This window comes from Rhodococcus sp. ACS1 (assembly GCF_002300155.1).
Taxonomy (GTDB): Bacteria; Actinomycetota; Actinomycetes; order Mycobacteriales; family Mycobacteriaceae; genus Rhodococcus_F; species Rhodococcus_F koreensis.
This window is the reverse complement of sequence record NZ_NSDZ01000011.1, coordinates 170,765-228,435: the sequence shown is the minus strand read 5'-3', so window position 1 is coordinate 228,435 and position 57,671 is coordinate 170,765. Positions and strand designations below refer to the sequence as shown.

The 57,671-nt window shown below is 65.5% G+C and carries 49 protein-coding genes and 1 pseudogene (2 of these 50 running past the window's edge); 25 read left to right on the top strand and 25 right to left on the bottom strand.

Annotation, left to right across the window (positions count from 1 at the left end):
- A protein-coding gene (locus CJ179_RS42470) for a DUF1648 domain-containing protein (protein ID WP_095865446.1) crosses the window boundary here: on the bottom strand, window positions 1–291 show its beginning. It extends 681 nt beyond the left edge of the window; only the first 291 of its 972 coding nucleotides appear in the window; it begins with the start codon at window positions 289–291; the stop codon falls past the left edge of the window.
- A 22-nt stretch (window positions 292–313) separates the two neighbouring features.
- Window positions 314–715, bottom strand: a complete 402-nt coding sequence (locus CJ179_RS42465; protein ID WP_072942681.1) for an SdpI family protein — start codon at window positions 713–715, stop codon at window positions 314–316.
- 115 nt (window positions 716–830) lie between these two features.
- Here CJ179_RS42465 and leuS point away from each other — a divergent pair, with 115 nt between their 5' ends.
- Entirely contained in the window at window positions 831–3,695 is a 2,865-nt protein-coding gene (leuS, locus tag CJ179_RS42460; protein ID WP_095865445.1) for a leucine--tRNA ligase, read from the top strand.
- Between the two features lie 114 nt (window positions 3,696–3,809).
- On the opposite strand, the gene CJ179_RS42455 is transcribed toward leuS, so the two are convergent.
- Window positions 3,810–4,544 (bottom strand): haloacid dehalogenase type II, encoded by a 735-nt coding sequence (locus CJ179_RS42455; RefSeq protein ID WP_095865444.1) that lies wholly within the window; start codon window positions 4,542–4,544, stop codon window positions 3,810–3,812.
- Between the two features lie 132 nt (window positions 4,545–4,676).
- Here CJ179_RS42455 and CJ179_RS42450 point away from each other — a divergent pair, with 132 nt between their 5' ends.
- Entirely contained in the window at window positions 4,677–5,315 is a 639-nt protein-coding gene (locus tag CJ179_RS42450; protein WP_095865443.1) for a GntR family transcriptional regulator, read from the top strand.
- Window positions 5,316–5,558: 243 nt separating this feature from the next.
- Here the strand turns inward: CJ179_RS42450 and CJ179_RS42445 are convergent, their stop codons facing one another.
- A complete protein-coding gene (locus CJ179_RS42445) occupies window positions 5,559–5,987 on the bottom strand; it encodes a hypothetical protein (protein WP_095865442.1) in 429 nt (142 codons plus the stop codon).
- A gap of 256 nt (window positions 5,988–6,243) precedes the next feature.
- On the opposite strand from CJ179_RS42445, the pseudogene CJ179_RS42440 reads away from it, so the two are divergent.
- Window positions 6,244–6,471: pseudogene (locus CJ179_RS42440) on the top strand (type II toxin-antitoxin system RelE/ParE family toxin); the annotation flags it as partial.
- A 5-nt stretch (window positions 6,472–6,476) separates the two neighbouring features.
- A complete protein-coding gene (locus tag CJ179_RS42435; RefSeq protein WP_095865681.1) occupies window positions 6,477–6,782 on the top strand; it encodes a helix-turn-helix transcriptional regulator in 306 nt (101 codons plus the stop codon).
- Between the two features lie 206 nt (window positions 6,783–6,988).
- Here the strand turns inward: CJ179_RS42435 and CJ179_RS42430 are convergent, their stop codons facing one another.
- The 3 genes from CJ179_RS42430 to CJ179_RS42420 all read right to left on the bottom strand — a co-directional run bounded on the left by CJ179_RS42430 (window position 6,989) and on the right by CJ179_RS42420 (window position 10,304).
- A complete protein-coding gene (locus CJ179_RS42430; protein ID WP_095865441.1) occupies window positions 6,989–8,221 on the bottom strand; it encodes an MFS transporter in 1,233 nt (410 codons plus the stop codon).
- Window positions 8,222–8,292: 71 nt separating this feature from the next.
- Complete coding sequence (locus tag CJ179_RS42425) at window positions 8,293–8,715, bottom strand: cupin domain-containing protein (protein ID WP_095865680.1); 423 nt, start codon at window positions 8,713–8,715, stop codon at window positions 8,293–8,295.
- 104 nt (window positions 8,716–8,819) lie between these two features.
- Window positions 8,820–10,304 (bottom strand): APC family permease, encoded by a 1,485-nt coding sequence (locus tag CJ179_RS42420; protein WP_095865440.1) that lies wholly within the window; start codon window positions 10,302–10,304, stop codon window positions 8,820–8,822.
- Window positions 10,305–10,867: 563 nt separating this feature from the next.
- Between CJ179_RS42420 and CJ179_RS42415 the strand changes: the two genes are divergently transcribed.
- From CJ179_RS42415 to CJ179_RS42390, 7 genes are all read left to right on the top strand, one after another.
- Complete coding sequence (locus CJ179_RS42415; RefSeq protein WP_095865439.1) at window positions 10,868–11,431, top strand: TetR/AcrR family transcriptional regulator; 564 nt, start codon at window positions 10,868–10,870, stop codon at window positions 11,429–11,431.
- A gap of 223 nt (window positions 11,432–11,654) precedes the next feature.
- A complete protein-coding gene (locus CJ179_RS42410; protein ID WP_179377876.1) occupies window positions 11,655–12,893 on the top strand; it encodes an aromatic ring-hydroxylating dioxygenase subunit alpha in 1,239 nt (412 codons plus the stop codon).
- 197 nt (window positions 12,894–13,090) lie between these two features.
- Window positions 13,091–14,038: a PDR/VanB family oxidoreductase gene (locus tag CJ179_RS42405; RefSeq protein WP_257016068.1), complete on the top strand. Its 948-nt coding sequence runs from the start codon at window positions 13,091–13,093 to the stop codon at window positions 14,036–14,038.
- 259 nt (window positions 14,039–14,297) lie between these two features.
- A complete protein-coding gene (locus CJ179_RS42400) occupies window positions 14,298–17,561 on the top strand; it encodes a protein kinase (protein WP_095865436.1) in 3,264 nt (1,087 codons plus the stop codon).
- A 441-nt stretch (window positions 17,562–18,002) separates the two neighbouring features.
- Window positions 18,003–18,164, top strand: coding sequence for a hypothetical protein (locus CJ179_RS52365; protein WP_218834913.1), 162 nt, complete (start codon window positions 18,003–18,005; stop codon window positions 18,162–18,164).
- A complete protein-coding gene (locus tag CJ179_RS42395) occupies window positions 18,157–19,944 on the top strand; it encodes a thiamine pyrophosphate-binding protein (RefSeq protein WP_072942672.1) in 1,788 nt (595 codons plus the stop codon). The genes CJ179_RS52365 and CJ179_RS42395 overlap by 8 nt, the downstream gene beginning before the upstream one ends.
- Before the next feature lie 85 nt (window positions 19,945–20,029).
- Window positions 20,030–21,082 carry an aldo/keto reductase gene (locus tag CJ179_RS42390; RefSeq protein ID WP_095865435.1) on the top strand — a complete coding sequence of 351 codons (1,053 nt, stop codon included), beginning with the start codon at window positions 20,030–20,032 and terminating at the stop codon, window positions 21,080–21,082.
- Between the two features lie 99 nt (window positions 21,083–21,181).
- On the opposite strand, the gene CJ179_RS42385 is transcribed toward CJ179_RS42390, so the two are convergent.
- The 3 genes from CJ179_RS42385 to CJ179_RS42375 all read right to left on the bottom strand — a co-directional run bounded on the left by CJ179_RS42385 (window position 21,182) and on the right by CJ179_RS42375 (window position 24,208).
- Window positions 21,182–22,417 carry an NAD(P)/FAD-dependent oxidoreductase gene (locus tag CJ179_RS42385; RefSeq protein ID WP_072942670.1) on the bottom strand — a complete coding sequence of 412 codons (1,236 nt, stop codon included), beginning with the start codon at window positions 22,415–22,417 and terminating at the stop codon, window positions 21,182–21,184.
- Entirely contained in the window at window positions 22,414–22,737 is a 324-nt protein-coding gene (locus tag CJ179_RS42380) for a 2Fe-2S iron-sulfur cluster-binding protein (protein WP_095865434.1), read from the bottom strand. Before CJ179_RS42380 ends, CJ179_RS42385 begins: the two co-directional genes overlap by 4 nt.
- An 88-nt stretch (window positions 22,738–22,825) precedes the next feature.
- Window positions 22,826–24,208 (bottom strand): NAD(P)/FAD-dependent oxidoreductase, encoded by a 1,383-nt coding sequence (locus CJ179_RS42375; protein WP_072942666.1) that lies wholly within the window; start codon window positions 24,206–24,208, stop codon window positions 22,826–22,828.
- Between the two features lie 242 nt (window positions 24,209–24,450).
- On the opposite strand from CJ179_RS42375, the gene CJ179_RS42370 reads away from it, so the two are divergent.
- Window positions 24,451–25,104, top strand: coding sequence for a TetR/AcrR family transcriptional regulator (locus CJ179_RS42370; RefSeq protein ID WP_206014128.1), 654 nt, complete (start codon window positions 24,451–24,453; stop codon window positions 25,102–25,104).
- Here CJ179_RS42370 and CJ179_RS53445 read toward each other — a convergent pair.
- Entirely contained in the window at window positions 25,101–25,340 is a 240-nt protein-coding gene (locus CJ179_RS53445; RefSeq protein WP_244163884.1) for a hypothetical protein, read from the bottom strand. The genes CJ179_RS42370 and CJ179_RS53445 overlap by 4 nt on opposite strands.
- On the opposite strand from CJ179_RS53445, the gene CJ179_RS42365 reads away from it, so the two are divergent.
- Together CJ179_RS42365 and CJ179_RS42360 are read left to right on the top strand one after the other, a co-directional pair.
- On the top strand, window positions 25,231–26,742 hold the full coding sequence (locus CJ179_RS42365; protein ID WP_244163857.1) for a PucR family transcriptional regulator ligand-binding domain-containing protein: 1,512 nt from the start codon (window positions 25,231–25,233) through the stop codon (window positions 26,740–26,742). The genes CJ179_RS53445 and CJ179_RS42365 overlap by 110 nt on opposite strands.
- 237 nt (window positions 26,743–26,979) lie before the next feature.
- Window positions 26,980–27,495 (top strand): VOC family protein, encoded by a 516-nt coding sequence (locus CJ179_RS42360; protein ID WP_218834912.1) that lies wholly within the window; start codon window positions 26,980–26,982, stop codon window positions 27,493–27,495.
- 158 nt (window positions 27,496–27,653) lie between these two features.
- Here the strand turns inward: CJ179_RS42360 and CJ179_RS42355 are convergent, their stop codons facing one another.
- The 9 genes from CJ179_RS42355 to CJ179_RS42315 form a co-directional block, all read right to left on the bottom strand.
- Window positions 27,654–29,213 (bottom strand): GMC oxidoreductase, encoded by a 1,560-nt coding sequence (locus CJ179_RS42355; RefSeq protein WP_095865431.1) that lies wholly within the window; start codon window positions 29,211–29,213, stop codon window positions 27,654–27,656.
- A 151-nt stretch (window positions 29,214–29,364) separates the two neighbouring features.
- Window positions 29,365–30,822, bottom strand: coding sequence for an aspartate ammonia-lyase (aspA, locus tag CJ179_RS42350; RefSeq protein ID WP_095865430.1), 1,458 nt, complete (start codon window positions 30,820–30,822; stop codon window positions 29,365–29,367).
- Complete coding sequence (gene hisD / locus CJ179_RS42345) at window positions 30,819–32,144, bottom strand: histidinol dehydrogenase (RefSeq protein WP_072942659.1); 1,326 nt, start codon at window positions 32,142–32,144, stop codon at window positions 30,819–30,821. Before hisD ends, aspA begins: the two co-directional genes overlap by 4 nt.
- A gap of 415 nt (window positions 32,145–32,559) precedes the next feature.
- On the bottom strand, window positions 32,560–32,865 hold the full coding sequence (locus CJ179_RS42340) for a Dabb family protein (RefSeq protein ID WP_095865429.1): 306 nt from the start codon (window positions 32,863–32,865) through the stop codon (window positions 32,560–32,562).
- Window positions 32,805–33,173 carry a WhiB family transcriptional regulator gene (locus tag CJ179_RS42335; protein ID WP_095865428.1) on the bottom strand — a complete coding sequence of 123 codons (369 nt, stop codon included), beginning with the start codon at window positions 33,171–33,173 and terminating at the stop codon, window positions 32,805–32,807. The genes CJ179_RS42340 and CJ179_RS42335 overlap by 61 nt, the downstream gene beginning before the upstream one ends.
- 179 nt (window positions 33,174–33,352) lie before the next feature.
- Complete coding sequence (locus CJ179_RS42330; protein ID WP_095865427.1) at window positions 33,353–34,279, bottom strand: VOC family protein; 927 nt, start codon at window positions 34,277–34,279, stop codon at window positions 33,353–33,355.
- Between the two features lie 12 nt (window positions 34,280–34,291).
- A complete protein-coding gene (locus tag CJ179_RS42325; RefSeq protein ID WP_095865426.1) occupies window positions 34,292–35,173 on the bottom strand; it encodes a fumarylacetoacetate hydrolase family protein in 882 nt (293 codons plus the stop codon).
- Between the two features lie 91 nt (window positions 35,174–35,264).
- Complete coding sequence (locus CJ179_RS42320) at window positions 35,265–36,476, bottom strand: acyl-CoA dehydrogenase family protein (protein WP_095865425.1); 1,212 nt, start codon at window positions 36,474–36,476, stop codon at window positions 35,265–35,267.
- A 47-nt stretch (window positions 36,477–36,523) separates the two neighbouring features.
- Window positions 36,524–37,096 (bottom strand): flavin reductase family protein, encoded by a 573-nt coding sequence (locus CJ179_RS42315; protein ID WP_218834911.1) that lies wholly within the window; start codon window positions 37,094–37,096, stop codon window positions 36,524–36,526.
- A 224-nt stretch (window positions 37,097–37,320) separates the two neighbouring features.
- On the opposite strand from CJ179_RS42315, the gene CJ179_RS42310 reads away from it, so the two are divergent.
- The gene (locus tag CJ179_RS42310) at window positions 37,321–38,340 is read left to right on the top strand and encodes an AraC family transcriptional regulator (protein WP_257016065.1); all 1,020 of its coding nucleotides are present in this window, start codon (window positions 37,321–37,323) and stop codon (window positions 38,338–38,340) included.
- A 184-nt stretch (window positions 38,341–38,524) separates the two neighbouring features.
- Here the strand turns inward: CJ179_RS42310 and CJ179_RS42305 are convergent, their stop codons facing one another.
- The 5 genes from CJ179_RS42305 to CJ179_RS42285 all read right to left on the bottom strand — a co-directional run bounded on the left by CJ179_RS42305 (window position 38,525) and on the right by CJ179_RS42285 (window position 42,806).
- On the bottom strand, window positions 38,525–39,838 hold the full coding sequence (locus tag CJ179_RS42305) for an MFS transporter (RefSeq protein WP_095865423.1): 1,314 nt from the start codon (window positions 39,836–39,838) through the stop codon (window positions 38,525–38,527).
- 67 nt (window positions 39,839–39,905) lie between these two features.
- Window positions 39,906–41,141, bottom strand: coding sequence for an alpha/beta hydrolase (locus CJ179_RS42300; RefSeq protein WP_095865422.1), 1,236 nt, complete (start codon window positions 41,139–41,141; stop codon window positions 39,906–39,908).
- A complete protein-coding gene (locus CJ179_RS42295) occupies window positions 41,138–41,383 on the bottom strand; it encodes a hypothetical protein (RefSeq protein WP_072942636.1) in 246 nt (81 codons plus the stop codon). The genes CJ179_RS42300 and CJ179_RS42295 overlap by 4 nt, the downstream gene beginning before the upstream one ends.
- Window positions 41,380–42,024 carry a VOC family protein gene (locus tag CJ179_RS42290; RefSeq protein WP_095865678.1) on the bottom strand — a complete coding sequence of 215 codons (645 nt, stop codon included), beginning with the start codon at window positions 42,022–42,024 and terminating at the stop codon, window positions 41,380–41,382. The genes CJ179_RS42295 and CJ179_RS42290 overlap by 4 nt, the downstream gene beginning before the upstream one ends.
- 23 nt (window positions 42,025–42,047) lie before the next feature.
- Window positions 42,048–42,806, bottom strand: coding sequence for a maleate cis-trans isomerase (locus CJ179_RS42285; RefSeq protein WP_072942635.1), 759 nt, complete (start codon window positions 42,804–42,806; stop codon window positions 42,048–42,050).
- A 277-nt stretch (window positions 42,807–43,083) separates the two neighbouring features.
- On the opposite strand from CJ179_RS42285, the gene CJ179_RS42280 reads away from it, so the two are divergent.
- From CJ179_RS42280 to CJ179_RS42235, 10 genes are all read left to right on the top strand, one after another.
- Window positions 43,084–45,186 (top strand): hydantoinase/oxoprolinase family protein, encoded by a 2,103-nt coding sequence (locus CJ179_RS42280; protein WP_072942633.1) that lies wholly within the window; start codon window positions 43,084–43,086, stop codon window positions 45,184–45,186.
- A 12-nt stretch (window positions 45,187–45,198) separates the two neighbouring features.
- Window positions 45,199–47,523 (top strand): hydantoinase B/oxoprolinase family protein, encoded by a 2,325-nt coding sequence (locus CJ179_RS42275; RefSeq protein WP_072942631.1) that lies wholly within the window; start codon window positions 45,199–45,201, stop codon window positions 47,521–47,523.
- A 40-nt stretch (window positions 47,524–47,563) separates the two neighbouring features.
- Window positions 47,564–49,261 (top strand): (2,3-dihydroxybenzoyl)adenylate synthase, encoded by a 1,698-nt coding sequence (locus CJ179_RS42270; protein WP_072942630.1) that lies wholly within the window; start codon window positions 47,564–47,566, stop codon window positions 49,259–49,261.
- 158 nt (window positions 49,262–49,419) lie between these two features.
- Window positions 49,420–51,003, top strand: a complete 1,584-nt coding sequence (locus CJ179_RS42265) for an FAD-dependent monooxygenase (protein WP_095865421.1) — start codon at window positions 49,420–49,422, stop codon at window positions 51,001–51,003.
- Window positions 51,004–51,041: 38 nt separating this feature from the next.
- Window positions 51,042–51,842: a TetR/AcrR family transcriptional regulator gene (locus tag CJ179_RS42260; protein ID WP_179377890.1), complete on the top strand. Its 801-nt coding sequence runs from the start codon at window positions 51,042–51,044 to the stop codon at window positions 51,840–51,842.
- A gap of 401 nt (window positions 51,843–52,243) precedes the next feature.
- Complete coding sequence (locus tag CJ179_RS42255) at window positions 52,244–53,290, top strand: LacI family DNA-binding transcriptional regulator (protein WP_072942625.1); 1,047 nt, start codon at window positions 52,244–52,246, stop codon at window positions 53,288–53,290.
- An 84-nt stretch (window positions 53,291–53,374) separates the two neighbouring features.
- Window positions 53,375–54,994, top strand: a complete 1,620-nt coding sequence (locus CJ179_RS42250) for an acyl CoA:acetate/3-ketoacid CoA transferase (RefSeq protein ID WP_072942623.1) — start codon at window positions 53,375–53,377, stop codon at window positions 54,992–54,994.
- Window positions 54,991–55,827, top strand: a complete 837-nt coding sequence (locus CJ179_RS42245) for an enoyl-CoA hydratase/isomerase family protein (RefSeq protein ID WP_257016062.1) — start codon at window positions 54,991–54,993, stop codon at window positions 55,825–55,827. Before CJ179_RS42250 ends, CJ179_RS42245 begins: the two co-directional genes overlap by 4 nt.
- 46 nt (window positions 55,828–55,873) lie before the next feature.
- On the top strand, window positions 55,874–57,307 hold the full coding sequence (locus CJ179_RS42240) for an MFS transporter (RefSeq protein ID WP_095865419.1): 1,434 nt from the start codon (window positions 55,874–55,876) through the stop codon (window positions 57,305–57,307).
- 37 nt (window positions 57,308–57,344) lie between these two features.
- Window positions 57,345–57,671, top strand: partial view of a LacI family DNA-binding transcriptional regulator gene (locus CJ179_RS42235; RefSeq protein WP_095865418.1) — the 5' end (the start) only. The gene runs 684 nt beyond the window's last position; the window shows 327 of its 1,011 coding nt (coding positions 1–327); it begins with the start codon at window positions 57,345–57,347; the stop codon falls past the right edge of the window.

Below are 57,671 nucleotides of genomic sequence, written 5' to 3'. Positions count from 1 at the left end.
GGACAGCCCGACGACGAGCATCGTGCGGCGCATCATCAGCATTGCCTGGGCGAGGGCGGCGATCGCGGCGCATCCGCCGCCGAACAAGACCGTCACCAGGGCGAACGTCCAGGCGCTGGACATCGGGGTGGAGAAGCCGTCCGGCGAGGTGGTGGTCCAGTGCGTCGCGATCTGCGGCGGGAGCCGCGGTTCCCAGACCTTCGTGAGGATCACCCCGGACAGCGCGGCGATCACCGGGAGCAGTAGACCGAAGACTGCGCCTGCGGGGTCGACGACGCGCGAGGAGTTCACCGGACGGGCCGTCGCCTGCCGGTCAGGACGGCTGGCAGGCGCCCTTCAGGGAGCACGCGCCGCAGGAACTGCCGCATCCGCCGGTGTCGGCGGCGGGCACCGACGCGGCGGCACGGGCACCGAGCGATCCGCCCGTCGCCGCGGTGAGCGCGGCGGCCACGACGCTGACGAGGACGGCGCCGATTCCGAAGACTCCGCCGATCAGGATTCCGGCGATTCCGCCGATGACGAGGAGCCCGGCCGCGGCGAGCAGAGTGGGCCCCGCGACCTTGTTGGCCAGCGCAAACGTCTGATCGTCCCGCATCGTCTCGGGGGTGCGGACACCCGCCCACCGGTTGCGCGGGAGGCGCTCGGCGAGGCCTGCAACGGCGACACCGGAGACGGCGACGGCGAGCACGAACAGCACGACGGAGGCAATCAACACGTGACCAGGATACGGCGGACCCGGATGCGCAGGTGAGCCCGGGTGGGGTGAGGCTCTACCCTGGTTGTCGGTATCCCCCTGATCCAGAATGTCAGCCAAGTAGATAGCGACCACAGTGACCGAGCACGTGCAGCCCGCCAACCCGTCCGACGCGACCCCGCAGCACCGCTACACCGCGGAGCTCGCCGGCCAGATCGAGCAGCGCTGGCAGGACCGGTGGAGCGAGGAGGGCACGTTCGACGCGCCCAACCCGGTCGGCCCCCTCGCCGGCGACGTGCCCGCGGACAAGTTGTTCGTGCAGGACATGTTCCCGTACCCGTCGGGGACGGGTCTGCACGTGGGCCACCCGCTCGGCTACATCGCCACCGACGTGTTCGCCCGCTATCACCGCATGCAGGGCCACAACGTGCTGCACACCCTCGGCTACGACGCGTTCGGTCTGCCTGCCGAGCAGTACGCGGTGCAGACGGGCACGCACCCGCGGACCACCACCGAGGCCAACATCGGCAACATGAAGCGCCAGCTGCGCCGCCTCGGGCTCGGCCACGACGAGCGCCGCACATTCGCGACCACCGACGTCGACTTCTACCACTGGACGCAGTGGATCTTCCTGCAGATCCACGACGCGTGGTTCGACAAGGAGGCCGGCAAGGCCCGCCGCATCTCCGAGCTCGGGGCCGAGTTCGTGTCGGGGGCGCGCGCCCTGGAAGACGGACGGGACTGGGCGTCGCTGTCCGTGACCGAGAAGGAAGCGGTCCTCGACTCCTACCGCCTCGTGTACCACTCCGATTCGATGGTCAACTGGTGCCCGGGGCTGGGCACGGTGCTGGCCAACGAGGAGGTCACCGCCGACGGTCGCAGCGACCGCGGCAACTTCCCCGTGTTCCGTAAGCACCTGCAGCAGTGGATGATGCGCATCACCGCGTACTCCGACCGTCTGGTGGACGACCTGGACTACCTGGACTGGCCGGAGAAGGTCAAGACCATGCAGCGCAACTGGATCGGGCGCTCGCACGGTGCGCAGGTGCGGTTCCAGGCAGTGGTCGAGCGAAGCGAGGGTGAATCCTCTGCTCACGACATCGAGGTGTTTACGACACGGCCGGACACGCTGTTCGGTGCGACGTACGTGACGCTGGCGCCGGAGCACGAACTGGTCGACGAGATCGTCGCGGCCGCGTGGCCCGAGGGTGTGGATTCGCGGTGGACCGGCGGTGCCGCAACGCCCGCTGAAGCGGTTGCGGCGTACCGGAAGTCGATTGCGGCCAAGTCGGACCTGGAGCGGCAGGAATACAAGGAGAAGACGGGCGTCTTCCTCGGCACGTACGCGCTGAACCCCGTCAACGGGCACAAGTTGCCGGTGTTCATCGCCGACTACGTCCTCACCGGGTACGGCACGGGCGCCATCATGGCCGTGCCGGGCCACGACCACCGCGACTACGAGTTCGCCACCGAGTTCGGTCTCGACATCGTCGAGGTGATCTCCGGCGGCGACCTCTCCAAGGACGCGTACACCGGCGACGGCACGATCGTGAACTCCGACTTCCTGAACGGCATGTCCGTCGCCGACGCGAAGAAGGCCATCACCGAGCGGCTCGAGGCGGACGGCACCGGCAAGGGCACCATCCAGTACAAGTTGCGCGACTGGCTGTTCGCGCGGCAGCGGTACTGGGGCGAGCCGTTCCCGATCGTGTACGACGCCGAAGGCAACGCCCACGCCCTTCCGGAATCGGCTCTGCCCGTGGAGCTCCCGGAGGTCGAGGACTACGCACCCGTGTCGTTCGATCCCGACGACGCGTCCTCGGAGCCCTCTCCCCCGCTGGCGAAGGCCGTCGACTGGGTCAACGTCGAACTCGACCTCGGCGACGGACTGCAGACGTACCGCCGCGACACCAACGTGATGCCGCAGTGGGCGGGCAGCTCGTGGTACCAGCTGCGCTACATCGATCCCACCAACCCGGACGTGTTCTGCGACAAGGAGAACGAGCGGTACTGGACGGGTCCGCGTCCGGAGATCCACGGGCCGAACGACCCCGGCGGCGTCGACCTGTACGTCGGTGGTGTCGAGCACGCGGTGCTGCACCTGCTGTACTCGCGGTTCTGGCACAAGGTGCTGTTCGACCTCGGGTACGTCAGCTCGAGCGAGCCGTACCGCCGCCTGTACAACCAGGGCTACATCCAGGCCTACGCGTACACCGATGCGCGCGGCGTGTACGTGCCCGCCGACGAGGTGGAGGAGAAGGACGGCAAGTTCTTCCACCAGGGCGCCGAGGTCAACCGCGAGTACGGAAAGATGGGCAAGAGCCTCAAGAACTCCGTGTCGCCGGACGACATCTGCGAGGAGTACGGCGCCGACACGCTCCGCGTGTACGAGATGTCGATGGGTCCGCTGGACACGTCCCGTCCGTGGGCGACCAAGGACGTCGTCGGTGCGCAGCGCTTCCTGCAGCGCGCCTGGCGTGTGGTGGTCGACGAGGAGTCCGGCGCCGTGCGCGTCACCGACGACGCCCCGACCGAGGACACGCTGCGCGCGCTGAACAAGGCGATCGCCGGGGTCAGCGAGGACTACACCGCACTGCGCGACAACACGGCCGCGGCCAAGCTGATCGAGTACACCAACCACCTCACCAAGGCGTACCCGACCGGTGCCCCCCGCTCGGCGGTGGAACCGCTGGTGCTCATGCTCGCACCGCTGGCCCCGCACCTCGCGGAGGAGCTGTGGTCGCGGCTCGGCCACGAGAAGTCGCTGGCGCACGGACCCTTCCCGGTCGCCGAGGAGAAGTGGCTCGTCGAAGACACCGTCGAGTACCCGATCCAGGTCAACGGCAAGGTCCGCAGCCGCGTGACCGTCGCCGCCGACGCGCCGCGTGGGGAGATCGAGAAGATCGCGCTCGCCGACGACAAGATCGTCGCACTGCTCGACGGTAAGGATCCGCGCAAGGTCATCGTCGTGCCCGGGAAGATGGTCAACATCGTCCTCTGACGCGTACCGCGGTCCCGCGTACCGCACAGCCGGAAGCCCATCGCCGTCACGGAAGGTCGTGACGGCGATGGGCTTCGGTCGCTGACGGTTGGCCGCGTGGGGCCCCGCGGTGAGTCATTCGTTCCGCCCGGCCTCCTTCGCGGCGCGTGCGGCGGCAGCGAATTCCGCCATGGTGGGGAATTCGAGGGCGTAGGTGTACTCGTCGGCGGGTTCGGGGGTGGCGCCCCAGCCGGGGCGGTCGTGGCGGCGGTTGATCCACACCGAGGGCAGACCGTGGCGCTTGGCGGGCACGTGATCGTGAAAGAGGCTCTGCGCCACATGCAGAAGACGCTCGCGGCGAACTCCGAGTTCTTCGAGCGCGCCGTCGAGAGCCTCGAAGTGGTTCGGCGCAGGCTTGTAGGCCTTGACGTCCTCGGCGGTGATGATCTTGTCGAACTCGACTCCCAGGCGTGCGTTGCTGCCGGTGAAGCCCGCACGGTGGACGTTGGACAGGATGATCAGTTTGTAGTCCTTCGCCAGGGAGGCAAGCGCTTCGGCGGAGTCGGGAAACGCCGGCCAGTCGGGGACCGATGCGCCGAGCCTGGCTGCCCATTCGTCGCCGACGTCCTTGCCGAGCGTCTCCCCCGTGCGGCGGAAGGCGTCGGCGAGGATCGCCGAGTACAGCGCGTCGGGGGTGTCGCGTTCGGCCCGGGCCTCGTTGTCCGCGTACGCGAGGAGCAGTTCCTCGTCGGTCAACGCAAGTCCGACTTCCTTCGCCCAGGGCGCGAGAACCGCGGCGATGCCGGCTTCCCAGTCGATCAGGGTGCCGTAGCAGTCGAAGCTCAAGGCGTCGTAGTCGGCCAGATTCATGGTGGTTCTCCTTGCGGTGTCGTCGCAGTGTCCTGATCAGGCGGTAACTCGGTATTACTGTTATACAGTACAACAGGGAGGGCGGGAGTGGTAGGCGGTATAGCAGATATACTGCGCCCGGAGGAGGACGGTATGAGTCCAGTGCTGCAAACCCAGACCACCCGCGACGCGCTGGTGGCGGAGATCCGTGCCCAGATCCTCGGGGGTGCCCTCGCGCCCGGTACTCCGTTGACCGAGACAGGTCTGGCGGCCATGTTCGACGTCGCTCGCCCCACGGTGCGGTCGGCGCTGCAGGTGCTGACGAGCCGTCACCTCGCCCAGCAGTCCCAGGGTCGGTCGCTGATCGTTCCGGTTCTCGATCACGAGGACGTCCGCGATCTGTACTTCGTGCGGATTCCACTCGAACTCGAAGGCGTCCGGGTCATCGTCGAGAACGGCATCCCGCTCGGTGAGGCCGAGCGGTATCTCGAGGAGATGGAGCAGATGCCGGCCGACGCCAGTTGGGCGGACCGAGTCGAAGTCCACTCGGCGTTCCACATCGCCATCATCGACGCGGTCGGCAGCAATCGACTGAGCCGAATCTATTCGACACTGCAAGACGAAATGCAGTTGTGCCTGGCGCAGATCCAGAAGTCGTACCCGAATCCCCGAGATCTCGCGACGGAGCACCGAAAACTCCTGGGCGAGTTACGATCCGCCGACCTCGATCGTGCGCAGGGTGAGATGCGCAGACACCTCGAGCGGGCGGTGGAGAACTACGAGAGCACCTGATCGCGTCCCGTTGGCGTGACGGCGATTCCGTAGGTCCGGATGGCGCGGTAGAGAGTGGTGCGGATGATCTCAGCTGCTTCGCGGCGGCCTTCTTGCTTCCGCCGGCGTCCTCGAGCGCCTTGACGATGGTGTCGCGCAAACGGTGGGACACCACCCCAGCGCCATCGCGCCGGCATGAAACCGATCAGCTCGCCATCTGGTGACCCCTGAGCACCATGCAGTCTGGTCTATGTAGCCGCTATCTCACGGGGCATTCCATGTGCCCGCGCCGGGCAGTGCCGTGACGGCAACGCCGGAACGGCCGTCGACCGTCATGGCGGCTACCAGGGTTCCCGAGCCGGTTACGACGGGTGTCGGCTTGACCGCCGGGACCATGGTTCCTCCCACTCCGGTCGACATGTTGCGCCAGTGCACGGTGCAGGAGCAGTAGCCGACGAACTCGGTGATACCCCGCCGCTCCGGGTCGGTGCGCACCGTCACCTGCGTGTAAACGAGGCTGGGGAATCCCGTGGGCAGCGTGGTGATCCCGACGACCGGCACCGGAAGGGCGGCGTCGGCGGGCGCTGCGGTCGCGACCGGTGCGGCCCCGAGGATGAGAGCACCCAGTCCGACCAGGACAGTGGTGATCGACGTCCGGCGTCCGGGTCGGGCGTTCGAGGTACGGCGTCGCATCGGATCTTTTCCTCCCGTGAGGACTCTCATTCGGTTCGCTCGCGGCCACGATCGGCGGTGCGGTCGTTGGGGTCACCGATGCCGTCGTCACGCTCTCGTCATTCGTTACCTTCGACCTGGCCGGACCCCGGGGCTCCGCGCACCGCTGCCGGGAACCCGCACTCCGCCGGCCGTCGATCCCCAGTTATCACTCTAAAGTGATATCATCTAGGTGTGATATTCTCGCGCGGTGGGGAAGTGGACCGCAGAGGTGGGGCTGGTCGACACGGTGAAGGCGTCCCGTCACAAGAACATGAAGGAACTGCGGCCGGGGTCGAGTGGTCGCTCGGAGCTGCGGGTGCTCTTCGCGTTCGATCCCGAACGAAAGGCGATCCTGCTGGTTGCCGGCAACAAGGCCGGACAATGGAAGTCCTGGTACAAGGTCAACATCCCGATCGCCGATGACCGCTTCACAGCCCATCTAGACGAGTTGGAAGGTAGGTGAACACGATGGCAAAGAGTCTCGAGCAGATGCTCGCCGAGCGTCCTGTCGATCGCGGCGCAGTCGAGGCACACAAGTCCCGCATGATCGAGCAGGTGCGCGCACACCGACTTCAGGAGTTGCGCGAATCGGTGGCGATGACGCAGAAGCAGCTGGCCGAGCGGCTCGGAGTCGGGCAGAACCGCGTGTCCAACATCGAGCATGGCGACCTCGAGCGGGTGCAGATCGACACGTTGCGCCGGTATGTCGAGGCCGTCGGCGGAGCCCTACGCGTCGAAGTCGAACTCGGCGACGAGCGCTTCCAGATCGCGTAAGACCGACACTCCACGGGGCAGCCGGTGGGGTGGGCCCGGTCCGGAAAGCTCAATCGCCCGTTACGGGCATCGGCGCGCCCGGTAACAATCCCGACGTGGTGCCTGAGGGTGGCGTCCGGCGCGAAGAGCCGACCTCGGTGCTGGATTCGTCAACCCATTCATTGGTGCGTTGGTATCGGCACGAGCGCTGGCCTTGCCGCTGCAGTTCACACCTTGCGTCCGACGTGCGCGACCGTGTGTGCCAGGTCTTCCCGGCGCGTGCGCTCCTGTGATGGTCGCACCGCTGGCGAGAGAAACGCTGCGATGGTCAACAAAGCCAGGACGACGATCATGGCGGAGCGCAACCCGTTGTGCTCACCCAGGAACCCGAGAAGCGGCGGGCCGACCAGGAACGCGAAGTACCCAACAGTCGATACAGCGCTGACCCGGGCCGCGGAGGCATGGGCAGAGTCGCCGGCGGACGAGATGGCAACGGGAAACCCCAGCGAAGCACCCAGACCCCACAACATCGCGAAAGAACCTGCGAGAATAGCGTTATCGGAGAAGATCACGACTGAGAGCCCCACAGCTCCGAGGGCGGCACTCGCACAGATCACCACTACACGCCCGAAACGGTCCACGAAGTACCCACCGCCGAGCCGGCCGATCGTCATCGCCGCCGCGAACCCTGCGTAGATGAGAGAACCTGCTGTGGCGCCGAATCCATGACCGTCGACCATGAGAAGCGGGAGCCAGTCGTTGGCTGCACCTTCGGCCAGCGCCATCGCAAGCGTGATCACCCCGATCAGGATCAGACGTGAGTCCTTCCAGGCCACCCAAGGTGAGGGGCGTCGGCTATTGACGGTGGAGGTACCCCGCTCGCAAAGCTGTCCGGTTCCCACCGGGACGTGTCGCATTCCCCACCATGCGATCGGAATCGACACAGCGCCGACGATCAACAGGTGAGAATCCACGGGAAATGACGTTGCTGTCAAGGCAATGCCGACGAGGGACCCAACAAGGGACCCAAGACTGAAACACCCATGCACGGTCGGCAATACCGACCTTCCGATGCTTCGCTCGACCTCTGCACCCTCGACGTTCACCGCAACGTCTGCCGACCCCATCCCCAGCCCGAACAGGAACAACCCGCCGGAGACGACGGAAGGGGCGGACCACTCCGTGCCGATGGCCATCGTGAGGAGACCGGATATGACGATTGCTGTGCCCGCGCCGATGACCGGCCTCGTCCCGAATCTCCGAACCAACGCACCCGATGACAGGATCCCGGCCATCGAACCGATCGACAGTCCCGACAGAACGAGACCCATTTGCCCAGTGGATAATCCGAGTTGGTCGCGGATGGTAGGTGTTCGAACCACCCACGATGCCAGTCCCAGTCCGGGGACGAAATAGACAACGAACAATGCTAGGCGGCGCAACCGTAGTTCGGCGTTCATGGATGGCCTCTCGGCAGCGTGAACTGCAGTACGCAGTTTCTCGTGGAGCGTTGAAGGTCTTTCGTCGGCGTTCAGCTGCCGTCGGTTTCGATATCCCAGTGTGTTCCGGGTGGCGCTTCGATTCCCGTGGGATTGGGGCCTTGGACGGTGAGCATCCTCGCGTACCGAGGAGCCCAATACCTGCCGATCTGCCCGGCGACGACCTGTACGGAATCACCCTTCCGGGCGATCACGGTGCTGCCCCCGGTCTCCACGTGGAGCTCTCCGTCGAGGACATAGTTGGTTTCATCTTGTGGATGAACGTCCTCCCAGCCCGCTTTCGTGAGCTCCCACTCCGCGAGCAAGATGCCCGACCAACCTCTCGGATCCGGCGGTATGATCCACCGGCCGCGCTGGCCCGGGTACTCCTGCGCGAGATCCTCGTGCCGCCACAGCCGAGGGGGCTGTGCATCGGCTCGGACGTAGTCCACGTGCTCGCTGGACTCGGCAACCATGCTGATCTCCTTTTTCACAATAGGAATGTGGATCGAACGGCCGTGGTCGTGGAGCCGACACCGTGTCCGGCTCCACGACCGCTCGATCTCGTGCTGCGGTTCGACTACCTGGGATCGTCTTCGAGGTCGAGGTCCTGGCGTCCGATCCGGCGATAAACCTCGGGGTGACGGATCTTGTATCGCAGCGCCACGACCACGCCGACCACGATGATGAGCACCAGCAGGGCGTCAGCAACGTAGCCGCCGGTCTTACTGCCGACCATCGTGTCCATGTGCTTCACGGCTAGTGCCATCGTGGCTGCGATGCCGATGAAGGCCAGTACCGGGGAAATCCAGGACTTCCAGATTCCGACGTGACCGGGGTTGCGTCGGAAGAAGATGATCACCGACAGGCTCGTCCCCAGGAGGAGGGGAAGTACGCAAATGGTTCCGAATCCGGCCAGCGCCCCGTATGCGGCAACCACGTCGCTGCTCAAGGTCACTACGAGAAGGTAGATGACGAGGCAGATGGCCGCGGTCGTGAGAACTGCAATGTACGGGGAACCCAGTCGCGGATGGACCCGTGCCAACCGCGGAGACAGCACGCGATCGCGCCCGAGGGTGTAGAAGTAACGTGCTGCGGCGCTCTGGGTGGAGTTGATCGCCGCAACGATGCTGGTCACCAGCAACACGGAGACCATGGTGGAGAAGAAGCCGCCCATGTAGTTCTGGACACTGTCGAAGAATGATCCGACGGGGTTGTTTCTCGCGTCGTCGTGAGCGTTCGAAGGTCCCACCGCGATGATGTAGGCCCAGATTCCGGTGCCGTAGAAGACGGACATGAAGGTGATGGCCGCGTACGTTGCCCTCGGTACAGTCTTCTCCGGATTCCGGGTCTCCTCACGGAACACCGCGGTGGATTCGAGTCCGATCAGCGACGCCAAGGAGAACAAGATCGCAAGACCGACGCTGCCGGACGTGAAGGTGTTCCAGGTGAACGATGAGGCCGAATAGCCTTCGGAGCCTCCTTTGACGAACACCACCGCCTGCCAGATGGCCACGACCGTGGTTTCGATGACAACGATCGTTCCGAGCACTCTCATCGAGAGGTCGATGCGGAGAATATTCAGCACGGTCACGATTCCGAGAACGATCAAGCCCCAGTACTGCCACGGAATCGGCGAACTTCCGAACAATTGATCCATCAGGTTGACCGTGATCAGACCCATGTAGGGATAGCCACCGACAGTGATGGTGATGTAGGCAATCAGTGCGAGAAAGGCGCCGGCCAAGCCGGCAGGCTTGCCCATTCCTTCGGCGATGTAGCAGTAGAAGGCGCCGGGACTCTTCATATGCTTGCTCATGGCGATACAGCCGACTTCGAACAGAAGCAACAAGACTCCGGCCACGATGGAGGCGAGTGGTGCACCGATACCGTTGCCGAAGGCGATTACCAGCTGTTGATAGCCCGCCATGATCCCGAGTGGCGCGCTGAATGCGACGAAGATGAGTGTCAGAGCCGGGGCGCCTAGCCTACGCGGCAACCGATCGGGCCTCGATTGGGTCACATGGGATACTTCGTCAGTGTTGACTGGTGGGGACGTTGTCATCTGAGGATACCCTCCATAGTGACCGGAACATCTGATGGTTCGTACATTCGCTGAGCCTCACTTTGTGCGTGTCGAGTCGATGGTCTTCATGAAGTCCGGGTGCCGTCACCGTCGGGATGGCATCCGATCCACGATGCGACTCGTCTGTTTCAGCTTGTGGTCACAAGCGAGAACGTGAAGATTGCGGTACACCGCGTCGAACGGGCCGAGCAAGGCAAGGTCATCATCGGACGTAGGACTTGATCGCAACATCCGCAGACGTATCGCGGGTCGGCTCATGGCGATCGAGCAGGCTCACTGCGCAGCGCATCGGTAGGCGTGGGGAGCGTCCGCCGGAAGTGCCTGGTCGGATTCTCGATGACATTGCAATCCTCCGCGGATTGAAGTGGGGCCGGACCGATGCATCCTGGCTTTGTTCGGTGCGTCACAGTTCAGTCTGCTGCGTTCACCGAACCCCCGATAGGGGCAATCTGCGAAACGTGACCCCGCTTGGTTTCACGAACCGTGCAGACACGGCGGCCATCGCCGGCACCGAGCTGTTTGTGCGTTGCTAGACTCGCGCAATGGCGAGCACCACCCGCAGCCCCCGCGGGCCGACAGATCGCGAACGGGCGTCGCGGATCGCGCGAGCGACAATCGACGTACTCAGGCAGGGCGGCCTCGCCGGGCTGACGCACCGTGCAGTTGCTCGACAGGCCGACGTGCCCCTGGGCTCGACGACATATCACTATGCGAATCGCCAGGAGCTGCTCGAGGCTGCTATTCGTGTGGGAATCGCGGAGTTCGAGGAGCTGATCGCGCAGTGGGCGGTTGGACTTGACGCGAACAATGTGGCCTCACGGCTTGCGACGCTGATTGCGACACAGTCCTTTCCAGGCGAAGCTCGCGACGGAATCCTGGTCGAGTACGAGCTCTACCTGGCGTCTGCGCGCACCGTGGACCTGAGGCCGCTGAGCCATCAGTGGGACGCGGTGTTGCGCACCGTGCTGGAGGATCGAGTCGGCAAGAGCGCGGGACGCGTCTACTTCGCCGCGTACGTCGGCTTGATGTTCGAGTCGCTGATCAGTGACGAACCGCTCGATCAGGCCGAGGTCGAACGTATCCTCGGCGCCATCGTGCCCGACTGACGAATCTGTTTCGACAGTTCCCGATTTACTTTCTCTTGCAACACATTACGCCTTTAGAGCAGGTAACCCCACCAGCATAAGGGCCAGTTCCGGCCGCACGAACAGCCCGGCGGCCGAGGCCCGTTCGTCGAGTGACTGTTGACACACCACTGCCCTCGTTCTACATTTGCCTCACTCGATGTGTACACGAGTACACATATGGAGGGATCCAGGAGGACGAAACATGTCAATCACCCACCCTGAACGTGTTGACCAGGGAACTCGTGGGAGCCTCGACCCGGACGGGGCGGTCGGGCAGGCGATCGAGAACGGCCAGACACTCCCCTCGAGCTGGTACACCGACGACTCCATCTTCGAACAGGAGAAGCATGCGATCTTCCGGCGCTCGTGGGAGTACGTCGGGCATCGCGGTCAGGTGGCCAAGCCCGGAGACTTCTTCACCTGCGAGGTCGGTGGCCTCCCGATCGTCGTGGTCTGCGGGAAAGACATGGTTGTGCGCGCGTTCCACAACATCTGCCGGCACCGTCACCACTCGGTGGCCATCGGAGCCGGCAACCGAAAACTGCTCCAGTGCAACTACCACGCATGGACGTACAAACTCGACGGATCGTTCAACGCGGCGCCGCGCTCGAAGGAGGACCCGAATTTCGACGGCACGCCCCTCTGCTTGAAGACCGCAAAGGTCGATTTTCTCGGCAACATGGTATTCGTCAACCCGTCCGGGGACGCTCCCTCGCTGACCGAAGCGCTCGGGCCGATCCCGATACTCGCCCGGGATCGAGCCCTCCCACTGGACGAAGCCACCTTCCAGGGACGCAAGTCTGTCGACTTCGACTCCAACTGGAAGATAGTGTGGGACAACAATTGCGAGTGCTACCACTGCCCCACTGTGCATCCGTCCTGGTACAAGACGGCCCGGTTGGACGGCGAGCACCTGTACAGCTACCCCATCGGACCGCTCCAGTTCGAGGTCGTCATGGAGCAGTACGAGGGCCTGCGTGACGACAACTCGTACTACTGCTGGCCGGCCATCTTCTTCATGAGTTCGGGTGGTGCCGGGAAGCTACCCGACAGCGTCGCCGACGGTATCGAGGAGCAAGCCAAGCAGCCTGGATTCATTGCCTTCCGCTTCGTTCCGATCAGCACCCGTGAGACACGCATCGACGTCGATGTGTTCAGCATCGACCCCCTCACCGAGCAGCAGGTCGATGACTGGCTCGAACTCATCCTCACCGTCGTTCGGGAGGACCGCGACGTCTGCTCCCGGGTGCAGAAGGCGCACGACGCAGGTGGAAGCGAACTCGGGACGCTGATCCCCGGGATCGACAGCGAGTACATGACCCAAACGTGGGAGAAACTCGTTCACCGGGCACTGGTTCACCCCGAGGTTCCGATGTACGCACCCATCTTGGAACGCACGGACACGTGGCCTCCGGCCTCTGTACCTGCCGGCCAATCCTGACATCCCCTCCCACCGCACCGCGGTCGAGCAACGGTAATCATTGTGCAGCACAACGTAGACCGGCGCTCGACCGCGGGCGCGACCGCCGCCGACGAAGCGCTGCGCAGTCCTCGCTCCGGATCCGCACCCAGTGGCATCCGACAAAGCCTTGACAAGATGAAAGAAGCGATCGGATGATCGATACAGAATCGGACCGCGTGAAGGTCAACGTGCTCTCGACCGAAGGTGTCACCGCCCACGTCGTGGCCCTCACGCTCGAGCCGACCGCAAATACGCCCCTGCCCGCTTGGCAACCCGGAGCTCACATTGATCTGGAGCTGCCATCCGGCCTCGTCCGCCAGTATTCGCTGTGTGGTTCGCCGCACGACGAGAAGACCTACACCGTGGCGGTCTTGCGGGAGCCGAACGGCAGGGGTGGTTCCGCCGAAGTCCACGACACACTGACACCGGGTACTCAGTTGACCATCAGGGGACCGCGGAACCACTTTCCGTTGGTGGAGTCGAACCGCTATCTCTTCATCGCCGGCGGCATCGGGGTCACTCCGATGCTCCCGATGATCGAAACCGCGGAACGTAACCGCGCCGACTGGACGCTGATCTACGGCGGACGGACGCTGACAAGCATGGCCTACCTTGACCGGCTACTCGAATTCGGACCGGACCGAGTGACGCCCGTTGCCGAAGACGTGAGCGGCCGGCCGGATCTCGGGGCCCTCCTCTCCCAGATCGGAACCGACACTCAAATCTACTGCTGCGGTCCGTCGGGATTATTGGATGCCGTCGAGGCAGAGTGCTCGAGTCGTGGTCTGGCCGGGCAGCTGCATATCGAACGTTTTGCCGCACCGGCGAATACTGTGACAGGACCCGTCGACGGCGACCTCCCGTTCGAAGTGCATCTGCAGCAATCGGGAGTGACCGTCCAGGTCGGGGCGGACCAGACAATTCTTGATGCCTTGGAAGACACCGACGTCGAGGCACCCTTCTCGTGCGAGGAAGGGTTCTGCGGAGCATGCGAAGTAAGGGTTCTCGGCGGAGTCCCCGACCACCGCGACAGCGTATCGCCGGCCGCCGACCACGACGCCGCCAAAACGATGATCATTTGCGTCGGGCGCTCGAAAAGCCCGCGCCTGGTCCTCGATCTGTGAACCCTCTGCCTCAGAATCTTCGATCCTTTCGCACCACGCGTTCCAGTCAGTTCACGACCAGACTGGTTGGTTGGTTTCGCAATTGGCGCCCGCCGCAGCGTCTGCTGTGTGAACCGGCGTCGGGACGGTGGCAAGATAGGAGATCTCCGGTCACGGACAGCCTTCGCCGTGGTCGGAGGTAGCGCCGGATACATTTTCTGCGAGGTGCAAGATGTCATATCGTCAACGCTGTCGCGGACTGGACGAATCGGCGTAAGCGATGTCCGGGATCGATCCGTTCGAAACCCAGCGGGATGTGGTTCTGCCGATCACGACGGAGCTGGAGGCGTGCGGATTCGACGACGCCCAGGAGATCGGTCGTGGCGGCTTCGGGGTGGTCTACCGCTGCCGGCAGTCCGTCCTGGACAGAACGGTGGCCGTCAAAGTGCTGACCACCGACCTGGACGAGGAGAACCACGAACGCTTCTTGCGTGAACAACGGGCGATGGGGCGCCTGACCGGTCACCCTAACGTCGTCAACATTCTGCAGGTCGGTGCGACAGAAAGCGGGCGCCCCTACCTCGTGATGCCCTACCACCCGCACGATTCACTCGACGGCGAAATTCGACGTCACGGACCTCTTGCAGTGGAGGAAGTGCTGAAACTCGGCGTGAAGACGGCGGGAGCACTGGAGACTGCGCACCGGCTCGGAATTCTCCACCGCGACGTCAAACCCGCCAACATACTCCTCACCGAATACGGTGAACCGGCCCTGACCGACTTCGGTATCGCACACTTCGCCGGAGGATTCGAGACAGCGACCGGCGTCGTCACCGGGTCCCCCGCATTCACTGCGCCCGAAGTACTCGCGGGACAAACCCCGAGTCCCGCAGCGGACGTATACGGTCTCGCCGCTACCCTCTTCTGCGCCTTGACCGGGCATGCCGCGTTCGAACGCCGTAGCGGCGAGCAACTAATGGCCCAGTTCGTCAGGATCACCAGCCATCCTCCCCCCGATCCACGCGAGCACGGGGTCCCTGACGACCTCAGTGCGGTCGTCGAACGAGCGATGTCACAGGATCCAGAGATCCGACCTACAGCGATGGAACTCGGCGACGAACTCCAAGAGGTGGAACTCCGCCACGGGCTTCCGCTTGACGAGATGCCCGTGCGCCCGGTTGCGGACCGACGTCCCAGCCTGACACCGAACTCCCGCGCCAAGGCACCGTCGGGGGCAGATCCGGGGAGACCACTCGCGGGAAATCTCCCCGTCGCGTTGACCAGCTTCGTCGGTCGCCGAAGCGACCTCGCGGAAGCGAAGAACCAGCTGAAGGTGTCTCGCCTCGTCACGCTGACCGGGATCGGCGGTGTCGGGAAAACTCGGCTCGCATTGAAGGCAGCAGCACAATCAGACCGTGCGTTTCCCGATGGTGTGTGGCTGGCCGAACTCGGCGAACTGCGCGACGAATCCCTGCTGGTCGACGTCGTGACCGGCGCACTGGGAGTGCGGGAACAGTCGGCACGGCCGGTTCAGGACCTGCTCGTGGAATTCCTCGGCTCGAAGCGGATGCTGCTCGTTCTCGACAACTGCGAACAGCTGGTGGACGCCGTCGCGAAACTGGTCGAGATCCTCCTGCGCAGCTGCCCGGAACTCCGCATACTCGCCACCAGTCGAGAGGCCCTCGCCATCGGCGGCGAAGCAGTCCTTCGTGTTCCCCCGCTCACCGTCCCCGAGTCCGACCGTCCTTCCTCATCCAGGAGCATGCCCCGATCCGACGCAGTCCGGTTGTTCGTCGAGCGTGCCGCGGCCGCTGTCCCGGGCTTCGAACTCAACGACAGCAATCGAGCGGCCGTCGCCGGAATCTGTCGAAAGCTCGACGGGTTGCCCTTGCCGATCGAACTGGCTGCCGCCCGCCTGCGCGCCATGTCGCCGGAGCAGATTCTTCGACGGCTCACCGATCGCTACGAATTGCTGACCGGGGGCACCCGAAGCGCGCCGACCCGACAGCAGACGCTTCGCTTGTGCATCGACTGGAGTTACGAGCTGTGCACCACGCCCGAGCAGTTGGCTTGGGAAAGGCTAGCGATCTTCGCAGGAAGTTTCGAACTCGATGCGGCAGAGGAAATCTGCGGCTTCGACCTCTCACCATCGGGGGTGGTCGACGTTGTGACCTCTCTGCTCGACAAATCGATCCTCATTCGCGAGGAATCCGGCCCCGTGGTTCGATTTCGGATGCTCGAGACACTTCGAGGCTTTGGCGCGGAGAAAGCACAGGAAAGCGGCCGATACCGCGACCTGCGAGTGCGACACAGAGATTGGTACCGCCGGTTGGCTGAGGATGCCAATACACAGTGGATTGGTGACAGACAGCTGGAATGGTTCCAGCGAATCGAACGTGAGCAACCCAATCTCCGGGAGGCGATGGAATTCTGCGCCTCCGAAGATCCCGTCATCGGCTTGACGATCGCGAGCGCTCTCTTCCAATTCTGGAACTCGAGGTCGCTGTTCAGTGAGGGACGGTATTGGCTCGACCGGATTCTGGATCGCCACAGCGGGCAGCCGACAATCGAACGGGTCGAGGCGCTGTATGCCGATAGCGTGTTGGCGGAAATGCAGGGGGACCTCTCGGTCGCAGCCCGGTTGGTGGCGCAGGCACTCCAGCTCGCCGAGCAGACGCAGGACTCGACGATCGATTCCCTCGCCGCCCATGCGGAGGGGCTTTGCGCACTGTTCAGTGGTGACCTGCCCAAGGCGTGCTCTCGGCTAGAGGCTTCGGTGTCGGCTTTCGTCGATCCGCGCGATCTCTCCCTCCGGCTCGAGGCGTTGATGTCGCTCGGTATCGCTTACGAATGGCGGGGCGATACCGACCTTGCGATTTCCCGCTTCGAAGAGGTCCACGAGATCACCCGATCGCGAGGGGAATCGGTGTTGCAGGCCTATTCGCTGTGGGCTCTGGGCGTTGCCTGGTGGCGGCGGGGCGAACCGCGTCGCGCAACGGAGCAGCTCGAGCGGGGGCTCCGATTGGCACAGGTCGCGAACGACCAGGTCGGGGCTACGACCTGTTTGGAGACACTCGCATGGATTGCGGCGAGCGACGAGGAGCCTCGCCGCGCCGCGGTGTTGATGGGGGCTGCCGAAGTACTCAGCCGTGCGGTAGGCAGTTCCTCCGCATATCTTCCGAACCTCCTCGACTACCACAACGACTGCGAGCGGAGGGCGCGGCAAGCTCTGGGCACAAAAACTTTCGAGGCCGCACGCCATGAGGGGAATGCTCTCGACCTCGATGCCTCGGTTACCTTTGCGCTCAACAGGCAATCCTCCGACCAAGCGGGCAAGATTCCCAAGCCATCTCTTCTCACCAAGCGCGAGCACGAGGTCGCCGAACTCGTGGCGCGGGGGCTGACCAACAAGGCGATCGCTGCCGAGCTCGGCATCTCCCCGCGGACGGTCCAGGGGCACGTCGAGCACATCCTCACCAAACTCGGATTCACGTCGCGGGTCCAGATCGCGGCGTGGATGGTCGAACAGATCAATGAGATATGAAGGCCTCTCCCCAAATGCCGGAATGGCAACCAGTCTGTGACGTGCCCCAGGCGTCGGCGCCATCAGGTACCGGCACAGTGGTTGGCCGTTTGAGGCTCTGAATTCGGTTCAGACCCAAGCTGAGGCGCACTCGTAACGGCATCGGCCGGGTGGTTCCCATATTCCCAGTGGATCGGAGACCTCTCACTCGCGAATGCAGCGTTGCTGCACAAAAGGCGAAGCAGTGGAGCCGTCATATGCACACTATGGGTCTAACTATCTCAGTTGTCTCGCTGCAGACTGAACATGAACAACGTCACGCGAGGAAGTTCTGAGATTCATGTTCTCTACCAGAAGCAATATTCGTCGCATGAGCGGGCGTCGATCCCGCGGCGTGTGCGTTGCCAGGCCTCGCGGCTGGAGCCCCGCGGGACGGTGGAGCCTCGGCAGAGCAGGCTGCCGGTGTCGATCGCAGAGCTGAGCGACGGGATCATCGCGAAACCTCACGAAGCCTCGAACGCCCCCGAAGGCGACGCCATCGAGATCGCCGAACTCCTCCGGGCGCACCACAACCACACCGATTCCCTTGATTCTGCAGAGCAGGAAAGGACCACCCATGCCTAAGCTGACAGGCGGCCAGGTCGTCGCACAGGTCTTGAAACAGTACGGAGTTCCATACGTCGCCGGCATCCCCGGCCACGGGATCTGGTCATTGACCGATGCGTTTCTGGAGAAGGGATCCGAGATCCCCTTCATCCAGGTGTTCCACGAGCAGAGCGCCGTGCACCTTGCGGACGGCTTTTATCGGGCGTCCGGCAAGCCGATGGCAGCGGTGACCTCCATTGGTGCGGGCGCCGCGAACACCGTTCTCGGCCTCGCCACCGCGTACAGTGACTCGACGAGCCTGCTCTGTATCACCGGCGGCCCGCCGACCCACATGCGGGGACACGGCTTGCTGCAGGAACTCGACCGCCACACCGACAACGGTTTCCCGCAGGTCACCGACGCGGTATCGAAGCGGAGCTGGGTCGCGACCCGCGTCGAGGAACTGCCGTTCATCATGCACCGGGCGTTCAACACGATGCTGACCGGCCGTCCGGGCCCCGCCCACATCGAGGTTCCGATGGATGTGCAGGCAGAGGCAGCCGAGGTATCCCTGCATGACCTCGCGCGGCGGCTGCCGGTCGGGCTGCAGCAGCCCGACCCCTTGGCGGTCGATCGAGCCGCCCGCGTCCTCGTGGACTCGGCGCGTCCGGTGATCGTTGTCGGCGGCGGCGCGATCACTGCCGATGCCGCTCAGGAAGTCCTGCGGCTCGCTGAAACATGGCAGATCCCCGTGGTGACCACATGGAACGGCAAGGGCGCCTTCCCCGAAGACCACGACCTGTTCGCGGGCAGCGTCGGACAGACCGGCACCATCGTCGGCAACGCCATTGCATCCAAAGCGGATGTGGTGATCTCCGTCGGGTGCCGGTTCACCGACTGGTCGGCATCGAGTTACGCCCAGGGGGTGACCTTCTCCATTCCGCCGGCCAAGCTCATCCACATCGACATCGACCCGCACGAAATCGGTAAGAACTACCCGGCCGAGGTCGGCATCGTCGCCGACGCCAAGCCGACAGTCGATGCCATTACCGCGGCACTGCCTTCCGCCTCGCCGCAGCGTGGCGAGTACCTCGCCGAACTGGGGCGTCTGAAGGAGGAATGGGAGGAACAACTCGCCTCTCGCCGCGACTCGGATCGGTACCCATTCACGTCACAGCGTCCCCTCGGCGGATTACGCAATGTAATGGAGCGAGACGGAATCATCGTCGCCGGCTCCGGCAACACCCAGGGCGCGGTCAAGCAGACCTTCCCGGTCTACCAGCCACGCACGCACCTGACCTCCGGTGGGTTCTCCTCGATGGGTTGGGCGATTCCCGCCGCCATGGGAGCCAAGCTCGCCGCCCCCGACCGTCAGGTCGCGTGTGTCGTCGGTGACGGGGACTTCCTGATGACTGCGCAGGAGATCGGGATCTGCGTCACCCATGACATTCCGGTTGTCTTCGTCGTCCAGGACAACTCCGGGTTCATGTCGATCCGCGGCGGCCAGCGTAAGCAGACCAGTCGGCACATCGGTACCGAATTCAACCGACCGGACGGCACGCCGTACAGCCCCGATTTCAAGGCCCTCGGAACGGCATTCGGGCTCGAGTCGTTCCGCGTCGAGGATCCTTCAGATCTCGAGGCGACCTATCGCAAGGCCTTCGAATCGAAGGCTCCGGCCCTGATCGAGGTGCCCACCGACCGCGACGCGGCCGGACCGTGGGTTCCGGGTTGGTGGGACTTCCCGGTTCCCGCGTATATCGACGACGAACGCCAGGGCGAATACTCGTCCATGCGCGCGAAGGAACAGCACCTGTAGGAGCGTCCACCGCGCGGAGCCGCCGGCGGGGGGCGGCTCCGCGCGACCGGAAGGCGAACAATCCCAGAACTCCGGAAAGCGAACGATGAAGATCACCGATACCAGGCAGCTGGACAGGTCCGGGCTGTCGCTCGGTGTGATGAGTTTCGACGGCGCGCCCATAGGCAATGTTCTCGGGCGCGTCACCGACGACGAGGCACACGAATTGATCTCCTCGGCATGGGATCTGGGGGCGAGATACTTTGACAGCGCTCCGTTGTACGGCAACGGGCTGGGTGAATACAGGCTGGGCCATGGTCTGCGTGAGCGTGATCGCGACTCGTATGTGTTGTCCACCAAGGTCGGCAGGGTCATCTCCCCGTCATCCTTGTCCTCGCGACGCGCATCATGCATGGACACCGCGCCGCTCGAGCCGAGCTTCGACTACAGCTACGACGGCGTGATGCGCAGTGTCGAACAGAGCTTGCACCGGATGCTGACGGATAGATTCGACATCCTGTTCATCCACGACTGCGACCGCCACACTCATGGTCACGATCAGCCTGAGATATTCCGTCAAGCTCTCTCCTCGGCGTACCCGGCGTTGGAGTCTCTGCGAAGCCAGGGTGTCGTCAAGGCGCTCGGGTTCGCGACCAACGAGGTGGACGTCTGCCACAGCGCGCTCAAGAACACCGACGCGGATTGTTTCTTGCTCTCCGGTCGCTACACCCTCCTCGAGCAGGAGTCGCTCGACGATCTTTTGCCCGCGTGCCAGGAGGCCTGCATCGGGCTGATTCTCGGAGGGGTCTACAACAGCGGAATCCTCGCAACAGGACCGGTCAAGGGCGCGACATTCAACGATGCACCCGTACCACCAGCGGTGCGGAAGAAGACCGCACGGATTCAAAAGATCTGCTCGGATCACAACGTGCCGCTTCGTGCAGTGGCGCTTCAGTTCGCGATCGCGCACCCTGCAGTGGCGAGTGTGTGTGTCCGCGCGGGAAATCAGCAGGAACAACAGTTCGATGCCGAGTTGTTCGAATACGACATCCCTACCGAGTTGTGGGCAGACTTGCGTGCCGCCGAATTGATTCGTGCGGATGCGCCCACTCCGGGTGACGTTCCTCGAACGACTGGGCACGCCTACTCTCCCACCTGAACGCTGATGGCTGCAGCGGATCAAGCCTGCCGTGAGGATTCTGCGAGACATTGGGGCCGACCGCAGCGGTCGGCCCCTGTTCGCGGATGCACCCCGATGTCAGGGAACAGCCACGAGGGCTGCCGCGCCGTCCGCGACTCTGTCCGGTGGGATGGTCATGCGCTGTGACAGAGCCTTCCTCGCGAGCATGTAGTCCTGCGGCCTGTTGACGGCGTGGACGGCCAGGAGCCGTCCGTCTCGGTAGTAGAACGCCGAAAACTTCTCGGCCGCAGGTTCACCACGGAGCTCGACGTGGTCGTAGCCCTCCGTGAGACCTGCCATCTGGAGCTTGAGATCGCCTTGGTTCGACCAGAACCAGGGCAGCGCCGAGTGCGTGAACGGCTGCCCTGCAATAGATGCAGCGGCAACCTTGGCCTGGTCGACTGCGTTCTGTACCGATTCGAGCCGGACGAAGCCGGAACCTGTCATCGGATTCGGCCCGACGGTGCAATCTCCTGCGGCGACGACCCGGGAATCGCTCGTCCGGGCGAAGGAGTCGACGACGATGCCGCCGGCGGTCTCCAGTCCGAGGCGTTCGGCCAGCTCGAGGCGGGGTGTCATGCCGACCCCGACGATAACGACGTCCGCCGGCAGCAGACTTCCGTCGGACAAGCGGACACCGGTGGCCTGTCCGTCGTTGCCTTCGATCGCGGTGACGCCGTCCCCCAGCCGGATGTGCGTTCCGCGACGCTGGTGGGCTTCGGTGAGGAAGGCGGACATCTCGGGAGCTACGGTGCGCGAGAGCAGTCGTTCTGCGAGTTCGACCACTGTCACGGTTTTGCCTCGCCCGCGTGCCATGGCCGCGGCCTCGAGTCCCACGAACCCGCCGCCGATGACGACGACGGATGCCCCGTGCTCGAGGTGGCTGATGAGTTGTACCGCGTCGGCGATGGTCCGTAGGTAGCACACGCCTGTGAGGTCGGAGCCCGGGACCGTCAAGCGGCGGGGTCGGCCTCCCACCGCCAACATCAGGTGGTGGAACGACTTCTCCGTACCGTCATGGAGTTGCGCGGTGCCTGCGGCATCGGCAGTCCCGCCATCGAATTCGATGTCGGTGACCCGCTGATTGCACAGGACTTCGACACGTATCTTGTCGTAGTACGCAGGTTTGCGGAACTGAAGGGTTTCGTGATCGGCGGTTCCCGCGAGGAACGCCTTCGACAGCGGTGGCCTCTGGTACGGGAGGTGCGGCTCCGAGCCCACGATGGTGATGTCCGCCGTGTAACCCATCTCCCGCAATGAGAACGCCGCCTGCGCTCCGGCCTGGCCGCCGCCGACGATGAGTGTGCCGGTCATGACTGCTCCGGTGCGATCTCGATGCGGAGGCCGTCGAGGCCGTGGTGGAATTCGATCTGGCAGGCCAGCCGGCTGGTGTTTCTCCGTTCGGCCATCGTGCCGTCGAGCATGTCGTCTTCGAGATCACCGGGCGGACCGACGCGGTCGGCATACTCCGGGTCGATGTAGATGTGGCAGGTTGCGCACGCTCCTGCGCCGCCGCACTCGGCGACGATCCCCGGCACACCGTCCTGAACGGCGATTTCCATCACCGACGTTCCGGGCTCGGCCTCGAGCGTGTGGGCTTCGCCCTGTGGAGTGACGAATTGAATAGTGGACATCTGAATCCTCCTTGCGCGCACTGGCCCGGCACGAGAACGAACAGTGTTGGTACAGAATCGTTCCGGTTCTGCCGAGTTCAGTTGGAAACTAGAAAGTGGCGGCCGCCGCGGTGGAATCGGTGGACCGGACCTCGGTGGGGTAACGGCCTGGATCCGCGCCACCTGTGGTGCGTTCGCTGTCGATCCAGTCTTCGACCCTGAGCTGGATTGCTTCGGTCCGCAGAACCTCCGGGTCGATGTAGAACGCTGCCATTCCGGCGGCGAGGGCCACTTCAGGGTCGACGGTCGCCAATTCCTCCACTGCGGCGGCGTAGGCGCACTCCTCGGGTGAGGGCGGGGTGAAGTTTGTGCATTCGGAGCCTTCGAACATCGAGTCGACTGCCGCGGACATCGAGAACGCGGCGTCGATTACTCTCGCCAGATCGCCTTGTACGTCGTGTGCCAGAGCGTCGAGCGACGATCTCGTGTCGAGCGCGGCTTTGAGGAGACGTCCCCCGGATGCCGCCAGGGTCATGCCCTGACCGTAGATGGGATTGAACGATGCGGACGCGTCACCGACGACGAGCAGCCTGTCCGGAAGGGACTCGTCCTCCCAGCGCCGCCGCAGGTTGCCATCCTGGTGGTAGGTATTGATATCACTTACGGGAACAGATCGACGCGCGATCTCGCCGAGCAACGGCGAGCGGGCATCGTCGAGGAAATCGAGGAAGCCTTCTCTTTCTCGCGGCGGGTAGTCCCGCATCATCCCGATCGCGCTCAGGGAATGAACCCCGTTGTCGGCCGGCAAAAGCACACCGCCCCGGTGGTGCCCGGGCGCGGGATGCACTACGAGACCGAGAGCGCCGTCGAGAACTCCTTCCGGGATGCGAACGAACTGCGTCGCGTAACCCATGTAGGCGTTCGCGCGGACTTCGGTGGGTGCGCCGAAGCCGAGGTCTTGCAACCATGCCGGGGACTTGGTGCGTCTGCCCGAGGCGTCGACGACGAAGTCTGCTTCGATCTCGGATCCATCCCGGAGGCGAGTGCCGAGGACGCGCGAACGATCATCCGACAACAGGAATCCGCGCGCAGACCCGTGCCGAATGCTGACGTTGCCGAGTGCCAGGACACGCTCTCGAATGACCAGCTCGAAAAGTGGGCGGCGGAATGCGACGGCATTCGCGCTGTCTACCCGCACCTTCCAACCGGATTCGGACATCATCGGCACTGTGGCGAGTTGATCGAACTCGAGGCACCCGCGTTCGACGAAGTTTTGTCGAATGCCGGGAAGCACTTCTTCCATGCGTTCGAGGCCGAGCGGGAGGATCACGTGAACTTGATTTCCTTGGGGAACACCTGCTCGGGGCTCGGGGCTGCCCGAAAGTTGATCGCGCTCGACCACGGTGACGCGCTCGAAACGGTCGCTTGCGGCGGCGGCGGCCATCAGGCCTGCGACGCTTCCGCCGATCACGACGAGGTGACCATGTGTCATGTCAGTACTCCAATGGTGAGAAGGAATCCGGTGCGATGACGGCGCTGAGCGAGTGGGCGGCTCCGACTGCGGGAGCCGTCTGCACTTCACATCCGTGTACATATGTACATGTACATTCGTACATTATGGGTGTACGTTTGTACACGTGTCAATCGTGTGGATCCAGGGCGAGCCTGGTGGACCTGGAACCGAGCGACGTCCCCAGGCATCGAGGAGTGGTGACGATGAGGAAGGAACCGCGTGTGACGACGCGCCCAGCAGTGAGCAAGCAAGGACAACGCGACCCGGGTCGGCGCGATCGACTGGTTGATGTTGCCGTCGAGGTGATCGCCGAGCGCGGAGTCGCAGGTGCCACGCACCGTGCAGTTGCCGAAGCTGCGGGCGTGCCCCTCGGATCGACAACCTACTACTTCAAATCTCTGGAAGATCTTCACGCCGAAGCGATCACGCGACATGCCGCGAACATTTTCGGCGTCTTCCAGGCTCGGCTCGAGGGCGTCAGAAGTCGCGAACAGTTGCTCGACTCTCTCGTCGATCTCGTCATCGAGGATCTGACCGGAGACAAGCGAGGGCTCGTCGTGACGATCGAGCTGTACGCCCTCGCAACCCGCAAGGCAGCGTTCTTCGACATCGCGGACGACTGGGTCCGAGTCACGCAAGCGCTCTTCGAGCTCCATATGGACGAGGAAGCCGCGCAGGCGGTGAATGCGCTGATCGAGGGCATCGTGATACACAGCGCTCTCTCATCCACACACATCACGAGCCAGCACCTTCGCCGGCAACTGGAGCAACTGGTCCCGAATGCCTCATTTTCACCCAGTCGCGCAACGGTTCCAAGCACGCCCGTGTCAGAACAGCTGGTGGCCGCACGCGCCGCGGCACAAGACCAAGGCTAGAAAATGACGTCATCCACGATCGCACACCATGCATTTGCTGATTCATCCGCGCGCCGGTCCAGAATGAGCGAGAAGCCGCTGACAATCGAATCGGCGCTGAAACTCGAGGTCTTCAGGCGGATACCGTTGACGATATTCGCCGGCGAAACCAACCTGTCGCGATCGATACGATGGGTGCACCCAGTCGAGGTACCTGATATCGCGCGCTTCCTTACCGGTGGAGAAATGTTGCTCACCGCCGGCCTCGGCATCGCCCGAGACCCGGAGCAGCAACGGCGTTTCATCCGCGAGATCTCCGACGCAGGCGCCTCCGTTCTCATTCTCGAACTGAGCGGCCGCGCATACAGTGACATGCCCGACGCTCTCGTCGACGAGGCTGTATCGAGGAACTTCCCCTTGGTGGGTCTGCGAGGCGAGCTTCCATTCGTGGAGGTGTCGGCGCAGGTTCACGAATCGCTGGTCGATGAACGCGTGCTAGAACTCACCACATATGAACGACTGAACGATGTGTTCATGCAGTCGCTGCTCGAAGGTCGCGACCACGTCTCGTTTGCCGAGAAGCTAGCCGCCGAGGTAGATCATCCTGTGGTCCTGGAAGACACCCTTCACCAGGTCGTCGCATACTCCGGCGCCACCGCGAAAGCCGATGTCACACTGACTGATTGGGAACGACACTCGCGAGTCCTCCACGATACTGCGACGAACGCACACGGTGCCGCGCACGCGGCGGGGGAGCCATCCGAATGCACGCGACGGGCGGTCATCCTGCGTGGCGAACGGTGGGGATGGTTGCACATACTCCACGGCACCGAACCGCTCGACCGGGCTGACCTCTACGCTCTCGATCGTGCGGCGGATGCGGTCGCCATCACTCTCCTGGGTGCCCGCGAGAGCGGCGCGAAGGCGGCTCAGCGACAGAATGCCCTGGTCAATCGGCTGCTCCTGGGCGACATCTCGGGCGAAGCTTTCGTCACCCGTGCCCTCCGAATCGGCCGCGATCTGCGAGAACGATCACTGGTCGTGGTCTTCGTCAGCAAACGGTCGTCGATCGCCTCGCCGCTCGACGAGGCATTGGAGGAGTTGTGCCGCACACTGCACGTCCCCTCCGTGGTCGCCGACATCGGCGATCACACACTGGCAATCATCGGCCTGTCGCGTCAGTGCCCCGAAGAAACCTTGGTGGAGAAGCTGTCCACGCTCCGGGTGCGAGCGGGCGTCAGTAGGCAGGTGGCGGCAAGTCAGGTCCCGCAAGCGGTGGAACAGGCGCGCAGCGCAGCCTCCGTCGCGGCTGCGCGAAACGACGAACGAGTGCTGCGGTTCGACGAACTCGGCGTGCTTCGGCTCCTGGTTTCCCTGGCCCAGGGCCCAGAACTGGCCCGCTACGTTGAGGACGAACTCGGTCCCGTCCTCAAGCACGACGCGAATTCCGCCAGTCCGTTGCTCCCGACTCTACGTGCGTTCCTGACTTACGACGGGAACAAGACGCATGCGGCCGAAGCGCTGTTCGTGCAGCGACGCACAATGTACTACCGAATCGATCGACTGAACCAGTTGCTGAAAAGAAAACTCGACGACCCCGACGTACGTCAGGCACTGATCTTTGCGGTCCGCGGGCACGATCTCATGCACAAGTGCTGAATTGAACGAATTGCGCAACTTCTGGGCGAGAAATGCACACGCTAGGTAGCGCGGGAAGGGCGGGCCGGCCGTAAAGTGAGAATGCGCGATCGGTAGCGCTCCGTATCCTCGGGCCGTCCTCGGCAGACCGATCACGATCGGTGCAGAACCCGAACTTCTGCCTCCCACTCGAATCCCCATAATGGATGGACAACAACTGTGTCTGAACATGTTTCACGAAATCCGAAGATTCCCACCGTGCGCTCGGTCGATCACGTCGCCTACACCGTGCCCGATCTCGATGCCGCGGTCGCCTTCTTCGTCGACCACTTCGCCGGCGAGTGCATCTTCTTCGACGGCCCCTTTTCCGACAGCGAGGACGGCATGGCTCGCCGTCTCAACGTCCACCCCGACGCCAAGTGCCGTCTCGCGATGGTCCGTCTCGGGCTGACCACCAACATCGAGTTGTTCGAGTACTCGGTGCCCGACCAATCCACCCAGCCTCCTCGCAACAGTGACATCGGCGGCCATCACCTCGCCCTCTACGTCGACGACATCGACGAAGGCTACGACTACGTCCGCTCGATTCCGGGCGTGGTCGTCATGGCAGGCCCGAACGATGTCGCGCCGGCCTCCCCCGTTGCCGGGCAGCGGTGGTTCTACTTCCTCACACCGTGGGGCATGCACATGGAACTCACCTCGTGCCCCGGTGGTTCGTTCTACGCGGGACTTCCGGGTGAGCGGATGGCGCCGCCGAGCGACCGCTGGCTCTGACAACCCCGACCCTGGATCCGACACGTTCGGATTCAGGGTCGAATACTGCTTTGACACAGCAGATCCAACGGCACGGACGCCAACAACGGCCGCCCGCGGCCATCGACTGTCATCCGTCGACGACCGCGGGCGGTCCGTTTATGCTTTCTGGGTCGGCCTCAGGCGGTCAGTGCGCCGGAGTGACCCAACCGAAGGGCGAGGGCAGCCACGGTGATCGCCGGGTTGACCGCAGCCGACGACGGGAAGGGGGAGCTGTCCGCGATCCACAGATTGTCGAGATCGTGCGCCTTGAGATCGGCGTCGAGAACACTCGTCGCAGGGTCGTCACCCATGCGGGCGGTACCGCACTGATGGGAGGTCGCCTCGACACCGAGACCTTCGTGCAAGGTGATCGGGAATCCGGCGCGGTGGACGAGTTTCTTCATCCGCTTGATCAGTTCTCGATGTGAGGCCATGTTGGTGGCTGTGCGCCTCACCGTGATGTCTCCGTTCGAGTTGAGCGCGATCCGGTTTTCCGGTAGCGGGAGGTCTTCGGTTTGCAGAAACAGGTCGAGGGTGTGCCGGGTGACCCCCTCGAGGATCGGGGTGGGGATGAGTGGGCGTGCGCGCTTTGCCATCTCGCCGCGCAGCTTGCCCAGACCCTGCACGTTCCCGAGCGGATACCGGTTGTCGGCACCGGCTGTGTACCAGTCGTTGATGCCGATGGTCTTCTGATAGACGGCGTCGTTCGTGCGACGGGGGTCGATTGCCAGGAAGAACGTCGTCACGTGCGCCATGTAGTTCCGCCCGACCTGGTCGGAGGAATTCGCCAGCCCGTTGGGGTGTGTGGACGACGACGAGCGCAGCAGCAGTGCGGCCGTGTTCGCGGCACCGGCGGCGACCACGAACCGTTGTGCCTGCACGGTGATCGTGCTGCCGTTGTGTCGCACCTGGGCGCTGGTGACCTGACGACCGGTGCGGTCCGTGTTCAGGCGGGTCACCTCGGCATTGGTGAGGAGTTTGACCGTGTCTGATTTGAGAGCTGGGCGCACCGCGGAGACGTCGGCGTCGCCTTTCGCATCGATCATGCAGGGGAAGGCGTCGCACGTCGGACACAGCACGCAGGCGCCGCCGGGGCGGACGTCGAGGGACTGTGGTGCGGCGAATGGGTGGAGGCCTTGTCGGCGCGCGCTGTCCGCCAGCCGGGCCATGGCTCCTTCGTGGGCGATGCCGGGGAAGGGGTAGTCGGTCGAGCGCCACGGGTCAGTGGGATCTTCGCCCTTGTTGCCGTGCACCCAGAACATGTGCTCGGCCTCACCGTAGTGGGATTCGAGGTCTGCGTAGGAAATCGGCCAGGCTGGGGAGATACCGTCGGGGTGTTCGACCTCTCCGAAGTCGTGCTCCCGGAATCGGGGCAGCGTGGCACCGTAGAGTTTGGTGCTGCCGCCCACGTAGTGGTAATTCCCAGGAATGAAGCTTTTCTTGGAGATTTCGTCGTACCAGGGTGCAGAATTCTTGTAGCGCCCCTCGGCCACTACCGCCTTGATCGACCAGTTCTCGCGCTCACGGGGCAGGAAGTCGCCCTGTTCGATGATGAGCACGCGCGCCCCGGACTCACGCAGGGCGTAGGCCAGGGTGCCGCCGCCCATGCCGGAGCCGATGATGGCGACATCGCAATTGACGACCTGGGGCGGATTGGTGATGACCGAAGGTTGGTCAGGGGCGAAAAGGTCGGGCATGGGAGCTGCTCCTGGTTGTCGGCGCCACCTTCGCGGCGCCAGCTCGTGTACTTCTACGACGGTAGATCTGTTTCGGGGGCAATACGAGCGGCGTTGCGCGCACGCTCGAGGTGACTGTTTGCCCACACTGTGCAGTGACGTCGGATCGATGTCAGATGGGGTCGGGGACTCGATGCTTGCTGTCGGCACGGTCGGCGACGGTCGCGTACCCGTCGATGGGATCGACACTTCGCGTCAAGTTTTGCGGATCGAGGATCTTGTCCAATTGATCCTGCGTGAGCAGTTCACGTTCGAGGACGAGCGAGACGACCGTGCGGCCGCTCGCAAGAGCGTCCGCGGCGATGGTCGTGGCCTCGGTGTACCCGATATACGGGTTGAGTGCGGTCACGACTCCAATCGAGGCAGCCACCATCTGCTGCAGGTGTTCGGTATTCGCGTCGATACCGACGACGCAGCGCTGCGCGAGCGTTCTGCAACCCCGAGTCAGCAGTTCGATCGACTCGAAGAGGCTGTGCGCGATGATCGGCTCGAACGCGTTGAGCTGAAGCTGCCCGCCCTCGGCCGCCATCGTTACGGTCAGATCGTTTCCGATGACACGAAATGCGATCTGATTGACTACTTCCGGGATCACGGGGTTGACCTTGCCGGGCATGATCGACGAACCCGCCTGCACGGGCGGAAGCGTGATCTCCCCCAGTCCCGCACGCGGTCCCGAGGACAAAAGACGCAGATCATTGCAGACCTTCGACAGCTTCACCGCGGTGCGCTTGAGCACCCCGGACAGCTGAACAAACGCCCCGACGTCCTGGGTCGCTTCGATCAGATCCGACGCGGTGATCAAGGACAACCCCGTGATAGCGGCGAGATGCGCGCGGACGCGCCATGCGTACTCGGGGTGGGCATTGAGCCCCGTGCCGATGGCTGTGCCACCAAGGTTGATCTCCGAGATCAGGGCCGCCGACTCGGCGAGCCGCTCCGCGTCCTCGTCCAGCATGAGCGCGTACGTTCCGAACTCCTGCCCGAGGGTCATCGGCACCGCATCCTGTAACTGGGTACGACCGACCTTGAGGACATCGACGAACTCGGCGGCCTTGCCCGCGAATGCGGTGGCCAACTCCCCCATGGCTTGACGTAGATGCACCAACGCCGTCTGGAGACCGATCTTGACTGCAGTGGGGTAGACATCGTTCGTACTCTGGCCGAGGTTGACCTGCTCGAGCGGATGAAGGAACTCGTAGTCCCCCTTTGCATGCCCCAGCAACTCGAGGGCGCGGTTGGCCACGACCTCGTTCGCGTTCATGTTGGTCGATGTGCCGGCCCCACCCTGGATGACGTCGACGACGAAGTGGTCGTGCAGGGCACCCGAGCGGATCTCCTCGCACGCCCTCGTGATCGCCCCCGCCTCGCGCAGTCCGATCAATCCGAGGTTGGCGTTCGCTTGCGCCGCAGCCTGCTTGACCGCGGCAAGCGCCGACACCAGATCCGGATGCGCGGAGATCGGAACACCAGTAATCGGGAAGTTCTCGATGGCCCGCAGCGTATGCACGCCGTAGTACGCGCCCGCCGGAACCTCGCGGTCACCGAGGAGATCGTGCTCGATCCGGGTCATTGTTCGGTCACGGCGCGGGTGGGAATCTCTCCCCAGAGCAGGTCGGCGCCACCGAACTTCGCGGCCCGCAGATCACCCGACCTGGCATGGCCTTCGAACTTCTCGAGCCGTGACAGACGTCCGCAGATCTCGCCGAGCTGGGCGCTGGCAGCAGGATCACGCACCTCCTGGTAGGTGAGGGTCTTGAGGAACTTACCCACCCACAGACCACCGGTGTATCGCGCCGCCCCCAATGTCGGAAGCACATGGTTAGTGCCGATCACCTTGTCCCCATAGGGAACACAGGTTCCCTCACCGAGGAACAACGCCCCATAGTTCCGCATCGATTCGAGCGCCTGCCGCGGCTCCTCGGTGAGGATCTGCACGTGCTCGGACGCGAACCGATCCGCCAGCGCATACGCCTCGGTGAGGGTGTCCGTGACGTGGATCTGGCCGTAATCACGCCACGCCGGTCCGGCGATGGCGTTGGTCTGCAACCCGGGAAGCAGCGCATCGATGTGATCGAGCACCGCACGGCCGACTGCCTCGGAGGTGGTGATCAGGACACACGGTGAGTCTGGCCCATGTTCGGCTTGACTGAGCAGGTCGACCGCGACGGTAAAGGGATCGGCATAATCGTCGGCGACGATCAGGGTCTCCGTGGGGCCCGCGAACAGGTCGATTCCGACTTCACCGAAGAGCTGACGCTTCGCTTCGGCGACATATGCGTTGCCAGGCCCGGTCAGGATGCTGACCGGCGCGATGGTCTCTGTTCCCAGTGCCAGCGCAGCGATGGCCTGCACTCCACCGAGCACCAGAATTTCGTCCGCTCCGGCGAGGTGCATCGCCGCGACACTGATCTGCGGCGGAAGTCCCTCGTTGGGAGGAGTAGTCGCGGCCACCCGCTCGACACCAGCCACCTTGGCCGTCAGCACCGTCATGTGCGCCGAGGCCGTCAGCGGGTACCGGCCGCCGGGAACGTAGGCGCCCGAGGCGTCGATTGGAATGTTGCGCTGTCCCAGGAAAACTCCCGGCAGGGTCTCGGTCTCGAAGTCCTGGATCGAGTCCTTCTGCGCTTGAGCGAATCCGCGAATCTGACGCTGCGCGAATCGAAGATCGTCCAGTGTCGACTCCGGAATGGATGACACGATGGAGCGCACCTCGTCCTCGCTCAGGCGGAACGACTTCGGGGACCACCCGTCGAACTGCTGCGAGTACTTCCTGACCGCATCGTCGCCGTTGGTGCGCACGTCGGCGATGACCGATGCGACAGTATCGACCACAGCCGGGTTGCTCGTACGCTGCGTCGGCTCACCAGCGGCGGGCTTGAGAACAAACGACATGATGGCTAGCTCCTTCAAGCTTCACGGAAAGCACCTGTTCGCTGTCGACGTGCCCTGCCTGCGGAGTAAAGAGCTCTCTCGGGTGGGACTCGTCTTGTAGCTGTAGACCAGAGTGCCGCCCCGCTCGGACGTCCGTAAGACGCACTATGCGCACCATTCTCCACATCTTGTGCACGATTCGAGTAAACGACGAGTCGCGTCCGTCGAACTTCCAGGTGAGATCGCGGACAGTTCGGTGACACTGCGCACCCGAAAGAGAAACGGATGGCTCCTGCTTGTAGTTACGTCGGTATTTCGGGGTTCGAGTGCTGAGTGCGAGTGCCTCCGGCCGAACGATGTTCTGCGACTATCGGCGACTACTTCGCGGTCAAAGACGGAGGCGTTAACTGATCCGGGACACGGTGTTGTTCCGGTATCAGTGGGAGGAGACGGGGAACTGTACCGAGCTCTTGTCGCGTAGGTGGGGCACGATGAGTTCGGTGATGATGCGCTGGTGTTCGGGCGAGGTCATGTACGCGGTGAGGGCATCGTGGTCGGTGAAGACCGCGGAGACCGCGTAGTCGGCGTTTCCCGGACGAACCCGCACGTCGGGTCCGTGCCGGTAGGACTCGATGCCGGCGGTTGCCGCCGACAGGGCGTCGAGGGACTCGGCGAGCGCCGTCAGTGTCTCGGCGGGCAGGTTCGGCGTGAAGGTGAAGATGACGACGTGGCCGATGGCCATGATGGGGCTCCTTGGGCCGTGTTCTGGGCAGAGCTGGTGGTGGTGAAAGCGGTTCGTCGGTCGAGTTCGGAGGTTCCGCCCCAGACCCCGTATCCTTCGCGGGCCGAGAGCGCATACTCGCGGCACTGGTCGAGCACCGGGCAGCGCAGACAGATGCGTTTCGCCTCCCGTTCGCGTCGCACTCGGGGCCCTTTCGGCTCGTCCTCGGGGGCGAAGAACAGGTAGGGGTCCATCGATCGGCAGAGGGCGTGCAGACGCCACGCCCACGTGTCATGTGCCGGTCGGACGGGATTCGCTGCGCAGGTCATCAGTGTCTCTCAGTCGTACAACAGCAACGAGCGGGTGACGGGCACGGTCCGGGGCGTCGACCACCGACGCCCCGGACCGTGCCCCTTGGTCCGTGCCTGCGGGTGAAGAGGCGCTCCGGTCGTGGCACGGACCCGTTCCTAGCGGGTTGAGTGCGCGTATCGCGCGAATTCCAACCCGATCACCCCTTCGCGGAATGCGCTCCGGTCATCAGGGCTGCGAGGTCGTCGGGTTCGAGGAACGACGGCGGGGGCGGCGGTCCCCAGGCGTAGAGGCCCTGAAGTCCGTGCAGCACCTCCGGGGACCAGAGTTCGTCTTCGGGGACGGTGTCCATGTCGGAGTAGTACTCGGAGAAGTTCCCGGCGGGGTCCTTGAGGTACCAGAAGAAGTTCGCGCCGGCGTGGTGGCGGCCGAGTCCCCAGATGTGGCGTTCGGGGTTGTTCTCGAGCATGGTGTGGGCGCCGCGGCCGACCTCGTCGATGTCGTCGACCTGCCAGCTTGTGTGGTGCATGAAGTTCACCGGTGCGGCCATGACGAGGACGTTGTGGTGCTCGACGGAGCAGCGCAGGAACGCGGCCTTGTCGCCCATGTAGTCGCTGACCTTGAAGCCGAGGCCGTCGGTGAAGAACTTCATGGTGGTCTCGAGGTCGGTGGACCCGATCACCGCGTGTCCGAGTTTGCGGGGGCGTACCGGCTCGGTGCGGGTGAGGAACGGGGCCCGCCCCCACCGGTCGATCCGGCCCGGGCCGTTGTACGGCGTCGGCGACACCGCGGGCTCGATGACGATCCGGGGCCGGACCTGTACCCGCACCAGGGTGCCGGTGATCGGTTCGACGGCGCTGACGGACGTGCCGTCCTGTTCGACGGCCTGCCCGAGCCCGTGCAAACGCCTGGTGGTGGCGGCGATGTCGTCGGGGTCGTCGGCGGCGACGGTCAGCTCGACCAGTCGCCGGGTCGGTGCGTGCACGATGTGGAGTTGTTCGCCGCCGTTGCGGGTGGCGAACACCCCGTGTCCGTGGTGTTCGAGTCCGAAGTCGGTGTAGTAGGCGATGGTGTCGTCGACGTTGGGGACGCCGATGGTGACCTTGCCCAGTCCGTGTAGTGCCATGACGTGGTGTCCTTACTGCGCGTCGGGTTCGGCGACGAATCTCTGGTGCAGTTCGCCGATGCCGTCGATCCAGCTGTGGAGTGTGTCGCCGGGCTGCAGGAACCGTTGCGGGTTGCGGCCGACACCGACACCGGCGGGGGTGCCGGTGAAGATCACGTCACCGGGGTAGAGGGTGACGGTGTGGGAGAGGGTGGCGATGAGCGTGGAGACGGGGAAGATCAGGTCGCGGGTGCGGCCTTTCTGCACTTGTTCGCCGTCGATGGTGCAGCCGAGTTCGAGGTCGTCGGGGTCGGCGAACTCGTCGGGGGTGACCAGCCACGGTCCTTGCGGGGAGAACCCGGCGAAGGATTTGCCGAGACCGAATTGTGGTGCGGGGCCACGGGTTTGGGTGATGCGTTCGGAGATGTCCTGTCCGGCGGTGAGTCCGGCGATGTGGGACCAGGCGTCGGCGGCGTCGATGTTGCCGGCTTCGCGGCCGATGACGGCGACGAGTTCGACCTCCCAGTCGACGTTGCCGCCGGTGGGGATGATCACGTCGGTGTCGGGGCCGGTGAAGCTGGAGGCGTATTTGGTGAAGACCGGTGGCAGGTGGGTGGGGGATTCGAAGCCGGATTCGGCGGCGTGGGCGTGGTAGTTCAGGCCGACGGCGAACACCTGCCGGGGAGCCGGTGAGGGTGCCCGGAGGTGGGACCGGTCGATCGGGAAGCTGTCGTCGGCCAGAGCCGAGAGGTCCTGGACTGCGGCCCATTCGGTGACGTCGTCCCAGGCTTCGTAGAGTGCCTGCAGGCTCGGGCCGAACCGGCCGCGGGAGGCGTGGGCGATGTCGACGGCCCGCTCCGCGCCGGTTTCCCTGATCACGAGGGCGGCTTGACCATCGATGTTGGCGATACGCATGAAACTGATCTCCTACAGAAGGGTGTGAATAGTGCTGAGCGGAACATCTTTTGGCCACAGCAATTGGTGGACGAGGGATTGCTCCGCGTGCTCAGATCAGCGGTGTGATCCGTTCCTCGACACCGAGAAGCGCTTTCCCGTACGACTCGAACGCCACCGCCGGGGCGACGACGGCATGGCGGGCGGCGGTGGAGGAGTCCCGCCAAATCCGCTGGAGGGGATTGACGTCGGCGAAACTGCCGGCACCGTGCGCACTGAGCAGGATGTTGATTGCCTTGACGATGCTCTCGGCGACGAGGCCGGTATCGGCGCGCAGCCGGGCGCGTTGCGTGAAGTCCGGGTAGGTGCCGGTTGCTGCCGCGGTGTCGATGTCGTCCGCCGCCCGGTACGCGTGCAAATGGGCGGTGTCGATCAACATCGCGGCCTCGGCGACTTGCAACTGAAAGGCGACAGAGTCGGACTGCGCAGTGAAGTAGGTGTAGGCGATCGGCTTGTTCGCCTTGGCCTGCACGAGCTGCAGGGCGGCTCGCCCCAAACCGAGCTGGGGCCCGACCAGGACGAGCGCGAGAATCGGGACGAATGCGGAACGGTAGAAGGGCTCGTCGGCCAGATTCTCCGACGGGTACGTTCCCTCGATCGCCGGCGGTACCGCCATCACGCGGTGGTCGGGCACGAACACATCCGTCGCCACCAGGCAATTGCTGCCGGAGGATTTCATGCCTGCGACGAACCACGTGTCCTCGAGCTGCATCTCGCTCGTCGGGATGAGAGCGAGCCCCTGATCGATGACCTCACCGGCGTCGTTGGTGATCGGGATCCCCAGGACCGCCCAGGTGGCATGCCAGGATCCCGAGTTGTAGTACCAGCGGCCGGTGACCCGGTAGCCACCGTCGACCCGGGTGGTCTCCGACGTCGGTGTCAGAACACCGGACACCTTCGCGTCCGGGTCCGCGCCGAACACCTCGTCCTGAGCGCGGGTCGGGAACAACCCGGTCAGCCAGGCACACACGTTGGTCAGCGTCAGCACCCACGCGGTGCCCCCGTCGGACTCGGCAACCGCGGCGGAGACATCGAGCATGGTGCGCATCGAGGTCTCATAACCGCCGTACCGCTTCGGTACCGCGAGCTTGAACAGCCCGGCATCGGTCATCGCCTGGATCGATTCCTCGACGACGCGGCGGTTGCGCTCACCCTCGGCGGCGTTCTTCGTCAAGATGGGCGCGATCTCGCGGACACGACCGACGAGGTCGGTTGCGGTGGGGACAGATGCGCTGGAGCTAGCGCGTTCGGTGACGGTTGTCATGATGGAACCTTTCAGAAAATGGGGTAGATGCAGGCAGGAAGGCTGATTCAGCTCGACGCGCAGGCGGCAATCTGGTCGACGATCGGTCGGCGGGGACGTTCGGCGTAGCGGGAATGGGTGCCGAAGGTGCGGTGCGCGTACACCAGCGGAGGCAACTCCGCCTTACTGACCTTGGTGACCAGGCCGAACAGCAGCAGATGGTCACCACCCTCGACGGTGTCGTACAACTCGCAGGCGACCCAGCCGGCGGCGCCGTCGATGCGTGGCAGGCCGGTGTCGTGATACCAGGGGGTGCTGTTGAATCGCTCGGCGCCGGCACCGCGGCTGGCGAACACCATCGCAAGATCGTCCTGTCCGTGCCCGAGCAGGTTGATCCCGAAGCGGCCACTGGATCGGATGCGCTGCAATAGCGCGGATCGACGATCGAAGGCGACCGTGATCAGCGGCGGGTCCTGCGACAGTGCGGCGAACGAGCTGGCAGTAGCTCCATGAGGGCCGTCGTCGTCGGCAGTCGTCACGATCGTCACCGGTGCGCAGACCCGGGACATCAGATCCCGGAAGTTCTTCGGGTCGATGCCAGCGGCGGATGCGGTCGGCTCACGGCCAGGTGCGGTAGTCATGTGAGTGCTCCTCGGTGGGGTGGCTCGCAACACCACGCAAGAAGGTCTGTTGCGTAGGTCACTCTGTCGTGCTAAATCCGACGGTAGAGGTGCGTGCGGCGGGCGGAAATCCCCTTTCGGAGAGGGCCTGGCCGCTTTGCGAACCCACACCCAGGTGCCGACGCGGACGCCTTCGGAACCCGGCGCCGAGGGTGCTCGAACAGTGAGAAAAGGACGTAATGCGTGTGATCGATCCTCAGGACCCACCGGACACGGCGCCGGTCTTCCCGGTCGAGCTGCCGGGCGGCACGGTGTACCGATCGGACGATCTCGACGTCTACCGGGCCGGCGTCAACAGTGTTTTCTACCCCGCTCGCCTCGACCTGGTCAGGCCGCATACACACCTGACGCACGCACGGCTCTCCGCCGTGCGACTGAGCCACCTCACCCTGGGAATCGTGCACTTCGGCGCCGAGGTACTCATCGACCCCGGCGATGTGGGTGGCTACCACATCAACATCCCCCTGTCCGGGGCAGTGGATTCCCGATGCGGTGCGCAGCAGATCATCGCTACCCCAGGACATGCCGCCGTCTTCACCCCGAACGAGCACACCATCCTGCCCTCGTGGAGCGCCGATGCCACCCAGATCTGCATCAAGATCGACCGCGGAACACTCGAAACCGAACTCACCCACATCCTGGGGCGGCCCCTCGATCGGCGAGTGAAGTTCGACATCGGTCTCGACCTGACCACGTCACCGGGACGCCGGTGGTGGTCGACACTGCAGATTCTCGTCGACACCATCAACGACCCCGGCCCGATCCCCCGTCGGGTCCTCGCCGCCCAGGTCGACCTCCTCGAACGCGCCCTCATCACCGGGTTGCTGCTCAACCACAGCCACTCCCTGACCGAAGCACTCCACGCCGACGACACCCCGGAGAATCCGAGGGCATTGCAGAAGGTCGTCGAACTGATCGAGAGCACCCCCGGCGCCCAGCACACCATCACCGACCTGGCTCGCGTATCCGGTGTGGGCGCACGCCAATTACAAAAACTCTTCCGGGACCGATACGACATGAGCCCCTCGGTGTACGTGCGCAGTGTCCGCCTCGAACGCGTGCGGTCCGACCTTCTGACCGCCACCGACGACACGGCCACCGTCAGCGACATCGCCTACCGATGGGGTTTCAACCACCTCGGCCGGTTCGCCCGGTTCTACCAGCAAAAGTTCGGCGAACCGCCCTCCCACACACTGCGCCGATGAACGCCACGCGGATTTCCAGTCGGAACTCAGGGAATCCCTCAGTTTCGAGCGAAATTGCGGACAAGTCCTGTCAGCTTCCGACTTGAATGGCGTGGCGGCTTCGTGTTCGAGCTGACGGGTTCGATGGATCGCATCAGTCGCCAACCGTGGCGCGCGGCAACGAATCCGGAAATCGCGCCGAGGGTCATCGCACAGCTTCGCGGTCGGTGGGGTCGGTGGCCGACACGGCCGGTGTCGGGTTCACGTCGTCCCTTCGCAGTGGTACGAGTGCGGCCAGTGCTGCGCCCACGACGGCCGGGGCGGCGAAGGCCAGCAGCTGCCAGGTGGTGCCCGCTCCGACGGCGACGAAGAAGCCGCCGTACGTCGGTCCGATGATCGCCCCGATGCGTCCGACTCCGAGTGCCATTCCGATGCCGGTCGTCCGGCATGCCGCGGGGTAGTGACCGCCGATGAACGTGTTGAGCAGGATCTGGGTTCCGGTGGTGCCGACGCCGGCGAGCAGCACCAGCAGGTAGACGACGGCGATGGGCGGACCGGTGGCGATCAGGATCAGTGAGACTGCGGCGCAGAGGAATCCGAGTGCGGTGACGGGTTTGATCCCGTACCGGTCGGCGAGTGCGGCGCCGCCGAGGGCTCCGACTGCGCCGCCGACGTTCAGGGTCAGCAGGAAGGACAGCGCGGCCCCCAGTGGATATCCGGCCGACTTCATCAGGGCGGGCAGCCACGTCGCGACACCGAAGAGCACCAGCAGACACACGAGGGTCATGCCCCAGAACAGCAGTGTCGCGGTCGTCCGTTCGCTGCCGAACAGTGCACGCAGTCGGTGTTCGGAGTGCGGACCGGTCGAGGTGGCGGGCTCGGGTTCGAGCCCGTACCGGGCGGCGATCGCCGTGGCCGGGGTGGTGCGGCCGCGGGCGGTCAGGTATGCGGGCGATTCGGGGAGATACCGGAGCATCAGGGGCAGGAACAGCAGTGCCGGAACCAGCCCGGCCACGAACATCGCCCGGAATCCGAACGTGGGCACGAGCCACAGCGACAGCACACCGGCCAGAATTCCGCCGATGCTGGTGCCGACGAATCCCATCGCGACCGAGCGTGCCCGGGTTCGACTGTGGGAGAACTCGATCAAGGTGGAGGCAGCGGTCGGCATGAGGACGCCGGCGCCGACTCCGACCGCCATCCGGCCGACACCGAATACCGCCGGGGTGGGCGCGAGTGCGCAGACACCCATCGCGGCGGAGAACACCAGGACCGCGGCGAGGAGGGTGCGGCGGCGGCCCCAGCGGTCGGCGACGCCGGCGGCGACCAGCGCGCCGACGAGCATTCCCACGCCGGTGAGGGAGCCGAGCATGCCGACGTCGGTGGCGTCGAGTTGCCAGGGCGCGTACGCGAGGAGGGAGGGAACGACGGTGCCGTACATCAGCAGGTCGTACCCCTCGAGGACCAGCGCCAACAGGCAGAGACTGATGACGGGGGCGGTGGTGGGGCGGGCAGTCATGTGTACTCCGCTCGACCGGGTGCCCGACGACCGCGACGCGGTATCGGGTGTCCGGATGTAAAGGGGGTCAGGAGAATCGGTCGGACAGCCAGGCGCCGATGTCGGCCGCGGCGAGGGCTGCCCCGGTGGGTGCGCCCTCGGCGATGGGTCCGCCGAAGTGGGTGCCGGCGACCCGGACGTGGGTCTTGTCCGCCGACCCGAGGGCATCGCACATGGTTTTGGCGTCGTCGGGGAAGCAGGCCTGGTCGGCGGTGAGTTCGACGAACAGGGCGGGGGCGGTCACGGCGGGCGCGCAGCGCAGGAAGTCGGCGTTGGTGCTGAGTCCGGACCACGTCGACAGCCAGGCATCGGGGGTGGCGAAGCGGCCGAAGCCGACGAGACCGTAGTTGGTCAGATCCGGCCGCCGGCCGAACAGCGACCCGTAGGGGCGCTCGTTGGGGCTCAGGGACAGGTCGGTGAACCGCAGGTCCGCGTCGGTGCGGTAGACGGTGAGGACGCGGGGCACGAGCGCGGCGCGTCGGTCGGCCGGTTCGGCGGTGCCCCTGTACCGGCGACGCGCGTCGGCGGCCTCGTCGACACGCTGCCGGGCGATCTCGTCGAGGCGGGCGACGCGGTCGTGCTGCGCTGCCCGGTAGCGGGTGACGAACTCGGGTGCATACGCCGAACTGTGTGGGGGTTCGGCGAATCCGTTGGCGGGATCGAACGGATTCAGCTTGGGATCGGCCGTCAACGGATCGGATTCGTCGACGACGGACGGGTCGATCAACCGGAGCAGCAGGGCGCCCTGCCCGGGGTGCGGGGCCATGAACACCGCGCCGTCGGGCAGCGGCATCTGTGCCCCGGCCAGATCGATCGGTCGTCCGGCGGGAGTGTGGGCCAACCGCTCCGCCCCGGGCAGACCGGCCTGCTGGTGATAGAACGCGAACAAGGTGCCGCCGCCCGAGTGCCCCAGGGTGACGACGTGCTCGAAACTCTTCTCGCGCAAGAAGACCTGACCGGCCGCCGCATCGAGCAGAGCCTGCTCGTGCACCAGGGCGACGTCGTTGTTGACCGAGCGGGTGCCCTGCGTCCACACCGCGTAACCGCGGGCGAGCAGTTCGGGCACAAGCACGTGGTGCGTCAGGTCCTGGCGGGGGTGCATGAGTGCGACGACGGTACGGGCGCCGGGGACGACCCGCAGCACACCGGTGGTTTTCGCCCCGTCCGCGGTCGCGAGTTCGTGCACCGACGTGACGGTGCTGTCCGGCGCCTGCGCGGCGTCGATGTACCGGCCGGCGCCGAGCCGCCGGGTGTCCGCGCTCATCGCGGCTCGATCCGCATGGCGTCCTTGTCCCACTGGGTGATCCGGGACTGCGCCAGTCCGGCGACGCTGCTGTACCAGACGGCGTGACGGCAGCCGGTGGTCCGCCGGTCGATGACGATGTCGGAGTCGGACACGATCCGGAAGTAGGGTCCGACGTGGTCGACGGTGACCGCCGGATCACGGCCCGCGACCTCCGCGACCGCAGTGTTCTCGGGGACGTCGAGGACGAACAGGGTGGTCATCGGGTCGCCATCTCCTTCGATTCCTGTTGCTGTTGCCAGGCGGCGGCGCGTTCGGTGATCAGTTCTGCCTTGCGGGTCAGCAGGGCGTCCATGCTGGGGTCGGGCCCGGTCGCCACGTCGACGAGGGCGTCGATGGTGAGGTTGGCGTCGAGGTCTTCCTGCGGGGTGACCGGGCGCAGCGCCCGGGTGATCTCGATCATGTAGCCGTTGGGGTCGTGGGTGTAGATCGACTCGATCGTCTCGTGCTGGATCTGCATCTCCACCGGCCACGCGCTGCCGTCGAGGCGGTGGCGGTATTCCATCAGGTCGTCCTCGCTGTCGACGTGGATGGCGAGGTGCCGGGAGCGGATGAAGAAGATCGGGACGTCCTCGGCGAAGCGGGAGTACGAGTCACCCTGCGGTCCGCCGTCGAAGGGTTCGAGACCGAAGTAGTAGAAGAAGGCCAGCCGGTCGTCGTTGCCGATGTCGAAGAAGAAGTGGATGAAGTCGGGGTGCTTCTCCGGTCCCCACCCGGCCGCGCAGATCGAGTGGACGACCGGGAACCCGAGCACGTCGCGGTAGAACTTGACGGTGCCGGCCGGATCGAAGGTCGGATAGGCGACGTGATCGACGCCTTTGACGGTGTGCTGCAGTTCGGACATGGTGAACTCCAAGGGGTTCGGGGTTACTGACGGGCGGCGGCCGGTGCGTCTGCGCGGAGCAGACTGCCGGCGCCGGGGATGTCGACGGTGAGGTCGAGGGCGCGCAGCAGGCTGTAGGCGCCGGCGGTGGCGGCGGAGAGGACGGGCAACCCGAACTCGTCCTCGGCGGCCTGCACCAGGGGAAGCGAGGGCATCTGCACGCAGGCGGAGATCACGAGTGCGTCCACGCCCTGCAGGTCCAGGGATCGGGCGGCGTCCATCACCCGGTCGCCGGGGATGCATCCGACCTCGGCGTTGTCGGCGACCTCGAGTGCGCGCCAGTCGTGGACCTGGATGCCTTCGGCCTCGATATACGCGACGACCTGCTCCGCGAGGGGGCGCAGGTAGGGGGTGACGAGCGCGATGCGCTCGGCCCCGATCGCCCGGAGCGCTTCGATCAGCGCGCCGGCACTCGAGCGGACCGCCGCCTCGGAGCCGCCGGTGGCGAGTTGTTCGGCGACCAGCCCTTCGACGCGCTGATGCTCACCCGGTCCGACCGACATCAGCGCGACCAGGCAGGCGTAGAGGACGGCGTCGACTCCGGCGTCGCCGAGTTCGAGAATGCACCGCTCACGCTGGGCATTCATCGCCCGCAGTTGCTCGGGCGAGACGGCCTGCATGCGCATCCGGCTCGAGTGGAACGAGAACTGTGCGTCGGCGTGCTGACCGAGCAGCGCCGGCATCTCCGTCTCGACGGTCACATTGGAACTCGGGACGACGAGTCCGATGCGATGAATCCCCATGGTGTGCCCTTCTGATGTCGAATTGTCGCGAAGCGGGGGAGTGAGCACCCCGGCGCGCGGTGATTTACGCTCATGCCGAGTATTCGACGTTCGCGACAATTCGTCAAGCCCCCACGTCCGGGCCCGTAGGCAGCGCCCGGGACGTGACTGCTCTCACAGCCTGCTCTTGACATGTCATCAGACACGTCGAATACTCGACATTGACGTAAGACGGTGTTGGAGGACGACCTCGCACCGGTCGGGAACTTCCACCTCATTTCGAAGGAGCGCAGAGGTAATGGCATATGTGATCGGAGTGGACGTCGGTGGCACGTTCACGGATGCGGTATTGGACGACAATGCCGGCACAGTTCTCGCCGCGAAGGCTCCCTCGACCCCGCCGGACTATTCGCAGGGCGTGATCGACGTCCTCGACGTGCTCGCCGAGCAACTGGGGTGTCCGGTCGAGGAGATGCTGGCGAACACACACCACATCGCGCACGGGACCACGTCCTCGCTCAATGCCCTGGTCATGGGGAACGTGCCGCCGGTGGGGTTCCTCACCACCAAGGGTCACCGCGACTCGATCTACATCATGAACGTCGAGGGGCGGTATCTGGGCAGCTCCCCGGAGCAGCTGCAGAACGTGATGGGGCAGAGCAAGTCTCACGGCCTGGTACCGAAGAAGCATGCCCTCGAGGTGACGGAGCGCCTGGACCGCGACGGCAACATCGTCGTGGCACTGGACGAGGATTCCGCCCGCGAGGCGATTCACGCCCTCGTCGACGACGGAGTGTCGGGCATCGCGGTCTCGCTGCTCTGGTCGTTCCGCAACCCGGCGCACGAGCAGCGGATCCGCGAACTCGTCCACGAGATCGACCCGACGATGTTCGTGTCCCTGTCGAGTGAGGTGAGCCCGCGTATCCGCGAGTTCGCCCGCAACGCGACCACCATCATGAGCACCCAGATCGGCCCCGGGCTGCGGGACTACCTCGGCGAACTGGAGACGAAGCTGCGTGACCGGAAGCTCGCCGGACCGCTGCTGGTGATGCAGAGCAACGGCGGCGCCGTCGCCGCCGCCGAGGCGCCGAAGAACGCGATCAGCACCGTCGGATCGGTGCTCACCGGCGGCGTCGTCGGAGCGGTGTCGCTCGGCACCCAGCTCGGGCACCGCAACATCATCGCCACCGACGTCGGCGGCACCACCTTCCTCGTCGGACTCGTCGTCGACGGTGAGCCCGTGCGCGCGTCCAGCACGATCATCAACCATCACCCGATCAACGTCCCCACCCTCGAGGTGCACGCCATCGGATCCGGCGGCGGCGCGATCGCCTGGGTCGACCAGGGCGGCAACCTGCAGATCGGCCCGCACAGCGCGCAGGCCGTGCCCGGGCCTGCCTGCTACGGGCAGGGCGGCACCGAACCCACCAACGCCGACGCGAACCTGGTGCTCGGGATCCTGCCCGAACGCGGCCTTCTCGGTGGCCGCAAACCACTCGACAAAGAACTCGCACGGGAAGCGATCCGCACCAGGATCGCCGAACCCCTGGGCCTGTCGATCGAGGACGCCGCCGCCGCGATCTACGCGGTGCAGAACGCCCAGACCGGTGACCTGCTCCGCAAGACCGTGGTCGAGGCCGGACACGATCCTCGCGACTTCGTGCTCTACGCATTCGGCGGTGCCGGCCCAGCGCACTGCGCCGCCTACGCCCGCGAGGTCGGGGTCCGCGAGGTCGTCGTCCCGCTCGGCCAGGTGGCCTCCGCGTTCTCCGCCTACGGTCTGGCGTCGTCGAACATCGTGCTCGCCGCCGAGCTGTCGGACCCGGCCGCGATGCCACTCGATCCCGTCCGGGCCGAACGCAACTTCGACCAGCTCGAGCACCAGGTCCGGGCAGCGCTCGACCGGCAGGGGCTGAAGTTCACCGGCGTGGAGGTCGAACGGGAAATCGACATGCGCTACACCATGCAGCTGGCGGAAGTGGCGACACCGGTGCCGGCCGGAAGCCTCGACGCCGAGGGAGTCGCCCGGGCGTCGGACCTGTTCGAGCAGCGCTACGCCGAACTCTACGGACAGGACAGCGGATTCCGGGAGGCCGGGATCCAGGCGATCACCTACCGGGTGCGCGTCACCGGCGTCCTGCCCTTCTCCCCCACCCTGCCCGAACTGAAATCCGCGGACTCGGCCGACGCGTCCGCCGCAAAGATCGGCACCCGCAAGGTGTGCCTGGACGGGCGGATCGGCTACACCGACACCGACGTCTACGACTACAGCAAACTGCTCGCCGGACACGTCCTCCAGGGCCCCGCGATCGTCGAGGTCCCCACCACGACGGTCGTCGTCCCGCACGAGACCACCGGCACCGTCGACCGCCTCGGCAACCTCAACATCGTCGCCCAGTAGGAGCACCCGAAGATGACCATGCAAATCCCCGGCGCCGAAATTTTCTCGAGCCGACCGATCGACCCCGACGAACTCTCACGCTCACTGCCGCCGTCGCTGCCCGTCCACAGCGTCACCCAGGAGCAGATCGACGAACTCGACCCGCTGACCTACGAGGTCATCCGGCACCGGCTGTGGTCGGTCACCGACGAGATGGGCGAGGCCCTCAAACGGATGTCCGGCTCCCCCATCGTCACCGACGCGAACGACTTCGACTTCGCGATCAGCGACGAGATCGGCCAGGAAGTCCAGGTCGGCCTGTACAACACGATGCTCGTCGGCGCCGTCGACCTCGCCATCTACTGGACCCTCCGGCACCGCGCCACCAACCCGGGCATCACCGAGGGCGACATGTTCCTGTGCAACGACCCGTGGGTCGGGGGCGGCCTGCACCAGAGCGACGTGATCGTCTACCAGCCGGTCTTCTACGACGGCAAGCTGTTCGGGTGGACCAGCGCCATCTGCCACGAACCCGACCTCGGCGGGTCCGGGCTCGGTTCGTTCGACCCGTCGGCGAAGGACGTCTTCTCCGAGTCGTTGCCCACCCCGCCGATCAAGGTGGTCCGCGACTACGAACTGCAGCGCGACGTCGCCGACGCCTGGGTGCGGCGGTCGCGGGTGCCGATGCTCGTCGGCCTCGACCTGCGCGCGAAGATCGGCGCCAACACCGTCGGTCGCAACCGTCTGCTCGCGGTGATCGAGCAGTACGGCGCCGACACCGTCAAGGCCGTGATGAAGCGGATGATGGCGGACGCCGAGGGGCGTCTGCGCGGCAAACTCGACTCGTTGCCGGACGGCACGTGGAAGGCCACCGGCTACCAGGACCAGTCCCATACCGGTGACCGCGGAATTCACAAGATCACCGTGGCGATGACGAAGACCGCGGACCATCTCACCTTCGACTTCACCGGCACCGATCCGCAGACCGGTGTCATCAACTGCACGTACGCCGGCATGCGGGGCGGCGTGATGCTCGCCCTCCTGCCGATCCTCGCGGGTGACATCCCGTGGTCCGCCGGCGGGCTGATGCGCTGCTTCGATCTGGTCTCGGAAGAGGGCACGATCAACAACGCCACGTTCCCCGCCGCGGTCAGCCGCGGACCGATCGGACCGGCCTGGCTGACGGGCACGCTGATCGCCGAGTGCCTGTCCCAGATGCTCGACCGTTCCGTCGATCTCGGCAAGAGCGTTCAGGCCGCGTGCTGCGGCACGTGGGACACCGCGGTGATCGCCGGTCTCGATGAGCGGCCCGAGCAGTCGGTGCCGTTCCTGAACATCATGATGGAACCCATGTCCGGTGGGTACGGGGCCCGCCCGACCGCCGACGGCATGGACACCGGTGGCCTGTTCTGTATTCCGATGGGCCGGATCCCGGACACCGAGATGACCGAATTCCTCTACCCGCTGCTGACGCTGTGGCGCCGGGAGGAACCCGACTCCGGCGGGCCGGGACGCCAGCGCGGCGGTGTGAGTGCCTCGATCGCCGTCACCCCGTACGGCACCAGCCTGCCGATGGGATTGGTCCTGGCGTCCGCGGGCAAGGCCGTCGCCCAGAACAACGGACTCGCAGGCGGTTACCCCGGCAACACCGGGGTGGAAGTCCTCGCCCGCGACACCGGCGTGGTCGAGCAGTTCGCTGCCGGCCGCATCCCGGGCTCGCTGGACGACCTCGGCGGCGGTCGCGAATTCGGTGCCTGCTACGCCGAAAGCTATGTCGCCCCAGGCGAAGTGCTCTACATGCACTGGCAGGGCGGCGGCGGATACGGTGACCCCCTGCTGCGCGATCCGGCCGCGGTGGCCGCCGACGTCCGCGAGGGCAAGGTCACCGAGCACGGTGCCGAGACCGTCTACGGTGTCGTCCTCGCCGACGGTGACGCCGATGAGATCCGGACCTCGGATCGGCGGGACGCGATGCGCACAGAGCGCCGGAATCGCTCCGGAGGAACCCTGCCGGACGCCCCCGTGGTCGACCTCGCCGGGGCGCGCAGGCTCGACGACAACCTGGCCGAGGTCACCGTCGGAGACACCCGGGTGATCGCGTGCGCCCAGTGCGGACGCCTCCTCGGCGACGAGAAGAACAGCACCTCCCTCGATCTGGCGCGGTTCGAGGGCCCGTCGTCGACGGCCGGGCCGCAGGTCACGTCCGATCCGGCAGAGTACGTGGACGCCCCGGTCGTCTTCCGGCAGTTGTGCTGCCCCGGTTGCTGGACGGCCGTCTACTCCGGCATCGTGCCCGCCGATCACCCCGATCACGCCCTCGATGTGGCCCGGCTCCTGCCCGCGGTGGCGGAGCGGTGACTTTCCGGGTAATCGCACAATGGAGGGAAGGAGGACCGCGGTGACATTCTCGGACTGGGGCGGACGCCTCGTCACGTTCCCCGGCGACCGGGCCGCCCGCTATCGCGACAGCGGGGCGTGGAGCGACGACCCCACCGGGCGGCGGCTGCATCAGGTCGCCATCCGGTTCCCGGATCGGCCGGCGGTGATCAGCGCGGAAGGCTCGATGAGCTTCGCCGAGCTGGACAGGCGCACCGACGAGATCGCGGCCGGGCTGATCGGGCTCGGACTCCGCCGACTGGATCCGGTGATCTTTCAGCTGACCAATCGGCTCGAGACGGTCCTTGCGTGGTACGGATGCATCAAGGCCGGGCTGGTCCCGGTGGCCACCCTGGCCGCGCACCGCATGCACGAGATCGGGCACGTGAGCCGCACGGTCGGCGCCGTCGCCCACGTCGTGGAGGCCGGACTGCCCACGTTCGACCTCGTCGACTTCGCCCGTGAGCACGCCGACGGCCACCCCAGCATCCGGCACGTCATCACCGTCGGGGACGGGGCGGGCTCCGGCGGGCCGGACGTGATTCGACTCGAGGATCTCGGGGCCGGCGCCGATCCCGGTGCGGCCCGGGCCGCCGTCGAGGAGATCGAGGCGCACACCGATCCGCTCGACGTCGCCGCGTTCCAGCTGTCCGGGGGCACCACCGGTGTCCCCAAGGTCATTCCGCGGATCCACGCCGAGTACTGGAACAACGCCCGGATGTACGCGCAGCGGCTCGGATGGGACCAGGACAGCCGGGTGGCGCACCTGATTCCGATCATCCACAACGCCGGAATCTCGTGTGGGCTGCACGCGGCGCACTCGGTCGGCGCGTGCCTGGTGCTGGCCACCGCCGATGCGCCGACGGCCTTCGAGTTGATGGCGAAGGCGCAGGCGACCGAAGTCCTCATCGGACACGGCCACTACCAGGCGGTGCTGGGCCCGGACTTCGACAAGGCACGGGAGACGCTGCGTCGCGTCGTCCTGTCCGGTGCCAAGGTCCCCGCCGAATTGTTCGACCGCGTCGACGACGGTGCCGGCCACTGGGCGGGGCAGTTGTTCGGGATGTCCGAGGGACTGTTCACGGTGACCCCGCTCGACTCCCCCGCGCGGGCCCGCCTGACCACGGTGGGCACACCGATCGCCTCCGACGACGAAATTCGCATCCTCGAACCCGGCGGCGAGAGGGAACTCGCCGACGGTGAGGTGGGTGAATTGTGTTGCCGTGGGCCGTACACCATTCCCGGCTATTTCGACGCGGCCGACCACAACGCGGCCGCCTTCACTCCCGACGGCTTCTACCGCACCGGAGATCTCGCCGCGATCACCGTCGTCGACGGCGGGCGCTATCTGTCGATCGAGGGCCGCATCAAGGACCTTATCAACCGGGGCGGTGAGAAGGTCAACGCCGAGGAACTCGAACTACTCCTTCTCGAGCATTCCGGCATCGCGGATGTCGCGGTCGTCGCCATGCCCGATCCCCGCCTCGGGGAGAAGACGTGTGCGTATCTGATCGCGAGGGATGGGGAAGATGTGCCGCTCACCGAGATTCAGGAGCACCTCGCGAAACTCGGCGTCGCCAAGTTCAAGTGGCCGGAACGACTCGAGTGGGTACCCTCCCTGCCCCACACGAACGTGAACAAGATCGACAAGAAGCGGTTGCGTGCCGAGATCGCGGCGAAACTCCTCGCCGAGGCGGACGCGCCCCGCGCGGTCGTGTAGGGACCGCAGCGCGAATCGACTGCGGATCACCACTTTCGGGGCATGCCTGCACAGGTGTGCCCCGAAAGTCGTTCACCCCTATTCGTCGCCACTGGATTGACCAATCGACATATACGTAGAATAATCAACACAAACGTCACACAGACTGGAGTCAGCCCATGAACCTCGAGCGAGTCGCAGTGATCGGCGGCGGCCCCGGCGGTCTCTACGCCGCGAGACTGCTCAAGCGAAGCCACCCGGACGCCGAAGTGACCGTCTACGAACAGAGTTCTCCGGACACGACATTCGGATTCGGTGTCGGTCTGGCTTCCCGAACCCAGCGCAACCTCCGCGACGCCGACGCCGCGTCGCTGGACGCGATCGTGGCCGCCGCTCACCCGCACGAGATGTCGATGCAGGTCGGGAGCGAGGTCGCCCGGCTCGCGCACGGCGATCTCCTCGCGATCGCGCGCACGACGCTGCTCGCGGTGCTGCAACAGCACGCCCAGGATGCCGGCGTGCACCTGCGCTTCGGCGAACGGCGCGAGGCCGCAGATCTCGACGCGGACCTCGTCATCGCGGCGGACGGGATCAACAGCGCCACCCGCACGCAGCTCACCGACGAGTTCGAACCGCGAATCGACACCGGTGCCGGACTGTATCTGTGGTGCGGGACCGACTTCGCTCTCCCCAGCGCCATCTTCGTCCCGGTCATCACCGAACACGGCACGTTCGTCGCCCACGCCTACCCGTACGCGGCGGACCGCAGCACCTTCCTCATCGAAACCGATGAAGCCACCTGGCGGCGAGCCGGATTCGACGCGTCCACCGATCGCACCGCACCCCAGGACAGCGACGAGGTCTCACTGCAGTACCTCCAGGACGCGTTCGCGGAGACCCTGCAGCATCATCGGCTCATCGGAAACCGCACGAAGTGGATGCGGTTCCGCACCGTCGGCTGCACGCGCTGGCACAGTGGCAACGTCGTGCTCCTCGGCGACGCCGCCCATACCGCGCACTACTCGATCGGGTCCGGCACCAAACTCGCGATGGAGGACGCCATCGCGCTCGACCACGCCCTGACGAGCGCGGCGAACCTCGACGATGCCCTCACCGAATACGAGCGGATCCGTCGCCCCGCCGTCGAACACCTTCAGCAGATCGCCCACCGCAGCGAACTCTGGTGGGAATCGTTCCCGCAGCGCATGGACCTACCCGTCGACCAGCTGATGATCGCGTACATGACCCGGGCGGGAAAGGTCGGTCTGGACCGGTTCGCCGAGTCGGCGCCGACCGTCGTGTCCCAGGGCCTCGCGAGTTACGCGAGCCGGCCCGCCGGCACCGTGTCCCCCACCGACATCACGGACTGGATCCTCGCACAACCACTGGCCCACCACGGTGCGGACTTCGCCACCAGGATCGCGCCGGCAGACCTGCGCGACGCACCCACGACGGCGAAGCTCGACGTCGTATCGACCGCCGCCTGGGACGCAGAGGCCGACACCGTCGTCGACAACGCACCGCAGGCGGAGATCCTCTGGCTCACCGGACCGGACTCCCGCGTCGCCGTGCTGAACCGTCTCGACCTCGCCGAACGTCTACTCCGGGCCACTTCGGCGACCGTCGTCGTCGAGGCCCCCGAGACCCACCGCGCCGATGTGGCGGCCGGCCTGGCGAGCGCACGAGCGCACCTCGCGTTCTTCACCGAACCGGCGTCCGCGGAACCCGAGCCGATCATGTCCGGCACCGGAGCGCCGACATGACCGCGCGGACCGCTTCCGGCTCCCACTATCCTTCGGACATGACACGTGAGCAGGCCACGCCCAGCCGGCGAGGCCGCGGCAAGGCATCGGCAGGCCCGGCAGCGCAGACCTCCGAGGACAGCGCAGCCGGTCGCAATCCCCGCCGCGAGCTGGTCGAGAAGCAGATCATGGAGCAGGCCACCCGGTTGTTCGCCGAGCGGGGATTCGCCAGCACCACCCTGCAGGACATCGCCGACGCCACCGGTCTGACCCGGCCCGCCCTCTACCACTACGTTGCCAACAAGGACGAACTGCTCTCGCGGCTCGTCAGCGAGAGCACCGAGACTCCCGCCGCCCTGCTGCACGAGATCAACGAGCGCACCGAACTCGGCCCCACCGAGAAACTGCGCGAAATGGCGGTCGCCATCGCCATGCACCAAGGTGAGAACCCCGACCGGTTCAGGCTGATCATCCGATCCGAAGCGGAACTTCCGGAAGACATCGCGCGCAGGTACCAGCAGAGCCGACGGCACGTGCTGAAGGAATTCATCACCGTCATCGAAGACGGCATCAAAGCCGGCGAGATGCGTCCGGTCGATCCGCGGACTTCGGCACTCGGCATCATCGGCATGCTCAACTGGATCGCCTGGTGGCACCAGCCGGGGAAAGAGGACGACGACCGCGCCGTCGCCGCTCAACTCGCGGACATGGCACTGCGCGCCGTCGTTCACGAAGAGTCCACCCCGACCGGGCTCGAAGGACCCGCACGGGCGATCGCACTGCTCCGGCAGGACCTCAACTACCTCGAACGACTACTCGAGAGCACGCCGAAAAGCCCGAGCGACGACGCGGACGGCTGAGCAGCGACCCGTCTGGCAGAGCGCTGCGCCTTCGAGCGGTGCGGCGAGGCCGAGTGGCCGAGTCGGTTCATCAGCGTCTCGCCGGAAGGCATTCGGAGGAAGTCGATTTCGCTGCTCCGCCCGCGCCGCGGTGCAGGCCTCCGGATAGGAACATGCCTGGGTCATGCGCGCCTGGTCGGCTCCAACACCCAGTTCCCTCGTCGTCGGGCCCTTGTTTTCGGAACGGACCGGACAAAATGTTTTGGATCGATCCAGCAATGTTTTCCCTGATCGCCGCAGTTTCGGGGACCTAAATCGGCATATCTTCGCCTGACGTGGTCCATTTGCCTCTTGGATCGATCCAGCGTTGTGCGGTATGGTCTGTATCGCAGCTCACACCGATCAGCAGAAAGGGGCCGGACATGGGCCGAGTCACCCTCACCGACGTCAGTCGGCATGCCGGAGTGTCCCGCTCGACCGCGTCCCTGGTGCTCAACGACAGCCCGAGCGTCGCACCGGAAACCACCCGCAAGGTTCGGGAGGCGATGAAAGCGCTCGGCTACGTCTACAACCGGCACGCGGCGATGCTGCGCAATCAGCGGTCGATGACCCTGGGGCTGGTCGTCACCGAGGTGCAGAACCCCTACTTCGCCGAACTCGCGATGACGCTCGAGGACGTCGCCGATCGCAGCAACTACGCGGTGTTCATCGGCTACAGCCGTGACGATCCGGCTCGACAGCGCAGACTGCTCGACCGCTTCGTCGAACGCAGCATCGACGGCCTGATCCTGCTCCCGGCCGGGGACACACAGGCCGCTGAGATCGACGAACTACTCGCGTCCAGTGGCATCCCGCTGGTGCTGCTCGCCCGGCACTTCCATCTCAGCCACGACTACGTCGGTGCCGACAACGTCGAGGCCGGACGCCTGCTCGGCCGCCATCTGCGGGCAATGGGCGTGCGGACGGTGGCCATGGTCGGCGGTCCTCAGCACACCTCGGCTCGCCGCGAGCGCGAGGACGGCTTCCTCGACGCGATCGCGGGGTCGGACATGACCATGTCCCCGACCGAGGGCCTGTTCGGGGAGGCCACCCCGGACGGTGGCGCCGACGCCACCCGCCGGCTTCTCGATCGCGGCGAGATTCCCGACGCGATCGTGGCGTACAGCGACATCGTCGCCGTCGGCGTATACGCCGAACTCACCCGCCGGGGACTCGAACCCGGCCGCGACATCGCCGTCGGCGGCTTCGACGACATCGCCGGATCCGCGCACCGCACCCCACCCCTGACCACCGTCGCCACCTTCCCGACCAAGATCGGTGAGAAGTGCGGCGAACTGATCCTCGACCGGATCGGCCAATCGCTGACACCGAACGGTGCCGGCTCCCCGCCCGCGCACAGCCATCACCTCGTCGCCCCCGCACTTCGGGTGCGTGCCTCCACCGCTGCCTGGCGGCCTCGTCGCCCGTAGCGCGACCTCTTCCGCATCAAGCAGACCAGCACGGATCCGCTGCACCTATACCCGCCAAGTAAGCGCTTTCAAGGAGATTTTCCGATGCACACCCCTCGCGTACTCACCGCCCGCCAGGCCGCCGACCTCGTCCACGACGGCGACATCGTCACCGTCAGTTCGTCGTCCGGGCTCGGCTGCCCGGATGCCGTGCTCGCCGGTCTCGGACAGCGGTACGAGGAAACCCGGTCGCCGAAGAACCTGACCAGCATTCACCCGATCGCCGCCGGCGACATGTGGGGCATCAAGGGGATCGACCACATCGCTCGGCCCGGTCTGCTGTCCCGGGTGGTGGCCGGGTCGTACCCGTCCGGGCCGTCGTCGGCGGAGCCGCCGCGGATCTGGCAGATGATCGAGAACAACGAGATCGAGGCCTACAACTTCCCGTCCGGGGTGCTGTATCAGCTGCACCGGGCCGCCGCCGCGAAGCAGCCGGGTGTGCTCTCGAAGGTCGGTCTGGACACCTTCGTCGACCCGCGGATCAGCGCCGGCCGGATGAACACCGTCACCCCGGACGCGTTCGTCCGCGTGCACGAACTCGACGGCCAGGAATGGCTGTTCTACGACGCTCTGGTCCCGAACGTGGCGATCATCCGCGCCACCACCGCCGACACCCACGGCAACCTCACGTTCGAGGAGGAGGCGTCCCCGCTCGGCGCCCTGGACCTGGCCTACGCGGCCCACAACAACGGCGGTGTCGTCATCGCCCAGGTCAAGTACCTCGCCGAGGGCGGCAGCCTGAGCCCGCAGGCGGTGCAGGTGCCCGGAATCCTCGTCGACGCCCTGGTCTTGGCGCCGGATCAGTTGCAGACCACCCAGACCGAGTACGACCCGGCAATCTCCGGGGGGATGCGACGTCCGCTGAGCACCCTCGAGCCGGTGCCGTTCACCCTCGAGAAGATCATGGCCCGCCGCGCCGCGGCCGAGTTGCAGTCCGGGGAGATCGCCAACCTCGGCTTCGGTGTCTCCGCGCTGGTGCCGCACGTTCTGGTCGAGGAGGGATTGGCCGACGCGGTGTCCTGGGTGATCGAACAGGGCCCCGTCGGCGGAGTACCGTTGCTGGACTTCGTCTTCGGTGTCGCGCAGAACCCCGATGCGATCATGCAGAGTTCGGATCAATTCACCCTGCTGCAGGGCGGCGGGTTCGAGCACTCCCTGCTGTCGTTCCTCGAGATCGATCAGCACGGCAACGTCAACGTGCACAGTCTGCCCAAGCGCAGGCACGTCACCGCCGGAGTCGGCGGGTTCGCCGACATCACCTCCGCCGCCCCGTCCATCGTGTTCGTCGGATCGTTCACGGCAGGCCGCCGCGACATCGGCATCGAGAACGGCGCCCTGCAGATCCGGGCCGACGGCCCGCACACCAAATTCGTGAAGGAGGTCGATTCCCCGACCTTCTCCGGAAAGCGAGCGCTGGCCACCGGGCAGAAGGTTCTCTACGTCACCGAGCGTGCAGTGCTCGAACTGCGACCGGAAGGGTTGACCGTCATCGAGATCGCCCCCGGTGTGGACCTGCAGCGGGACGTTCTCGACAAATCCGAGTTCGAGCTGCGCGTCGACCCGAACCTGAAAACCATGGCGGCCGAGCTGTTTCGCCCGCAGCCGCAGAACCTGACCCTGGCCCCGCTGCCCGAGCACCCGCGCGTGCAGGCGGTGTGGGCATGACCGCAACCACCCCGACCGAGGACCATCACATGACTCCCACCGACGTCCGCACCGACACCGGCCGGATCACCGTCCGCTACTCCCACGAGGGCCGGATGGCGACCGTCCTGATCGACCGCCCCCGCAAACTCAACGCCCTCACCCTCGAGCTCCTCGACGACCTCTACACCGAACTGCGGGCGATCGAGCACTCCGACGCCCGGGTGGTGGTGGTGAAGACCGCGGGCGAGAAGGCATTCTGCGTCGGAGCGGACGTCACTCAGTTCGCGCACTTCACGCCCGCGCACATGTGGAAGCGGTGGATCGCCGAAGGGCACCGGGTATTCAACTACCTGGCCCGGTTGCGTCAGCCGACGATCGCCGTCGTCGACGGGATTGCCGTCGGCGGCGGACTCGAACTCGCCCTGGCATGCGATCTGCGGGTCGGCGCCGGCACGGCGCGCCTGGGGTTGCCGGAAACCAGCCTCGGCACCATCCCCGGGTGGGGCGGCACCGAACGGCTCACCGCAGTGGTCGGCGCGGCCCGTGCCAAGGAACTGATCTTCACCCGCCGCCAACTCGACGCCGACACCGCCCTCGGGTGGGGCTTGCTGAACGCGGTCGCCGAACGTGACGACCTCGACACGGTGACGACAGAGATGGTCGACCGCATCCTCGAAGGCGCCCCCACCGCCGTCCAGGTGAGCAAGCAACTCGTCGACGCGGCCGCCGCCGGCGCCCCGTCCTCGATCCTCGAGGCGCTCGCCAGTGGGTTCACCGCGGCTACCGACGATTTCGCGATCGGCGTCACGGCATTCCAGAACAAGACCACCCCCACCTTCACGAACTCCTGACCCCCGCACCTCCCGCAGCGATCCCCTCGAACGGATTGGCAGATCCATGACCCTTGATCCTCACCCCGCGGCAGACCCCGACGCAGACACCCAGGTCCCGGTGGTCACCAAGGAAGACCTCCGCAAGGCCGCCTGGGGCGCCTCCGCAGGCAGCGCGCTCGAGTACTACGACTTCGCCCTCTACAGCCTGGCGTCCGCGCTGGTGTTCGGGCCCCTGTTCTTCCCGACCGACAATCCCGCGACGGGCCTGGTGCTCAGCTTCGCTACCTACTTCATCGGCTTCGCCGTCCGCCCGCTGGGTGGGGTGTTCTTCGGCCGACTCGGAGACCGGCTGGGCCGAAAGTTCGTACTGATGGCCACCATCATCCTGATGGGTGTGGCCAGCACCTGCATCGGTCTGCTGCCGACCTACTACGGCAGCGAGGGCGACTGGTACTCCGGCGGTGTCGGAATGCTCGCGCCGATCCTGCTGATCGTCCTGCGCATCGCCCAGGGCCTCGGGGCCGGCGCCGAGATGGCTGGTGCGTCGATCCTGATGACCGAGTACTCGCCGCCGAAGAAACGCGGCTTCTACGCCTCGCTGCCCTTCCTTGGTGTGCAGGTCGGCACGGTCGTTGCGGCCCTGGTGTACTTCCTCGTCTACCGCGGGCACAGCGAGATCACCGACACCTGGCTCTGGCGGGTGCCGTTCCTGGCCAGCGTCGTCATCCTCGCCGTCGCGATGTATCTGCGGGTCAACCTCAAGGAATCGCCGACGTTCAAGAAACTCGAAGCCAAGGACCAGATCGACGAGCGTCCGCTGCACAACCTGCTGAAGCACTCGCGTCCCTCCCTGCTGCGCGGCATCGGGTTGCGGCTCGCCGAGAACGGGTCGTCCTCGATGTACCAGGCCCTCGCCGTCGCATACGTGACCAGTGCCGCCGTCGGCATCAAGGGCCCCATCGGCGCCCTCTCGCTGGTGTTCGCCGCCTCCCTCGGATCGATCGTCATTCCGATCGCCGGCAAACTCTCCGACCGTTTCGGCCGGGTCAAGACGTACCGCGCCTTCGCCTACTTCCAGTTGGTGTCCGCCTTCCCGATCTGGTGGGCACTGAGCCAGGGCAGCGTGGTGCTGACGATCGTCGTGATCTCCCTCGCGCTCGGCATCGGCACGTGGGGCATGTTCGGATCCCAGAGCGCCTTCATGAGTGAGTTGTTCGGGTCCCGTCAGCGCTACCTCGGCGTGTCGGTGGCTCGTGAGGTCTCCGCGGTACTCTCCGGCGGCATCGCACCGCTGATCGGCGCCTGGATCATCGCGATGGTCGTCGCCGCGGACGGCGGCAAGGAGGTGCCCGGCGCCGGACTGGGATCGTGGGTGTTCATCGCCGGATACCTGTGCATCCTCACCCTCATCACGATCGGCACGACGTACATCACCCCCGACCCGATCAACCGCGACCTCGACGACCCCCTCGACGCGGTCTCTGCCGCCCGCAACTGACCGTACGACGCGACACGTCGAAGAACAGGGGAATCCGGTGGCACAGCGGACCCGAGCGTCAGCGAGCCGTCGTCCGACGATCATCACGGTGGCGAAGGCCGCCGGGGTGTCGACCGCGACTGTCTCCCGGGTGCTGAGTGGAAGCTCCGCTGTGACACCGGATCTCGCTGCTCGGGTGCACAAGGCCGCCGACGACTTGTCCTACCGCCCGAGCAGCGCCGCCCGGGGCCTGGTGCTGGGGTCGATGCGCAGTGTCGGTGTGATCCTGCCCGACCTGGCGAACGCGTACTTCTTCGACGTGGTCAAGCAGATGCATCACGGCGCCACCGAAGACGGATACCGGATGCTCGTCGCCGACTACTCC

Excerpts from the sequence above, each read along its gene's own strand:
- CJ179_RS42455 (WP_095865444.1), bottom strand. The coding sequence starts at position 4,544 with ATGAATCTGGCCGACTACGACGCCTTGAGCTTCGACTGCTACGGCACC.
- CJ179_RS42450 (WP_095865443.1), top strand. The coding sequence starts at position 4,677 with ATGAGTCCAGTGCTGCAAACCCAGACCACCCGCGACGCGCTGGTGGCG.
- CJ179_RS42445 (WP_095865442.1), bottom strand. The coding sequence starts at position 5,987 with ATGCGACGCCGTACCTCGAACGCCCGACCCGGACGCCGGACGTCGATC.
- CJ179_RS42435 (WP_095865681.1), top strand. The coding sequence starts at position 6,477 with ATGGCAAAGAGTCTCGAGCAGATGCTCGCCGAGCGTCCTGTCGATCGC.
- CJ179_RS42430 (WP_095865441.1), bottom strand. The coding sequence starts at position 8,221 with ATGAACGCCGAACTACGGTTGCGCCGCCTAGCATTGTTCGTTGTCTAT.
- CJ179_RS42425 (WP_095865680.1), bottom strand. The coding sequence starts at position 8,715 with ATGGTTGCCGAGTCCAGCGAGCACGTGGACTACGTCCGAGCCGATGCA.
- CJ179_RS42420 (WP_095865440.1), bottom strand. The coding sequence starts at position 10,304 with ATGACAACGTCCCCACCAGTCAACACTGACGAAGTATCCCATGTGACC.
- CJ179_RS42415 (WP_095865439.1), top strand. The coding sequence starts at position 10,868 with ATGGCGAGCACCACCCGCAGCCCCCGCGGGCCGACAGATCGCGAACGG.
- CJ179_RS42410 (WP_179377876.1), top strand. The coding sequence starts at position 11,655 with ATGTCAATCACCCACCCTGAACGTGTTGACCAGGGAACTCGTGGGAGC.
- CJ179_RS42400 (WP_095865436.1), top strand. The coding sequence starts at position 14,298 with ATGTCCGGGATCGATCCGTTCGAAACCCAGCGGGATGTGGTTCTGCCG.
- CJ179_RS42395 (WP_072942672.1), top strand. The coding sequence starts at position 18,157 with ATGCCTAAGCTGACAGGCGGCCAGGTCGTCGCACAGGTCTTGAAACAG.
- CJ179_RS42390 (WP_095865435.1), top strand. The coding sequence starts at position 20,030 with ATGAAGATCACCGATACCAGGCAGCTGGACAGGTCCGGGCTGTCGCTC.
- CJ179_RS42385 (WP_072942670.1), bottom strand. The coding sequence starts at position 22,417 with ATGACCGGCACACTCATCGTCGGCGGCGGCCAGGCCGGAGCGCAGGCG.
- CJ179_RS42380 (WP_095865434.1), bottom strand. The coding sequence starts at position 22,737 with ATGTCCACTATTCAATTCGTCACTCCACAGGGCGAAGCCCACACGCTC.
- CJ179_RS42375 (WP_072942666.1), bottom strand. The coding sequence starts at position 24,208 with ATGACACATGGTCACCTCGTCGTGATCGGCGGAAGCGTCGCAGGCCTG.
- CJ179_RS42355 (WP_095865431.1), bottom strand. The coding sequence starts at position 29,213 with ATGCCCGACCTTTTCGCCCCTGACCAACCTTCGGTCATCACCAATCCG.
- aspA (WP_095865430.1), bottom strand. The coding sequence starts at position 30,822 with ATGACCCGGATCGAGCACGATCTCCTCGGTGACCGCGAGGTTCCGGCG.
- hisD (WP_072942659.1), bottom strand. The coding sequence starts at position 32,144 with ATGTCGTTTGTTCTCAAGCCCGCCGCTGGTGAGCCGACGCAGCGTACG.
- CJ179_RS42340 (WP_095865429.1), bottom strand. The coding sequence starts at position 32,865 with ATGGCCATCGGCCACGTCGTCATCTTCACCTTCACGCCGAACCTGCCC.
- CJ179_RS42335 (WP_095865428.1), bottom strand. The coding sequence starts at position 33,173 with ATGACCTGCGCAGCGAATCCCGTCCGACCGGCACATGACACGTGGGCG.
- CJ179_RS42330 (WP_095865427.1), bottom strand. The coding sequence starts at position 34,279 with ATGGCACTACACGGACTGGGCAAGGTCACCATCGGCGTCCCCAACGTC.
- CJ179_RS42325 (WP_095865426.1), bottom strand. The coding sequence starts at position 35,173 with ATGCGTATCGCCAACATCGATGGTCAAGCCGCCCTCGTGATCAGGGAA.
- CJ179_RS42320 (WP_095865425.1), bottom strand. The coding sequence starts at position 36,476 with ATGACAACCGTCACCGAACGCGCTAGCTCCAGCGCATCTGTCCCCACC.
- CJ179_RS42315 (WP_218834911.1), bottom strand. The coding sequence starts at position 37,096 with ATGACTACCGCACCTGGCCGTGAGCCGACCGCATCCGCCGCTGGCATC.
- CJ179_RS42305 (WP_095865423.1), bottom strand. The coding sequence starts at position 39,838 with ATGACTGCCCGCCCCACCACCGCCCCCGTCATCAGTCTCTGCCTGTTG.
- CJ179_RS42300 (WP_095865422.1), bottom strand. The coding sequence starts at position 41,141 with ATGAGCGCGGACACCCGGCGGCTCGGCGCCGGCCGGTACATCGACGCC.
- CJ179_RS42295 (WP_072942636.1), bottom strand. The coding sequence starts at position 41,383 with ATGACCACCCTGTTCGTCCTCGACGTCCCCGAGAACACTGCGGTCGCG.
- CJ179_RS42290 (WP_095865678.1), bottom strand. The coding sequence starts at position 42,024 with ATGTCCGAACTGCAGCACACCGTCAAAGGCGTCGATCACGTCGCCTAT.
- CJ179_RS42285 (WP_072942635.1), bottom strand. The coding sequence starts at position 42,806 with ATGGGGATTCATCGCATCGGACTCGTCGTCCCGAGTTCCAATGTGACC.
- CJ179_RS42280 (WP_072942633.1), top strand. The coding sequence starts at position 43,084 with ATGGCATATGTGATCGGAGTGGACGTCGGTGGCACGTTCACGGATGCG.
- CJ179_RS42275 (WP_072942631.1), top strand. The coding sequence starts at position 45,199 with ATGACCATGCAAATCCCCGGCGCCGAAATTTTCTCGAGCCGACCGATC.
- CJ179_RS42265 (WP_095865421.1), top strand. The coding sequence starts at position 49,420 with ATGAACCTCGAGCGAGTCGCAGTGATCGGCGGCGGCCCCGGCGGTCTC.
- CJ179_RS42260 (WP_179377890.1), top strand. The coding sequence starts at position 51,042 with ATGACACGTGAGCAGGCCACGCCCAGCCGGCGAGGCCGCGGCAAGGCA.
- CJ179_RS42255 (WP_072942625.1), top strand. The coding sequence starts at position 52,244 with ATGGGCCGAGTCACCCTCACCGACGTCAGTCGGCATGCCGGAGTGTCC.
- CJ179_RS42250 (WP_072942623.1), top strand. The coding sequence starts at position 53,375 with ATGCACACCCCTCGCGTACTCACCGCCCGCCAGGCCGCCGACCTCGTC.
- CJ179_RS42245 (WP_257016062.1), top strand. The coding sequence starts at position 54,991 with ATGACCGCAACCACCCCGACCGAGGACCATCACATGACTCCCACCGAC.
- CJ179_RS42240 (WP_095865419.1), top strand. The coding sequence starts at position 55,874 with ATGACCCTTGATCCTCACCCCGCGGCAGACCCCGACGCAGACACCCAG.